Here is a 42,768-nt window from a genome sequence, read left to right on the forward strand (position 1 = left end):
CAAAATCCATTTCTCTGTAATTTTCCCAGATGGACTCTCGGATGTCCTTCAGTTGTCCAATAATATTGTTCCTAGTCTTTTGACAGACATGGTAACTATAATACGCCATCAATACTCACCCGCTTCCACTTTGGTTCGTCTTGTTTCGCTTGGAGCTTCGCCATGTCTTCCTGCGAGAACTCGATGGACTTCAAGCCTCTGTCCACGATCATTTCTTTTTTCATCAGCAGTTCAAAGGATGTTTCCATTTCGTCTCGGTAGCCTTCATGGATGACGCTGCGGATTAGCGGGCTGGTGAAATGGATAACCCGGTCCTTCTTCATTTCGCCAAGCGGGTATATTACCCCGGCGTATGGAAAATAAGAACGATAGCCTTTTGGGGCGACGCAGCGGGCAGTGATAACCACCTTCACCGCTGATTCACTGGACGGATCTGGCTGGAAGTAGCGCGGATCGAGTTCGACTACCGAACCAAGAGGCAAAAAGGGCCGCATGATTTCCGTGCAGCTTGCCAAATAATCGGCGAACAGCTCGCGCTCGAGTGCAAACTCCTTGCCAAGGAAGGAAACGGAATGCAGTCCAGCACCGCTCCGGTAAAAAATATCGACATTCTGGCTGAACAACTCAAGCCTTTCCATGTCTTGGCGGAACGCTTCGAGCAGATTTTCAAAAACGTTCCAATCATCAAGGAACATGCCGGTGAACTCCTTGATCACCGGCCAGTACTCCAAAGGCACCTCTTTATCAGATTGGTATAAATACTATGGACCCTTTCCATCGCCATTGCTTTTAGTTGTTGTTGATGCTTTTCGCTCATCTTTATCCCCACTCTTTTCCTATAAATATAGCTGTCTGCCTAAAAAATTGTTAGTTAATTCCAGTTTATTTTACGAAGCTACGGGACTAGCATCCAAGTATGGCAGGGTAATATTGGGAAAAATGAGAAAAAGGACCCAAACATGGATCCTTTTTTTTGCGCATTCTAGGCTATTCATATATAATAAATAGTTTAGTATTATTAGGAGGTGATTTACTATCCTATAGCCTACAATTGGTTTTAATTTCAAACCCTTTACTTTTTTGTAAACTTACAAACTCCCATACTCCTCAATTATTGCTTTATTTGCACATGTTTGAATAAAATCCCCTATTAACAGATCGATTTCCTGCTTCCGCACAAGCTTTTCTAGCCAGTCAGCTGGAATATCCTCTAATTTATAATGCATCCCGGCTAATGCACCTGTAATAGATGCCACTGTATCAGTATCTTCACCCAAGTTCACGGCTTTCAAGACCGCTTCACTGAAAGAATTGGTAGTTCCCAAACACCAAATGGCAGCTTCTAGAGTATGGACAACATATCCGCCAGATTTGATTTTTTCCCGAGGTAGTTGAAAGAAGTCTTCTGAAAATATTCTTGAGTAATGTTGTAGTTCTGTTCGATAGATATGCTCCGCATCAAAATTCTCATCGAAAAGAGCCTTGATTTCATTCACAGCCATCGAAGGAGAGTTGTTGTAATACAACCTTATAAGAAACTCAACATATATAAGGGAACCAACAATCGATCTTGGATGTGCATGAGTTATTTCTGTGTACTTTTTAATCACTTCGGCTTTTTCCAAAAAATTAAAATTCCTACAGATCATAAAGGTTAATGGCGCAATTCTCATAAGCGCACCATTTCCATTGTCATACTCTCCATCACCCCCACACTCCTGCGACGGATTTCCTTTTATAAACCTGTTGATGGAATGATCGGTGGTAGCGCCAATATCAAACATAACATCAAAGGGAGTTAAATAGCCTTCTTGTCTATACTGTACAAACAATGCCATTAAATCTTCCATTGTTCCGTTATTACTTAAGTTTTCCATCAAACACAATGTTAACGAGGTATCATCCGACCAAGTCCCTGGCGGCTGATTGTGCGTACCATATCCGGTCATATCCGAAATATTAAAAGTATCTCTAGGCTTAAACTCTACCGGTACTCCCAGCGCATCACCTATAATCGCTCCATATATGGTAGAAAGCACTCTCTTTTTAATATTTAGAGCCATAAAACTCTTACTGTCGTCTTCCCATCTGTCTATCATTCTTCTGCCAGTCATGACTAACACCTACTTTTTTTAAATTTAAGCACAAGTTACAGCTCCAACACTCTCAATTAATATTCATTATTGGCTTCCATTAGATTGTAAACTATACTTATAGATATAACCAGCATTTGTAAAATTGTCAGATTCATTGTCCAGAATACATCCACAGTCAATAGAGTTTTTAAAATTATGTTGACCATTTCCCTTTTTGTGTTTCATTTATAAAAGATGTTTAGCAAATTTTTAACCAAAAAAAACGTTGAAGTATATAGGAACTTCAACGTTTTTTTGTTAGCTGAAAAGCACAGTTATTCAAATCCCATAACAATCCATTCATCTACTATATCCCCAAAATTAACATTGTACTTTGGCTGTTCGTCAGAAAACCATAATGTAGCTTTATCATTATTACAATTGTTATAATCAATTGCTACATAGGCCCCCATCCCACTATTAAAGAAACCAAAAGTGCTTTTTAAATTAATTTGTAAAGGCTCAATCAACTCTTCGATAATTCCCCACTCATCATCATCAAAAAAAGTAACTCTATCCAAATAAACTAATCCCATCGCTCTACTTGGATAGTAGTAAAAGCCATCATGGACATTCTCATAAAAGTTCTTTAACGATTGAGGCATTTTAGGCCATGCCTCTTTTAATTTAGGATTTTCAAAATTTCTATTAGGTATACCACCCTCATAGTAGTCTATTTCCCCATCACCAACCCTAACACTATACAACCGGGAGTATTTGCTATTTTCTTTAATCAGCTCAATATTCAAAAGATTCTCCCTCAAGTAAGAAATGGTATTCCTTAAATCGATTGAAACAAAATCTCCCCATAATCCCAATGTTTTTTCTACCCTTTTTCGGTCATCTTTTTCTTTAAGTATACTTAACCAATTAGCAGGTAATGCTCCATCTTCTAAAAGTGCCACTTGATTATTATCAACTAACACTACTTGTTTTCTGTATTTCCGCAATACATCCTGTTTATTATTCATATTGTGGTCACCTCACCGTTTGATTTAATCTGTTGAATTCATCAATTTGATACTGTATTTCAATTTCTACTTTCCGTTCTTCTTCACTAGTGTCGCATAAATTTTAACTGAATTTTTCTGATTTCTATCTTTTCCATTCTAGAAGTAAAAGGAAGACACTCAAGCAGAGGTAGTAAACATCCATTTTTTACTATAACCTTTGACATAGGCGAAAGAAACGGTAAAACCCTTTATGGGACAGCTTTTCCTGTGATTTTTCGAATCCAAATGTGCGCTGATTTCCACGGTGCTGCCTTTAACCACCGACTAATTTGTAGGTAGGTTCGTGAGCTATTCGTGTTGAGCTGAGCCAACACATGTAAGCAGTAGACGATCATCGCGATGTACACTTGATTATGCACAGCTTGTTCGCTTTGTCCGTAGAACTTTTTAATGTTTAAGTGCTGTTTCATCCACTAAAAAAATAGTTCGATTGCCCAACGTGACTTGTACAGTTCAGCGATTTCGTCCGCGCTTAAATCAAAACGATTCGTGATCAAATGCAGCTCGTTTCCTTTTGAATCCAGTACTTTGATGAGACGAAACGTATTTTCTGCACGATTTTGCGTCGTTCCAATCAGAATCATTTCATCGGATAACACGTTGGAGTCTTCAGGGCGTTCAAAAGGCTCTAGCACACGTATGACGGCGTTTTTGCGCAAGCGTGAGACAAAGAAATAGCCGTCATCTGTCATGCGGTCGAATCGCTCATAATCCAAGTAACCACGGTCAAACACATACATGCATTCTTTGTCGTCTACCAGCACTTCTAATTGGCCGCGATCATGTTCTTTCGCATTCGTGAGGACCGCTTTATCTGGATACGAACAGCCTTTTTCTAGGAAAACTAGACGTAAATGAAACTTAATGCCTGATTTTGTTTTGCGGAATTCAGCCCATTTATGATGGTTTAAGTTCAGCGGCAACGTACTTGAGTCAATGATTTTCAACGGTGTTGTAACTTCACGCCGCTTTTCAAAATGCGTTTTCTCATGAATTTGCGCGACTAGGTCTAGAAATACTTGCTGGAAAACATCTGTTGGCACTTGGTTTAATCGACGTCCTAACTGCGAAAAGCTAATCGATTCTAAATCTGTTGCTTGTTGTAGGTCATCCGAGAATAGCGTTTCACTGACAGCACGTAGACTTTCGGTTTCGTTGAGCTGTGCGAATACGAATAATTTCAAGAATGAAGCGATGTGTAGCTTCTTTGTATAGTAATTTAATTGATAGGCTTCCACCAATTCCTCGAGTTTTGTGGAGGAAATGGGTGAAAACCATTGCTCAAATGATGTTTTTCGTGTAAACTTATCCATGCGATTTTCCTTTATTTTGGATTTGGATGGTTTACTACCGCCCAACCATTATAAAGGATTTTTTTTATGCATGGAGGATATTATAGAAAATTCAGTTTTATTTGGTGTGTTAAATTATTTTAATGCGACGCTAGTGTATCTTTATGTATCCGTATCGATATCATCTTTAGAATTACGAGCTTTTTCATTGTCTTTAGTTTGTGGGTTTTACAGTGTCATAAGTCTTCTTGGCATGTAAAATGTCATCTCGCCTGTTTATCTTATTATTTTCACAAACAAAGTACTAAAACAGAATGCCTTGAAGGTACTACCTTCATGAGCTATGAATTTCAGTAAAGCATCATTCGTGTTATCAAAAGCATAAATATCTCATAAAAAATAAAAAAACACCTGTTACCTAGATAGGCAATCAAGCGCTTTATTTTAATTTTATAAAGTAATTCATTACTAATTCTTTCTGTAAACCCACGAGCCTGTTTATTTTCGTAAGCTTTTGGTTTGTTCCCTGTAACAATACATCGAATGTTTGAAATGTCATCTCGCCTAAATATTGTAGCTGAATTTTCTCGACTCTACATAACATCCCCACAATTTAATCTTCACCATACATTAAATCATCTAACATTTCATTTTGTTTTTGTATTTCTTTATATCTATCAAATCTATTCATCAAGTATTCAACAGATACTTCTTTATTTTTAATTAATTCACCATCAAACAGTCTTATTTTCGTACCATCATTTATCAATTCATTTATTAATTTTTCAAGTTTCGCATCGTCCTCATTATCTTTAAAAAGATTACATTCCATTATCGGACTTCCATTTTCAATTCTTTTTTTTATCTCAGAAAATCCCAAATTAGTATTTTTCCTTATTACAGGTAAATATTTCATTTGGTTTTCATCTTGTTCTACCACTAAAAGTATTACTGACATATTTATATCCTCCTTAAAAGTCATTATCAACTGAATTATTTAGTGGTTTACCAGGCAGGCTTTTCTTATAGCTACCACCATGCCATCTATACAAATGTTCTCTAAATGTTACAGGATATATGATTTCGCCTTTATTGGCAATTTGCGGATATTTAGATGCGCTATAAGTATGGTGACCAATCATAGTTTTACCTTCATATTTTGGCGCCTTACCATTTATTATGTCTTTTGCTTGTTTCTCCGTCCATACCCTCGTAGCTTCTCCATTTAACAAGCGTTCTCTTTCTTGTTCCCAGAAGTCATCTACACCGTTATCTCTTCTGCGTTTAAATCTCTTGTTCCACATTAATTGTTTCCATTCTTCTTTTGTGATAGTTCTATTTTTCACCTTTTCATTCAATTGTTTCATTTTTTTACTACCCATGATTTTATATGGAGTTTCTCTTATAGTTAAGTCTAAACTTTTAGCTCTTTCAGCAATAATCCTGAATTATTCACCGTGATCTGAAATTCTGGGTATTTAATGAAATTTTTAAAGTTTAGGTGAATTTTTACGGAGAAAATAATCGAATGACAGGAAATTTAAAACGATTCTTGGGAGGAAACCGATTTTTGGACAGACTTCTCCCTTGGTGCAGGTTCGATTTATTTTAAAAGGGTATTTATTCAAATTTTAGTTGTTGCACTCGGGTGAGTACGTCCCAAAAAAAGCGTTCATACACAAAACTCGAGGACATTTTAAAATATAGCGAGCGTCCGGATTTCACCAACTTACTTGCCACTTTGATTAGCCGGGTACGAATCGTTTGGATTTGAATGCCCTTATACTTGGTCGGAAAACTGAATGTCCGTAACCAGTTCGTGAAGTTATAGGCAAGCAGACTCAACATCATCCGAGCTTCATTGATCAGAAAATCATGGCTTTTCATCTGATCAAAACCAAAGCCATCTTTCGCTTCTTTGATGAAATTCTCCATTGTGCCCCGCTGTTGATAAGATGTGACAATCGCTTGGGGCGAAAAGGCTTCACCCAGACTCGTCACAAAAAAGGCATGTGAAAATAACAATTCACCAGCAGGGCGAATGGACTGAATGATAATACGACGAGGCTTTGACCAAGAAGATGCTTGGTAAATGGACTCCTCTACATAGCTTTCTGTCAAGGACACATCATGAATTTCATGTGCTGGGTGTAGTTCTTCCGCAAGTGCTTTTAACTTGGCGTTCGCTTTTAGACGAATGATATAGTAAACCGATTCCTTTTCGCATAATTCATATAGACCAGGCACCGCGAAGCCACTATCGCCACGGACTAGATAAGATTTTTCGGGGAAAACTTCGTTATAGTGCTCGATGAGTGGGCGCATAAAATCTACAACACCATTGGAAGTATAAACGTTTCCCGGGCGCAATTGCGCTTTCAAGAAATCACCTGTTAGCCCATCAAATGCGACTAGTGGATGAAAGCCTGTTGTAGAATAATGCGCGTTGTAGGAAGAATTTTCTTGGTTTCCGTATGTATCGGCATGTGTGGAATCCAGGTCGAAAATAAGTGTCTTCGATTGTCGAGCATGATGAACCCGGTCAAGCAGTTCCTGATTGGCTGATTGAAGTTGGTTTAGTGCTTCCGTGTCAAAGCGCTTAAAAAATCGTGATAAGGACGGTTGAGAAGCGAGTGCAGATTTGCCAAGAACCTGTGTGAAAACCGGATCATGTGTTAAACGGTCCGCTGCATCATCCTCATGATAGCCAGCGATCAGCTGATAGATTTTTTGACGAAGTAAATGTTCATTCGTATGGAAGCAATACGTGCGTTCATCTTTTAATTGGAGATGTTTTGAAATCGTTTGTGAGAAACTGATTTTTTCATCAAACTCACGAAAAATGAATTCTCCAGTGTCAGAAGAAAGCGCACCACCATCATTAGACAATTTAATGGAACGGTTGAAATGTAGAGTGTTTTGCGATAAAGTAGCCATTAGAAGAATCCTTTCTAGTTGGTTGGTGTTTAGTCGCAATAACCATAACAGAAATGGATTCTTTTTTCATCTTTTAAGTGAAAAAGAGAATCCCACAGAAAAGCCAACAAGTCGGCTTTTCTGTGGGATTTTATATATATCGGTGAATAATCTAGGATAATATCTACTTCATCTTTAATGTTCTTAACTTGAATAATTTCACCCGTACCATTAGTACTCCCCTCAACCCGATCCACAACCTTCGCAAACTGCGAAAACTGGTCGTTAATGGTTTTGGTTTTGAGGCCGTAGGTGGTGATGTTGTTGAAGCCGGTGGAGACGACTTGCTTTTCGATGCCGACTGGGATCTTCAAGCCTCCAAGGGCACGGCCTACTTGGGCTAGTTCGCTTCTGGCTTTAGAAAGGGCGCCTTGGACAAATTTGTTGCTGAACGGAGCCTTAACAGCTTTTGTAAACTGGCTGGCAGCACTGCTGATTTGACCTGAGACACGGTTTTTGAATCCCGAAAATGCTTTGTTTCCGCCGATGAGATTATCTATATTCGCTTTTATATTACCAGAAAAGCCCTTTGTTTTTGAAGCAGGAACCTTGCCGGCGACCTTTGCGACCTTTCCGAGTTTCCCGACAACCCCCGCGCCAGGGATTAATGATGGCGCTGCAACACCTGCCAGGTAGGCAATGCCCTTTTTTCATAGGTGTCGGAGAACGATTGACCAATGGACTCTAGCACACCGAGCGGATCGTCGAGGGCACTCGCAGCGGCATTTGCATATTTATTAATCGTCGTATTTGCTTCTTTTTTCAGGAAATCAGGTTCTATTGGATCTGGGATTTGGGAAGAAGCCGCAATGACAATGCCATCTTTGGCTAGGACAAGGATGCCGCCGACGAGACCAGCCAGCCCTTTGAATAATCCACCAAAAAATCCGGATATGTCATCCCAAGTATCTTCCCATGCATCTCCCATGCACTCCCAAAAGGTTGTATACTTAGTGTTCCCATCTTCTATTACTAGCTTCAATATTTCACTCGTTTTTTACACCGAACAAGTATTGTTGCTCACTTCTAATAAAAATTTGGTCAACTGTTTTACACTCACACCTTTTAAACAGGATGGTGAAGGGTATCGATTCCAAAATGCCAATGCTGTTTTTCCATCCACTTCTGAGAAAAACTTTTTATAGCTTGGGTAATGATGGCTCAATTGAGCTGTTTAAGCTCAAACAACCGTTTCACTACTTCTGCATGACCGCTATGTATCTTCAGTTCTTTTTCACCCTTTTGTCTCATATAGCCAAATGTTGCCCGTCCTCCTGCATATCCACCTTCCTTTGCCTTTTTATTTCTTCCCTTTGTTAGTTTTAAAGCAATTTCAAGTCGTTAGTATTGGTCTAATAACTCTATTAAGCCATTGACCAAAAAGTCGTTTGGGTCTTTCATATGAATACTGTAAAATGGTTGTTCAATACTCTTCATTTCACAGCCATACTTCTTTAGCTCTCGTTGCATCAGTACCTTCACAATATCTGACCGCCATAATCGGCTTGTGTTGAGCACTACCACATAATCAATTTGGACAGACGAAAGGTGAGCCAACATCTCCTGTAAGCCCACCCTGTCTATCCTCATAAATCTTCTTATTATTATTCACTATCTTTATGTATCCGTATCGTTACAACCTTTAGCATTACGAGCTTTCTCATTGTCTTTACTTTGTGGGTTTTGCAGTATCATAAGTCTTCCTGCCACTAAAAATGTCATCTCGGCTGTTTATCGTACTTCTCACAAAATCCAAATATATAAATCAATACTCCATGATGGTACTACCTTCATGAGCTATGAATTTGATACAAATCTTTTTTTATGTTGTCCAAAGGCTAATTTCTATCAAAAAAGCACTTGTTGCCTACTATGCAATCAAGTGCTTACAGTTAATTTTCATCTTTTAGTCTATCTTATTACAATTAATATCCCGGATGTTAAAAATGTATATTTAATTCTTCACGGATTGCTTTTTCTAAGTATTCCTCAAAACTCTCTGCTATAATTTCTTTCCCACCGAAATTAAAGTCAAATGTAATAATTTCTGTATTCGGGAAATTAAATCCTACTGGATTTCCTGCACCGTCTATACCAATAGCAGTAAAATTCTCATACCCTTGAGGGAGTGCTTTTCTAAAATGTAGAGATTTCTCTACAAATGATGGTGTCGCAACAAACTCTGCCTCTTTCAATCCCAAAATAATAGCCTCACCAACTGCTCCAGAACCATATCTCAAAAGAAATTCTTTAAAGTCCTCTGGCAATTTTACTTTTAGTTCATCTTCTGCTTGGTTTACTTCCTCAATATTAAGAGGTCCTCCAAAGGCTTCTGGGCACATTTCGATCTCTTCATCAATAGCATTTAATATTTCTATCTTCATTCAATAATCCCCCTTTTAATCATTTCATTGGCATATCTTGCCTTCCAATATTCTTTACGCCACTTATTAAATTCTATCCTAGCTTCCCCACTCCCAACTCCACCTGAATTTCCAAATGGATGTTGTTTTTTATTACCCAAATCATGGTATCTACTAGGCATCTCAATTATTGGCCCCTCAACTTTTTGTTCATGATGATGGAGTACAATTGTATCATTTGCTCCATCCTTTGGTGAGTAACCTTTTTTAAATGAGTATATCAATTGTTTATCAGACATATGCGATAATGAACGCTGTGCTTTTACTTCAAATCCTCTAAAATGTGCTTTGAATTTATGAGTTTGCTCATAGCCTTCTAGCGCTTGGTAAATATCTTTAGGTGATACTTTATAAATATCTTTTGTTGAATTTAATTTATCCGTACCCTTAGTAACTTTACTCTTATTCTGGCCACTCCCCTCAACCCGATCCCCAACCTTCGCAAACTGAGAAAACTGGTCGTTGATGGTTTTGGTTTTGAGGCCGTAGGTGTTGATGTTGTTGAAGCCGGTGGAGACGACTTGCTTTTCAATGCCGACTGGGATTTTCAAGCCTCCCAGGGCGCGGCCGACTTGGGCTAGTTCACTTCTGGCTCTGGAAAGAGCACCTTGGACAAATTTGTTGCTGAATGGTGCCTTTAGGGCCTTTGTGAATTGGCTTGCGGCACTGCTGATTTGGCCTGAGACACGGTTTTTGAATCCCGAAAATGCTTTGTTTCCGCCGATGAGATTATCTATATTTGCTTTTATATTACCAGAAAAGCCCTTCGTTTTTGAAGCGGGAACCTTGCCGGCGACCTTCGCGACCTTTCCGAGCTTCCCGACAACCCCCGCGACAGGGATAAATGATGGCGCTGCAGCACCTGCCAGGTAGGCAATGCCTTCTTTTTCATAGGTGTCGGAGAACGATTGACCAATGGACTCTAGCACACCGAGCGGATCGTCGAGGGCACTCGCAGCGGCATTTGCATATTTATTAATCGTCGTATTTGCTTCTTTTTTCAGGAAATCAGGTTCTATTGGATCTGGGATTTGGGAAGAAGCCGCAATGACAATGCCATCTTTGGCTAGGACAAGGATGCCGCCGACGAGACCAGCCAGCCCTTTGAATAATCCGCCAAAAAATCCGGATATATCATCCCAAGTATCTTCCCATGCATCTCCCATGCACTCCCAAAAGGTTGTATACTTAGTGTTCCCATCTTCTATTACTAGCTTCAATATTTACTCGTTTTTTTCACCGAACAAGTATTGTTGCTCACTTCTAATAAAAATTTGGTCAACTGTTTTACACTCACACCTTTTAAACAGGATGGTGAAGGGTATCGATTTCAAAATGCCAATGCTGTTTTTCCATCCACTTCTGAGAAAAACTTTTTATAGCTTGGGTAATGATGGCTCAATTGAGCTGTTTAAGCTCAAACAACCGTTTCACTACTTCTGCATGCCCGTTATGTATTTTTAGTTCTTTTTCACCCTTTTGTTTGGTATAGCCAAAGGTAGCCCTCCCTCCTGCATAACCACCTTCCTTCGCTTTCTTATTTCTCCCTTTCGTTAGTTTGAGGGCAATTTCAAGACGTTGATATTGGTCTAATAACTCCATTAATCCATTGACCAAAAAATCATTGGGGTCTTTTGACCAAAAAATCATTGGGGTCTTTCTTATGGATACTGTAAAATGGCTGTTCAATACTTTTAATGTCACAACCATATTTCTTCAGCTCTCGTTGTATCAGTACCTTCACAATATCTGACCGCCATAATCGGGTTGTGTTGAGCACTACCACATAATCAATTTGGACAGACGAAAGGTGAGCCAACATCTCCTGTAAGCCCACCCTGTCTATTCCTAGTACTTCTTCATTCAGTTTTGCGCCACTGATTCCTTCATCTCTAAAAATATGGATCAACTTCAATCCATGCTCTTTACAATACGCTTTAATTTCATCTTCTTGATATTTCAAGCTGTATCCATCTTTCGCTTGCCCTTGAGTCGAGATTCGTATATACCCGACAACGTTCAATTTTTCATCCTCCCATTACGAAAATTAAAATTTATGTAACGCTTTTTAAACGAATAGCGAGTATTATACGACCGTTTCTAGTAAAAAAACAACCCAAAATTTATAAGTCAAAGCAGTAAAGAAACAGTCTTACACGTTACCCATTGGTTATCGCCAAGAGCTTTGTCATTCTCGTTAGTTTTTTAGCCATTCCCTGTCATAACTACCCCTGCCATATAAAATGTCATCTCGTCTAATTATCGTACTTTTCTTACTATCCAAATATTAAAACGATACTCCTTGATGGTACAACCAACATGAGCTATCGATTTTCATGTAAAACATTTTCTTTGTGTCTCACTCAAAAATTCTCACTTTCTTTTTATTCACTAGATTTATGTATCTGTATCGTTACCCCTATAGCATTACGATCTTTGTCATTGTCTAAAGTTTGTGGGTTTTGCAGTATCATAAGTCTTCCTGCCACTTAAAAAATATCATCTCGCCTGTTTATCGTACTTCTCACAAAATCCAAATATATAAATCAATACTCCATGATGGTACTACCTTCATGAGTTATGAATTTCATACAGTTATTTTGTTGTTGTCCAAAGCAGTGACTCCTTACAAAAAAGCACTCGCTGCCTAAAAGGCACCAAGTGCTTTTTTGTTTACTTTTCTTCAAATTCCTTCATTCTCTCTATTAAATCTAAATCTAGCTGTTCTTTGTATTGACTTATATATTTATATTCAAAATACTTAATTCTATCTGTTGGACCAAATTCACTTTCATGCCAATTTGTATAATCAAAATGTACGTTTAATTTACCTATATCATTTAATATTAATGTCACTGAAAACCAAGGATCTTGATCATTATCAGTAAAAACTTTTTGGAGTTCAATAGTAAGTTCTCAACTTTCGCACCGATATAAATCGATCCAACCGGCATCGTAATTATGTGTTTCTGCAATTCATTAGGTACCTTGACAATTGAATTGGACAAAAGAAAAACACCTCATCCTATGGTAAAGTAGAATTGTCGAAAAACCACTACCAATAGAAGAGGTGCCTCCTATATGATAGATCAAAACCAATCAAACAATCAACTCCCGAATGAATTGCGCTCGGTTTTTTCCGAGCTAGATATCTTTAGGCATCTTCGGAAGGCTGGTATCACCAAAGCCTTCGGCTTTTCCTGTTCGTACTTATTTCAACTGGTCTTCTGCCTAATCTTTCAACATAAGAATTGGTTTGCGCTGCTGAATTCGAAAAAAGCGGACTGTTATCCTGCGAAGGATGCCATTTATCGATTCCTTAATCAGCCAACATTCAATTGGCAGCGATTCCTTTTGTCGTTCAGCGCTTCAACCATCCAGAAGGTCGATTGTCTGACCGATCACACACGACCAAAGGTTTTCATTGTCGATGATTCGGCGTTCGACCGGAACCGCAGTAAAAAGGTTGAACTACTTGCCCGTTGTTTTGACCACGCATCATTGAAAATGAAATTCTACAAAGGGTTCCGGATGTTAACGCTCGGCTGGTCGGACGGTTCCACCTTCATGCCAATCGATTTTTCCCTGCTCAGTTCCAAGAAAGCACAGATTAACGGCATCTCATCGGACATCGATAAACGTACGTCTGGTTACAAACGCCGGATGAATGCGCTTCAAACGGCGCCTGAACAGATTCCGGACATGATCCGCCGTGCGCTTGCGAATGGTATCGATGCAAGCTATGTTCTGATGGACTCCTGGTTCACCTTACCTCCGCTTGTCCAAGCCATTAAAGGACAGGGATTGGATGTAATCGGTATGGTCAAAGAGACGAAGCAGCGGTACCTAGCGGGTGGACAACGGGTTTCGTTGAAGCAATTGTATAGTTTGGCGCAACCTATCCAGGGTAAAAAAGGAATTCTTCGTTCCATTCACTGTGTCATGGCTAACGGAACGTGCGTCAAGATTGTCTTCGTCCAAAATCGCAACAAGAGAAGCGAATGGCTGGCCATCCTCAGCACCGACAAAACCTTGACCGAACGGGAGATTATCCAGATCTACGGCATGCGTTGGGACATCGAGGTTTTCTTCAAGACGACCAAATCGCTGTTAAAACTCCAGAAGGAGTTCCAAGGGCGTTCCTATGATGGGTTAATTAGCCATACAACGATAGTATTTGCCCGCTATATTGTTTTGTCGTGGCAAAATCGCTGCAACACCGACCAACGCACACTCGGCGGCCTTTTTTATGAATTTTGTGATGAAGTAAATGAACTCGATTGGGCAGTTGCGCTCCAGCAGTTGATCGAGCTTCTTAATGATGTCCTGAAGCAGACCAATACGAAAATGAAAAAGCACATTGAATGTCAATTACAACTTTGGTTGGCCAATCTGCCCAGTTATATCAAGGCTTATTTGCCGATTTCACTCTGCGAAAGTTGAGTAAGTTGAAATAATTTATGTAGTTCTTTATTATAAGCCCTCTTATCTACACTATATAATCTTGGAATATAATGTGAAAAAATGTGTTGTTCCTCACCTTTGGGTGTAAAAAAGAAGAAAACTCCTCCTTCTCCCTCCTTAACTTCACCATTAAAATAGAAATTATCCCATTCAGTTGGAATCATATCATTAACCTGTTGTGCAATTTCTTTATATAACTCGTTTAATTCTGTTTCAAAACTCATCAATATCAGCCTCCTGATTTATTTGCAATCTCGCGAATTACTGGAAATTGGCCTTCAATTTCATATTCGACCATAAAGGAATCTGGTCGCATAGAATTATTAGAATAGGTCGGTTCAATACTAACAAAGACTTTCTTGGGCGGTACCTCTTTCAATGCATTAGCCCATTCAGTCTCCATTTCGTACCAAACTCCCCCCCTCCCTCTATAAATATTGATATATCAACGGTTTGACCCGTTGTTGGAGTGTCAAAAAAATATTTTTCGACACACACCCTAACAGATATTAATAAATATGTGATTCTCTTACAAATGATAGGTACGCTACGCGGTCACTACTGGATAATAACGGAAAGTAGTGATAGGAATTTATTCGATGCACCATGGATCTCTGCGTAGCTTATGATGACGTACCCTCCCATGTCTCTGGGCATCTGTGTGCCTACATTCCTTCGTTCGGTCTAGTCATAAGGCAGAGGCTAGCGAAGCTCCTATAGGGACTCAAGGTCTGATGGTGAATATATTGCCAGCTTCTCCGTGTCATCCTGTTGTCTAGTTCTTCAAGGGGATGCAGGACTTACATAGCGTCTGCGAGGCAAGGGATATCCTTCATCATTCGCTCTGCGTCAAACGCTTTGTGCTTCGTGCCGATTCCATGTAACACTTTTAGTAGTTTCCCGCATAGAACCACGATGGATTGCTTCTTACGCAATGGATTAACCCGACGGGTTGTGTAATACTCGTGTAACTTTTTAAAAGCTTCATTGTGGCGAATCATCGGTATCATCACTCGGAACAGAAGGGCTCGCAGCTTTCTTCTGCCACGCTTGGAGATGCGTTTTTGTCCTTTATGTTGGCCGGAGGAATTTTCCCGTAATGTTAATCCCGCGAGTTTGATTAATTGGCGTGGATTCTCATAGTGGGAAAAGCTTCCGATTTCAGCTAATAAATCGACAATGGTAGTGTCTCCTAGCCCAGGCACTGTGGAGAGCCAATCGTATTCTACAGATGTTTCTATAAGCTTGACTAACTGCTCTGGCACGCTCTCTATTTCTAGTTCTAACTGATGGTAACGACGGACGAGTGTGGCGATTTCTATACGGGCCATCTCGCGTCCCTCCGTTACTCCAATAGAGTGAGCTGCGACTTCGATAAGGCGTATTGCTTTTGGTCTCTGCGGAGACTTTAGCCCCTCGACCTGTCGGTAAAGGGATAAAACTTCATCGAGTTGTTTTTGATGAAGATCACTTGGAAACGGTGTACATTCCAGTACGGCCATCGCCATCTTTCCGAATGACGGAAAGACTTGGGAGAACTCAGGAAAATAGCGGTCTAACCAGCGAATCATCCTGTTCTTCACCATTCCAAGCTCCTCTGTCAACTTGCTTCTAAACGCGGATCCAACTCGAAGTTCTGCCTCCATGTCTTTCAAGATACGCGGATAACTAAAACGTCCATCTTTTACAAGGCGAGCGATGACTAACGCATCTTTGCGGTCATGTTTGGTCGGCAGATTATCATCTAGCTCTTTGGAGCGTTTGACATGCATGGGATTGGCCATCACCAAGGGAATGCCCCGTTCGCCCAGGAAATAGGCTAAATTGAGCCAATAATGGCCGGTAGGCTCTATCCCAACGATTACTTCTGTTTTCCCGTATTCTTTCATTGCAGCCAGAATCCGTTGGTAGAAATGTTCGAATCCATCCCGAGACTGGGATACAGAAAAAGATTTTTGAAGCACCCGTCCACGATCATCCACAAAACAAGCGTAATGCGTCCGCTTTGCAATGTCGATTCCAACGACGAGCGTGTTTTCGGTGACTTGATTTATTTTCTGATTTTGTTTAAAATCCACTTTGGAGTCCTCCTTGGTTAACTAAGTTAGGGGTCATCTCGGTCCGCGATTTGACACCCCGTATCATACCAAGAGGGCTCCTTTTTGTTCAAGTCCCCGAAAATCTTTCAAACAGGAATGCTCCTATTAATTTGACTATTTTGTGGTACAAGATTATCAATATCAGGAGGACCATTAAATTGTGCTCCTATTAAATGTCCGCCATCATCATCTGGTAATCTGTCTTTCCCCCCTACATTTGCCTGAGCATATTTATTTCTATCAGCCTTTTTCAATATAAGTTCTGGAGCATCTACATTTACAATACGTCCAAGTTCATCGGTAGTATATTTGTAGTTATCATTGGTTACGTACTTAGTATTTGGAAGTAGTTGTTTCTTACCATTTTCACCTTTTATTATGTGCTTTCCATACTCAATTTCTTTAACTTCGTTGACTATATTACCATTACCCGTACCCTTATTACCAGCAAACTTCTGCAAATCCATCTTTACCAGTGACTTTTGTTTAGGCGGATCGAGGCTGTCTAAGTTTCCTGCGCTATTTGAACTTCCTGCCCGCTTCTCTATCCTCGTTTGGGTTTGCCTTCTCGGCTGCTAGGCTCGCTTGGCCACTTTCGGCTTTGCTTTCTTCGTTGTCCGGATTACTTTGGCGGCTGAGCGGCTTTCTTTTCTCGGACTACTCTTAATGGATCTTGCCGGCACTGTTTTCGGCCTCTTGTATACCTTTGCGGCTACACGCTTGGCTGTTGAACGGTATGTCTTCTTGGAGACTCTCTTGACCGTCCTATATGCCTTGAGACAGAAAAGAAACCTTGAAAGGCATTAAGCCAATTAAGGTCAAATATAAATTATTCTTGATTCAAGAAACTTAGGAACCCGTTGAAGTCATTACTACAATCTTGTACCTCACTTAAATCCATCCCAATAAAAGGCACCTGTACAAATGGCTTAATGGTCCTCTTCATATCAATGCAATAAGCTGTATCCCCACCATTAGAACCGATAATTAATAAACCTGGGGCAAACTCTTCAACCCCATAAGCCTCGTTTAATTCAATTAAATCCTCTATTTTCCACATTACTAAATAAGACTGACCAATTGCACCTTCTCCTCCATTAGAAAATAAAAGAAAGTCATAATATTCTTGTGGAAAATTAATACTCAGTAGCTCTTCAACTTTTTTAATAATGTTTTCTGAAGCTGGTTCATTAAGTTCAAATTGACTCAATAAAGTCTTAATTTTCTCGTCCATACTTATCTACCTTTCACATGTTAATTATTTCTTTAGATTACGCATTAAGGTATTCCAGTATCTTGTATACTCAGCATGATCTTTCGGACTCAATGGGATTTTATTAGCATTATCCGTAGGGCTTCCACCAAATTTAACTGGGTGAATTTCATGAATTTGTTTACCCTTTAACTCTGGGTCTTTTCTATGCAAAGCAGCATTGGCATTATTAGCTGCCTTTCTTGCTTTCTGATATTCTTCACCTTCAAGCAGTCTAAAAGGTCCATCAGGCTTCGTTCCATTGTTTGGATATCCATCCCAATTAGTTACAGAGAATTCGCCTTGCTTTAAACTATTACCTTCACCCTTATTCCCAGCAAATTTCTGCAAATCCATCTTTACCAGTGATTTTTGTTTGGGAGGATCGAGGCTGTCTAAGTTTCCTGCTCTATTTGAACTTCCTGCCCGCTTCTCAATCCTCGTTTGGGTTTGCCTTCTCGGCTGCTGGGCTCGCTTGGCCACTTTCGGCTTTGCTTTCTTCGTTGTCCGGATTACTTTGGCGGCTGAGCGGCTTTCTTTTCTCAGACTGCTCTTAATGGATCTTGCCGGCACTGTTTTCGGCCTCTTGTATACCTTTGCGGCTACACGCTTGGCTGTTGAACGGTAATGTCTTCGGAGACTCTCTTGACCGTCCTGTATGCCTTGACTGCCCTTGAGGTTCCTTTGTAGGCTGCCTTCGATGCTTTTTTAATCCCTTTTTTGAGCTTCTTTAGCCACTTTGGCGCTAGGCCATCCGGGTCGATGTTATTAACAGGGTCACCTTCGGCATACAGGTAACGGTTTCTCCATCAAATAAACCTTCGCTTTTTCTACTTTAACATTACAAGCTTTGTCATTCTCGTATTTAAACGTACTTGAGTAGTATGTGTGATGATTATTTTAAAATTTACAGCAACCATTCTAGTATGTTTGCTAACCATCATGGTTTTTCATTTAAGAGTCATAGTGCCTTTTAACCGCAGTGGTCTTAAATTAAAAAACCTTGAAAGGCATTTAGCCAATCAAGGTTTTCTTTTATCCTTAGATTTATTCTTTCATGTAGGCAGTGACAGATTGAACAAATCCATATTCTGCTTTTATCAAAGCATTAACTGTCCCAGTAATTTTAACTACAATTAGCTCAGATTCATCTTTAAAAATTTCTATATCACCTTTATAGTCAAATGAGCTAGCAGCTAATGAAATCTCTTTTACTGCAGACAAATCGACCCTAACACCAACTGTATTGTCTCCAAGGTCTTTCCACTTTTTAGGTGGTCTTTCAGTATAAACCGGCATATCAAATGAAATTGCAACTATTTGACCTTCGTCTTGCATATTAATTTCCGAAATACGTACATTCTTTAGTTCAGGCATATCAGGATATAAACTAATTAAAAAATTGTTTCTTCTCAAAAATTCACACCACATTCTACCACTCCCTTTACTTATTAAATGGATAATGCTCTTTCCTACCAGGAACTTTCCCTGTGCGAGTATTACCGCTAGGTCTAACATTAAAATGCGGACCTTGTCCACCTTTTACATGCCCCGCACTGTGGTCTTGAATAACAATTTTTCTACCATCTTTGTTGGTATAGACATATTCCCTAGTACTGATTACATTGCCACTTGAATCTTTTATAACGTGCCCACCTTCATGCGCAGCAGTACGCATATCGACTCTATTCACTGCTTTGGGTTGTTGTCCTTTTGGAATACCAGCATCTCTTTTTGCTATTTCACGATACCCATTGTTTATCGCCACAAGCTTTGTCATTCTCGTGTGTTCGTTGCCTTTCCATGCCATAACCACCCTTGCCATGTAAAATGTCATCTCGCCTAATTCTCGTTATCATCACGTAATCCGAGTATTAAACAAAACTCCATGACGGTACTACCTTCAAGGAGTCTCTATTTTCAAACAATTCATTTTCATATTGTCCCACTCAAATATTAGCTAATTATTGTAAAATATAGTAAAAAACCTTGAAAGGCATTTAGCCAATCAAGGTTATAGAATTCATTTAAACTTTTTAATATCTTTTATGTGCCTTATGGAAACCTCTGTAATCAAACTTTCAATTAGCTGTTACTTTCTTCTTCTATGAATTCTAAAAACGAATCTTGCAGTTCTCCTTCTGTATCAATAGAATCAAGGAGTAATTTAGGTTCTAACGAACAATCCTTTAAAGTTGAACTTCCATCAATTACTCCTAGCATGTTTGATATAGTATCAATCATGATTTGTTCGATTATCCTCATTAATGTATCTTTATTTTCGTCAGTTAAACTGTCGTAAAAACTAATAGCTTTTTTCCAATACTCATCTGTCTTAGGAGTAACATTCGTTGTTTCGCACAAGTCTTTATATAGTTGAAGGTTCTCTTTAACAATAGACTCATAAAGCGATTTAACAAAAATATCATTCATTTTATTTCCTCATTTCTGGATACATATTTTTGTTTAATTCAATAAGTTCTTTTAAAGCAGAATTTGGTATGTCATCATAGACTCTTCTTAGTTCCATAATATCCCTTGCTAATAGCTGTCTAGGATTCTCTATTCCTTTGGTACTTCTTGAAACTATACCATTAGGGCCTTTTATTGTATGACCAACCTTTGGAACATTTATTGCAGGAGCAGTATCTGGATTATAATTATTCACTAATTTCTCATTACTGCCTTCTGCCCTGCATGATGGGCATCAAGTCCTTCTACTCCTTTAATATCTTTATATGCTCCAACTTGATATTTACCCGCATCATTATTACCAGCAAACTTCTGCAAATCCATCTTTACCAGTGACTTTTGTTTAGGTGGATCGAGGCTGTCTAAGTTTCCTGCGCTATTTGAACTTCCTGCCCGCTTCTCTATCCTCGTTTGGGTTTGCCTTCTTGGCTGCTGGGCTCGCTTGGCCACTTTCGGCTTTGCTTTCTTCGTTGTCCGGATTACTTTGGCGGCTGAGCGGCTTTCTTTTCTCGGACTGCTCTTAATGGATCTTGCCNTCTCCACTTGTCCCTTTTCATTTCCTTTTGCCGGCGCACAAAATTGAGCATCAAAGAGGTAGTGTGATCGAAACTGAATGAAGGCTTCTTGTTCTTCGCGCTTGGTGCCTTCTAACACTTTCTTTACCGCTGTTTTCATATTGTCATAGACAATCGTTTTCGGCACACCACCGAAATAATCAAAGGCATCTGCGTGCCCCTGAAATAAAGCCTCCTGGCGCTGATGCGGAAACACTTTTACAAATATCTTTCGGCTATACAGAAGCCTCATACAGAAAAGCATTACTTTTCTTTCAATACCATTCAGAATGATGATGACTTCTCCCCAATCAAATTGGGCGAATTCACCAGGATCAAATTCCAACGGAATAGAGGAATTAGGGGCTTCCTTGAGCTGCTTGTATTGGCGTACGAAACGGCGGACAGTGGATTCTCCACCTTTAAAACCGTATTCTTTCTCCAAGCGTCTGAAGATTTGAGCAGCTGTATGACGCTGTTTTACTGGGGCTGTTTCGTCATCCATTAACCATTGGATAATGGTTGATTTAACGGGATCGATGACCGGATTGGCAGCTGGCTTTGAGCGTTGATAGGTTGGAATTTCATTCTGTTGTAATGCCTTGCGAATGGTTTGCCTTGATAGTTTGAGATCTTTTGATAATTGCCGAATAGATCGACCTTCTTTAAAGTGCAATTTTCTGATAAGCTCTATATTAGCCATCTTTAACATCCTTTTTTCCTCCCAAATCATGAAGTTCTCGACAAACTCTATGATAAGGGATTTGGTGTTAAGGGTGGTCAACTTTTTGATTAGCGAATTGTACTTTAGTGGTCAACTTTTATTTTAGCGTTTACATCTAAAATAGTCGGGACCTCGACAGTTATTCCATCTTACTGTAACTGCTAGACTAAATTGAACAGTTTTTGCTAGATAAGAATGAACACTTTTTCATCCTAAATAACCTCAGTTACGCTATGATGATATTTTTAACATAGTGTTTGATGGAGGTATGGAAAGGTGGAAAAATTAGCAATGTATATAGAAGTAAATCAACTTAGGGAAAGAGGTTTTAAGATAGCAGCTATCTCCAAGAAATTAGGAATATCGAGAAATTCAGTTTATCGGTATTTGGATATGTCATTCGAGGAGGCAACTGATTGGGTCTCAACCTTGAAGACTAGAAGTAAAAAGTTAGATCCCTATCGGGATATAATTCTAATCTGGCTTAAAGAGCATCCAGATCTCTCTTCCGCACAAATTGAAGATTGGTTAAAGGAAAGAGTCCCGACAATCAAGGTTGGTAGCAGCACTTTAAGAAGTTATGTTAGTGAATTGAGGGATACTTACCATATACCAAAAGTGATTCGTATCCGTGATCATGAAGCTGTAGAAGAACTCCCGATGGGGATGCAGGTGCAGGTGGACTGGGGAGAAACTAAAGTTAAAACATCTCTGAACAGAGAAGTTAAACTATACTTTATCTCGTTTGTTCTTTCGCATTCTAGATATAAATATGTTGAATGGCAAGATAGACCGTTTACCACAAGAGACACTATCCGATGCCATGAAAGTGCCTTCCAGTACTTTGGAGGAATGCCAGAAGAAATCGTATATGACCAAGATCACTTAATTACAGTGAGCGAAAATGCAGGGGATATCATTTATACAGGAGACTTTCAGGCATATAAACAGGAACGAAGTTTCAGGGTTTACCTGTGTCGGAAAGCAGACCCCCAAACTAAAGGGAAAATTGAAAATGTAGTCAAATTTGTCAAAGGAAGCTTTGCCAAGAACAGAGTATTCTTTAACTTGGAAAGCTGGAATGAAAAATGTCTTGCCTGGCTAGAAAGGACAGGCAATCAAAATGTACATAATACTACAAAAAAAAGACCGGCAGAAGTGCACGCCCTGGAAAAGCAACACTTAAGACCAGTCTCTTCACTGCTCTCTTTCGAGAGCGACCTAAGTAACAGTATAACAAGGGCGGTCCATAAGGACAATGTAATTAAATACAAATCAAACCGATACTCCCTGCCGCTAGGAACATACCGCCCCAGGGGGAATAATACAGTTTATGTTGAAATAAAAGAAAGCGAACTGATTATCAGAGCAACTCCACAAGGTGAAATTCTTGCCCGTCATCGGTTAGCTCTTGGAAAAGGAGAATTAATCAAGAACCGAAACCATGGAAGAGACCGGTCAAAAGGGCTCGACGCTTTCAAAGAAACAGTTATACGGCAATTGTCCAATCCTGAAGAAGCGAAGCAATTCATCCATGAGGTTGGCGTAAAACATCCAAGGTATATGAGAGACCAACTTCAAATTATCCAACATACGATTAGCCAATATAGACATGTCATTGATGAAGCCATTACCAAGTGCATTAGAGATCATCGCTGGAGTGCTAATGATCTTTGTGACATCGCTCAACACCTTCATAGATTAAAAGAAAACGAATTATCCTCAACCCCTTCATTGCAAGAAATAAAGATAGTTGCCCCCGCAATAAAAGCCACTGCACAAACAAGAGATCTTACTACTTATGTAGAGATTATGGGAGGGCTCAACAAATGACAGGAACAGTGCAGCATCTTCAAGAAAACCTCCGCCATCTTCGGATGGCGGAAACAGCAAATGAGTTACCCACATTACTACGCAATGCAGAAAAACATTCGTGGACATATCTTGAATTTGTACAAGAAATACTATCCTATGAATTAAAGCGGCGGGAGGAGAAAAACAGAGAAAAGAGGTTGAAAAAGGCCAAATTCCCATATTATAAGACACTCAATGAATTCAAGATTGCGGAACAGCAATCTTTAAGCTCCCGTCAAATCGAGCAGCTTAAAGAGCTAACTTGGCTTGAACAGCAATACAACATGATCCTCCTAGGTCCACCAGGGGTTGGCAAAACTCATATTGCGATCGGGCTAGGACTAGAAGCAATACAAAACGGATATAAAGTCTCCTTTTATAGCATGGGAGAGCTAATAAATATCCTCAAATCCCAGGAGTACCTGCGTAAATCCCAGCTCCAACTTAAAGCTATAAAAGAAGCAGACCTAATCATCATTGATGACCTCATGTATATGGCAATGGATCAACGGGAGGCCAATTTATTCTTTCACCTAATCAATGACCTATATGAATGAAGTTCAATCATCCTTACATCTAACAAAGGGCCTGAAGAGTGGGGAGAATTGATGGGAGACAAAGGAATTACTACTGCCATTTTGGACAGGTTGCTTCATAAAGTTGAAGTCATCCATTTAAACGGGGAAAGTTATAGAATTAGAAATAGAAAAACCATTTTTGACACAAAAAGTGTTCAAACTTAATGAGCAAAAAGTGTTCAAAACTACTTGACGGTTACACTTACGGTGATATGGTAACTAGAACAATTGATTTCATAGCTCCAGCGGGTACTCAAGCAACCATGATTGAATATGGGAAAGGATTATCAACAACAGGACCATTAGTTTATGGCACTGTTTATTGGAACGTAAAGGAGGTTAAACCAGAATACGACGGAAGTGATGATTATACCGACGATGAGTATGTGGAAGGTGACGGGAATACTGATGAGTCCTCAGTAAATGAAGAAATACAAAACGGGGAAGAAAATGATCCTGCAATTTATGAAGACAACGGAGATCCTACAATTGGGGATGAACTAGCAGAAGATTCGGCGGTATAGGTTATAAATAGGTTCTTATCCATATCCGAGAAACACTGCGGGTTTCCGTAGTGTTTTTTTGTTTGATTGAAAGGATTACCTGGATAATCTGGGTTGTAGTGTATCTGCTGATAGGATATGATTAATAGTAACAAAATACTATTAATGGGACATCCCCAAGAAATCGTAGGATACAACTCCTACTATTCTTGGGGATTTTTTTATTTTCATTATTATTAAGGAGGAAAAAAAGGATGAGGATTGCAAAAGTAACGTTTGCACTCACTATTGCTTTAAGCAGTATGGCCGGGATAAAGGTTGCTAATGCTGAAGAGAATGAAACAAATAAAAGGATTGAACAGCAGCTATCCACTATTCAGACTCAAATTAGCAAAATGGATAAAGAGATTAATTTATCCCAAAACGAGATAACAATATTGAACCGTCAAATCACCAAGTTAAAACAAGCTATATGGGATAATGAAGGAAAGGTTAAGAATACTGAAAGTCAGCTTTTTGTATTAGAAAATGACATTCAAAACCGACAGAGGGAAATCGAAAAAGTTAAAAAGGAAATGGGGGTGAGTAAAGATGGGATGTCTCTATTTCCAAACGACAACATATTAATAACGGAACCCCAAGCCAAACCTAATAACAAAGAGTATCTAAGATTAGCAAGTACAGAAATGTTAGCAAATCTGTTTTCAAAAGAAGCAGAGCTCCAAGTGAAACTAAAAGAGGTAGAATCATTAAAAGTAGAATTAACCGGTATGTCCGACCTTCTAAAAGAGCAAATAAAAGAGAAGGTCAATCTTGTTAAAGAGTTGGAGCAAAAAGAGCAAAAAAATAAGGCTGAAAAAGAAAAGCTGCTCCAGGATAGTAAGATGCTAAAGAAGCAAAAGTCAGCTATCGATCAAGCTTTTGTTTATGAAAAAGCGCGATTGGATGGAACTTTAAATTTAAAACCAGAACCTTTGAATCCGGAGTTTGGCGAGAACATTACATCAACCGATGTACCAAAAGAGTTTATGAAGTACTACCTCTTTGCAGAACAGCAGTATGGAGTACCTTGGTATTACTTAGCTGCCTTACATTCCGTCGAAACATCCTTCTCTACTCATCCCACTATGATCTCCTCAGTGGGGGCTATTGGACCGTTTCAGTTTATGCCGGCTACATGGGTAGGGTACAAATATGAAACGTCAGGAGGGCTTGTACCTGCAGATTTAGACATTACGAATATAGATGTTATAAAACAGGGGAATGGATATGGAGTTGACGCGAATAAAGATGGCGTAGCAAGCCCCTGGAGTATTGCCGACAGTGTTGCAACGGCGGCTAAGTATCTTGTTGCAAATGACTTTTCAACTGATAAAAGAAGAGCTATATGGCACTATAACCATGCCGATTGGTACGTTAATAAAGTAATCTCACGAGCGGAGCAGTTTAAGAACCATCTGAATAACCAAAGACTGAATCCTATAGTCTTAGCTCCAGGGGATGAAAACAGGGTTACTACGGTGGGGAATCGATGGATTAATAACTCTGTTTATTTGTTCGGCGGGGGGAGAAATCAGAATGACATAAACCAAGGGAATTTTGATTGCTCTAGCTTTGTCCATTGGGCTTATTCCCAGGTAGGCATAAATTTAGGAGAGTTAACTTCTGTTAGTACTGAAACCTTGAAGAATTTTGGGAAGCTGGTTAATGATAGTCAAATGCAGCCAGGAGACCTTGTTTTCTTTGACACTTACAAAAAAGACGGACATGTTGGAATTTATATTGGTGATAACAAATTTATCGGAGCTCAAAGTTCAACTGGTGTTGCCATAGCGGATATGTCAAAAGGATATTGGAAAGAAAAGTTCAATCATCGTATTAAAAGGATCCGTTAATAACATAGTATTAATGATAGCGCTGTGATAAAATATTATCATCTTAATATTTGAAATGGGACAGCCCCAAGTATGAAGGTTTATTTCCTTCCTATTTGGGGCTGTTTTCTTAAGTTTATATTCAACCGGACCTTACATACCCAAGTGTTCCATGAATTCGTATGTGATTAAACCAGTGGATGTAGTCATATAGTTCCCTTGTCAATTCTTCTAAACTATAGGCTTGATTGTACGATTTTAAATTTTTTTTATATTTCGTTACTTCTATTAATTAACACCCTTGTATAAATGACAGCAATTAATGTAGAAATACTTAACACTAGTATACCGGTAATTAATGAGATATTAAAATTGCTGGAATTATTAGAAATGGTCCCATCAATTACTTGTATTGAATCGATATAAGAAAAAGGTATTAAATGATTATACGGATAAAGAAAAGTAAACTTCTCCGTGCTAAAAGTAAATAGTAAAATTATTAATAAAGTAAATCCTATTGTTAACATACTATTCTTGGTAAGGACAGACATTAGAATAACAATAGAAACAATAAACAATATTACGAAAAAGAAAAGTAATGAACTAGAGAAAATTAACTCTACCAAACTTATAAAATCGTAGCCATTATTCCTATACACATATACAGGATAATTAATATTTCCAAAGTCACCATTGTATAACCCACCTAAAAAAAATGAAACTAATCCAAAGGTAAAATAAATTAAAAATAATACTATTACTGAAAATATTAATTTTGTAGTTAAGATCTTTTTCCTTGAAATGGGTTGGGTGAAAATATACTTTATTGTCCCTTTTTCATATTCATTAGAAAGAATATCACCTATTAAAAAAATTGATAATAATAGTCCTGAAAAACTCATCCCAAGTTTTAATATATTCTTAAGAAATTGAATTCCACTCGTACCATAATAACTTTCTTCAGGCTTTATCTTTTTATGAAGTAGCTCTTCATTAATTGCCAATCTTTTTTCTACAACCTCTCTAGGCTCACCGCCAATAACATTACCTTTATCCAAACTCTCAAGGGAATTTTGGTCCAACATTATTTGTTTTTCTAAAGCAACTAACCAGTTATCTTCTTGATAAGCCCTTAATAAATCCTGTCTCAGATTGAGTTCTGAATTATAACTTTCACTTACTGAGCTAATATCTACTTTGGAGTCCTGAGGCAAGTTTTGAATTGCTTCTTGTAGAGATTCAATAGCAAATTTTTCTTCTTGTATTCTTGATTCAGCATATGTTGACGACATTTTATTATTCAAAATAAAGAATAATAATACTATTAATAAAAATAATGAAAAAATAACAATATTTTTCCTCTTTTTTTTAAATTTTATTAATTCAAATAATATCAAACTGCTATTCATAATACCTCACCATATAAATTATTGTAAATTAATTCAGTTCCAATTTTTGTTTTATTAATATCCAGAATCTTAACTTTATTGTTTAGGAGACACTCTATTACGTTATTAAAATTCAGTTCAGAAATTTCAATTTCAAAACTATTGCTATTAATTAACTTCAACTTATAATTGTTTAATGCTTTTAAGACCTTTTTATTATCATCTACTTTAATAATATATCTATTAGCCATAGGAGCATCATCTTTTTTTATTTCAGTTGTTGAAATAATCTCTCCTTTATTCATAAAAAGAACTCTGTCAGCAACTTTATCAACTTCACTTAGTATATGAGAAGAAAGAAGTATAGAGGTTCCTTCTTTTTTTAAATCTAATATTAGGTTTCTAAGTTTAACGCTGTTTGTAGGATCTAATCCATTAAGTGGCTCATCCATTATTAATAATTTTGGGGAAGTTAATAATGATAAAGATAATAATAAATGTTGCTTCATTCCAAGTGAATACTTTGAAACACTCTTATTCACATATTCTCCTATGTCTAATTTTTTTATTACAGACTCAATATCTTTTTTTGACTTACCATTTATTTTAGCTGTAAACCTAAGATGATCCATACCATTTAATTCTTTATATAGAATGGATGCATCCTGCATATACGAAACATTTTTAAATATTATTTCAGGACTCTTTTGTTTATCCATACCTTCGAATAATATTGTACCTTTATTAAATGAACTTAAATAAGTCAATGTGTTTAGCAGAGTAGTTTTACCTGCACCATTGGGTCCAACTAAGGCAATTACTTCACCTTTTCCTATTTCAAAGCTTATATTTTTTAATATTTCCTTATTACTTATAACTTTACTTATGTCTTTAATTTCCGCTATCATACTCAAACCTGCCTTTATTAAAATATTTAACTTTACTATTTTCTGCTAAATATTATTGTATATTACCAAAACACCCTATTTTAGGTATAATATTTATATACTATATAAATATTATAACGCATTGGTGATAATTTTGTGTGTTTATTTATAAAATTATAAAAATAAAAAATAGAACAAAAAATCTATATACAAATTTTTCGTGTGATGGTATTATTTTGGGTAATAAATAAAAAATGGAGGTAATTAGAAATGAAGTTAAAAAAGGGTAATTTTTCAAAACTTATTTTAGCAGTTGCAATTACACTAAGTATCTTTTCGTTTAATGTAAAAGATACAGAAGCTGCACAGGTAGATGAAGTATTGGTTCGCTGGTATAAAACTTACAGTTCTCAACCAACATTCACACACGGACATGTATACAAGACTCTATCATACATAAATGGTTATACTTATAAACAATCATCGAAGGATATAACTACATGGACACAAAAATTAATGGGCATGCAAGTTATTCAATATGATAGAACATATAGTACATATTAATATATTAATTAATTAATTTAGCACCTTTATTAGTATCTATCTATTTTTAAAATAATATTCAGTAATACTTTCACCCCGATAGGAACACTTAATAAAAGTGCTTTTATTGGGGTTATTTATTATTAGGCTCTATTAAACGATTATGTTGATATCGAATAAAACGAACTGTTGTTCCATAATGGTTATATTAATAAGGACAAAGTGAGTGGTTTCATCAATACCGCAGACCAAATTCGTTTGAAAGAGTTTTTTACAAAATCTCTTGCTTCCTATTCTGCAAGTGAACCAATTTTTAAAGAGGTATCCTAGCAGAAACATAAAGGTGGCCACACCTGCACTCACTGTCACTCGAATAATGTGGTCCGATTTGGAAAGTATTCTGTTAAAGTTGGAATGAAAACAATGGAACGGCAGCGTTATCGCTGTAAAGTTTGCGTGTAAAATCTTTACCGATGTTAACGGGGGTCGCACCTTCCTCACAAATCGTTGGATTTTATTCAGTGTATGATTGAAGGCTACTCTTTACGCAAGGCTTCTGAGCTAATTGAAGTCCACTTTGTCTCCCTTTTCTATTGGAGGCATAAGATTTTATTCCTATGAAACAAATGGATTTTGACCAATTTTCGGGTATTGTTGAAATGGATGAGACATATTTTCTATACTCTGAAAAAGGTAAATGAAATTTAAATGGGCGTAAAGCTCGCAAGCGTGGTGGTGCTTCTCAATTCCGTGGCATCAGTAGAGAACAAGTTTGTGTTCTGATTGCCAGGGACCGTCAAAAACTGACTTATTCTAAAGTTATTGGTCAAGGACGTATTGTAAAATCCCGCTTAGAGAAAGCCATCGGCCCCAAGCTATCTAAATCGAATATCCTTTGCACCGATGTGTGGCGAGCGTTTAAAACATATGCAAAAGACAAAGGACTAGAGCATTATCTTTTCAAATCGGATGGAAAGGAACGTGTTAAGGGTCTTTACCATATCCAAAATGTTAATAATTATCATAGCCGTTTGAAAGGCTGGATGGACCGTTTTAATGGCGTGGCTACCAAATACCTCGACCTAATCAGATTCCGTAACGATTCTACAACGGTAAGCAAAATGATTATTGATAGTTGCTTGTTCTCAACAAATGTTACGAATCGCAAACTCAGACTATCAGGTTTCAAATTATAAATGGTCAACTGCTTAGGTAAAGAAATAGGAAAGGGGGTTATTTAATGAAGAACTGGGTTCCGTTTTCACAGAAAGAGTACGATCAAATTTGGGACAGGATATGATATATTGAGACTTTAAATTTGAACCAAGTATTTCTAAATTCCCGTCATTTAAGGTACCACATCCTTATAACTATAATATTTCCGATTATTTCGGGGAAGTCAGCAGATTTAGATGCTTATGATGACCTTGAACAAAAAGCGTTAGATGTATTTAAGCACATTAGTTGATGAATATATACTGGACTCGATTGGCAACACGAATGTTATTGGGTAAATCCACGCTTAAAATTCGAAAGAGATGAATTCGGAGAATGGACGATACCAATCTTTCCGAATGGCGATTACTATTTCTTTATCCAGAAGGACTTTAAGTGGGGCTATTTAGGGCACCCTTGGGAAAGAAGCATAACTATATTTGGAAAAGAATTAATAAATGCTTTTGATAGACACACGCCTAGAATGTTTCAAAAGATTTTAAGGCAGGGCTAATCTTTACCTTTAGTTATTAAGGACCCAAATTGGGTCCCTTATCTTTTACGAAAATCAACACTATTATTTAACAGAGCCTATTATTAAGAAATCTTTTATACAGAGTATTTATTTGATGATACATATTGAGGAATATAAAGAATTACAGATAACGGCAGTAATAAAATAATATAAACTGTGAATTAAAGCCTTCATATATATGAAGATAAGTTGTTCAAGGGATAATAGTTGGTTAATTTATAATAGTTGGTTAATCTAATATAGAATGAGTTTTTAGGAAGTATTGAATTTATCGTGTAACTGTTACGACCATACATATTTTTAATGGTTTCATTTAATATTTGAAAGGGGACATTTATTTGACAAATGGCAAAACAAGAAATTCCCTTAATTGCTTTTAGATATTCTTTTTATTCAAAAGATTTCATATAAAATACAAGTATATACCTTCATTAAAATACTAAGTATTTTTTTGGAGTAATAGGGTACTTGACCCATTTTAATTAAAAATAACAAGATTATCAGTGGCATTACAGGATAAAGAAAGATAAACTACTTATAATGCAAGTAAAGGTCAAATAACCTTTTTATTTTTTTCACGCACTTTCTTAAATCGGAAGGGAATCTGAATTATGTCATCAAAGCTTATAAGAGGTACATTTATCTTAACGGTGGGTACAATCTTATCAAAGGTTCTTGGCTTACTCTATGTCATTCCTTTTTATCAAATAGTGGGTCCTAAAGGCACCGCACTTTATCAATATTCATACATCCCTTATACAATTTTCATAAGCATTGCAACGGCTGGAGTGCCGCTTGCAGTTTCAAAATTTATTTCAAAATATAACACTATTGAAGAGTATACTGTTGGTCGTAAATTATTTAAGTCTGGTTTATTAATTATGCTACTAACAGGTGTTACCGCATTTTTAGTTTTGTATATTTCAGCCCCTATAATGGCTGAGTTAAGTTTTAAAGATAACAAAGATATCAAATCCAATTTAAAAGATATTACAACAGTAATTCGTTCGGTTAGTTTTGCTCTAATAGTTGTACCATCTATGAGTTTAATCCGAGGATATTTTCAAGGGCATCAGTCCATGGGACCTTCAGCAGTTTCGCAAGTGGTAGAACAAATTGTCCGGATTACTTTTACCTTAGCCGGTGCTTTTATAGTTGTACATATTTTTAATGGAAATACTGTAACGGCGGTAAGTGTGGCTACTTTTGCGGCATTTGTTGGTGCTATTGGAGGTTTATTTGTTTTATTTTGGTATTTGTATAAAAGAAGGCGATATTTTGAACAGCTTCTTTTACTAGATAAAGGTACTGTAAATGTTTCATTAGTAGAAATCTATAAAGAAATATTTATTTATGCAGCTCCATTTGTGTTTGTTGGGGTTGCCAATCCACTATTCCAAGCGATAGATCAATTAACCTTTCCAAGCGTGATGATGAAGCTAGGTTTTAGCTTTGATGCTGCCAATGCTGCTTTTTCCATCATAAATTTTGAATCACATAAAATTGTGATCATACCGGTATCACTCGCAACTGGTTTTTCTCTTACGCTGGTGCCAAGTATCACAAAGGCATTCGTGGAAAATGATAGGATAGGCTTAAATCAACAGTTAAACCAGGCTTTTCAAGTTATGCTGTACCTAACAATACCTGCTGCTGTCGGCCTCTCGTTATTGGCAGAGCCGGTGTATACCGTCTTTTATGAGCATAAACTGCTTGGAACAGAAGTGCTCGAAATTTATGCCCCTGTTGCGATTTTATTTGCGCTTTTTTTAATGACTGCGTCTATTTTACAGGGAATCAATGAACAGCGTTTTACCGTTCTTAGTTTGTTAGCCGGCCTCTTAATTAAATTATCTTTGAATATCCCACTGATAACAATGTTCGAAACAAAGGGTGCAGTATATGCGACCGCTCTTGGATATATTGCAGCCATTTTAATTCAATTTTTTGCCATCAAAAAATATGCCCGCTATTCATTCTTATTTGTTTGGAGGAGTAGCTTATTAATAGTCATCTTTGCTGCAATAATGTGGTCGGGGACAAAAATAGTATATCAAATACTAGTATTGTTCCTTACACCTGAGTCTAAGTTCCAAGCTATTGGCATCATTATCATTTGCTCAGTGTTTGGGGCATTTATATATTTTTACCTAGGATTGAAATCAGGACTTGTTATTAGAATATTTGGGCATAGAGTAGATGGTCTCAAGAAAAAATTAAGATTCCACAAGAAATCAGTATCTAACAGAAACAAGTAATGCGATGAAAAATAAGTTTTGATATTATCTAGATAATGACAAAAGGGATGATGTAAATCACCCCTTTTAATTATCACTTTCTATATAGGTTACATCTCCTTCTTTGATTTTTCCTTCCATAATTTTTTTTATTTCATTCATATCATGATATTGGGCCAATTTAATTCCATCTACATAGACTGTTGGTACAAACTCCAGTGCAAATTCTCGAGTGAATTGACGAGTTAATGTTAAATTGTCCGGAAAGGAATCTTTTTCTTTGATTAAATCAGAGTAGTTTAATCCAAATTCTTTTATTTTAGACTCAATGTATTGATCTGATCCCCAGTCACCTGACATGTTAGAATGATCCTTTGGGGCTTCAGCTGCAACTGATAATTGATAATCAAAATATTTACCAGGAATGTTGGTTTCAACAAAATAATCCGCAGCGACAAGTTTTAAGGATTCCTCAGATAAAAGAGAAAGAGGTTGGCTGATGTATTTGGCTTGACCCGATTCAATAAACTCTTTTTGAATCTCCGGAAGAATCTCTTGCATCCACTTCTTACACCAAGGGCAAGCATAATCGAAGGCTAAATAGATTGTATGTGGAGCATGTTTGTTTCCTAGCATCGCTTTTTGTTCCACAGGTAGATCATATTTAGTGTAAATAAACTTTTCTCCTTTGGGCTCTTCTTTAACAGTATCTTTTACTTCCGTTTTATCTTGGCACCCAGAAATCAATAGAAAAACGGTTGCTATCAGTAATAAGCTCGTCCACCTATTTTTCATACTCTTGACGGATTTCTTATGTTATAAGAATCCGTACATTCACCTTCTTTTACGATTTATTAATTTTAAAGTACTACCTTTTATGTAGTAGGTCAATGTCTATACATTCTAAGGGTTAGCAGGGACTTTCATAACATATAAAATCACTTTGTAGGGGGTGCTTTAGTGCAACAAGGGTTTCAAAAATAATCAAACTTTTTTATAAAGAAGTTAATCTGCCACATTAAATAAGAGCATGTTTTGAACAATCTTTTTTCAAAACATGCTCTTTATATTTGTTCTCATATCAAGATTAATATCGTTAATTTAAACAAACTTTATTACAAAGCTACAAAAGGTGCAAAACTAATCAAGTAATTATTTTGTTTCCCTTAGTTGGTGTTAAGAGCCATTTTTAATGGCGTTTATTTCGGAAACGACAATGACGGCAACAGACTATTTTCGCCACCGTCACTTTCGTTTCCTTTTTAGTTAAGTCAAATTCGTTGGCATTATATGGTTTAAAGTTCCATTGAATTCATTTCAAATTTATATTATTCTCTAAACAGAAAAAGGACCTTTTCAGGTCCTAAAACCGGTAGTCATCTATGACTCGCTCTACCGAGTTTTCGTCTACCAGTTCCTGCTTCCTGGAAACTGCGTCTAACAGGCATTCCGTACATAAACGGTTCGTTAAGCGCGGAATGCCTCGAGTTTCCTTAAAGATTAATTTTAATGATGAATCCGTGAAAACCTGGCGGCTTTCTCCTGCCACCTCCAATTGATGTTTGATGTATTCTATCATTTCTTCGAAACTCATCCCATCAAGGTGGAAGCGGGTATTGATCCTTTGAGAAATGGCTTCCAGGCTTCTTAGACGGAGCTTGTCCCTTAATTCGGGCTGTCCAACCAAAATAAGGGCCAAAGGTGACAGGGAATCAATTTGAAAATTTGTTAGGAATCTGATTTCCTGTAACATCGATGATGACAATAAATGCGCTTCGTCAATCACTACGACGGGCGTTTTCTTTTTGTTTTCATAGATGTCTAGGAGGGCTGTTTTAAATTGTCGTTTGAGATCACTCGCCAGAAATTTGGGTTCTATTCCTACCTGGAGAAGCATTTCTCGATAAAAATCGCGGGGTTTTAAAGCTGAGTCAGATAAATAAAGAAAAACATGCTGATTTGCTTCCAATCGTTCTTTCAGTGACCTGATGGCGGTTGATTTTCCAGCGCCGACTTCCCCGGTAATCAGACCGAATGAACGCTGCTGAATCATAAATGTCAGCCGTGCCTGCAGCTCTTTATATTGTTTTGCCATGAATAAGTGTCTAGTAGGAATGTCCTTTTGAAATGGAGTGTGCTTCCATCCAAAATGTTTTGCAATCATTCTTCTTTTCCCCCTATAAGAGTTTGATAGCTTAATGACCCTCGCTTTTCCTTTTGTTTCTTTTCATGGTCGGGTTCTGTTAAATCCAAAAAGTTGAGGCCAGATTCTTCTTCAGCTCTATTTGAGGTTTCAGAAGCTACCTTTTCATGTCTTGGACGGGCAAGTTTTAAAGGAATTGCATTTTCAAACTGTTGTCCGTCAAACCATACTTCGATTGATTCCAGGTCATTAGGATCGAAACGGAGAGTAATCATTTCACCGACCAATCGGGAATCCACTTCGTATTTATTTCCCTGAAAAGAGATGCAGCCTGTCTTGTCCACTTTTCGCTCTTCTTCCCAAAAGAAGGCGTTCTTTAGTTCCTGAAAGGAGATGGAGACCGTAGGTTGCTCACACTCTTCCCAGCGATGTTTCGGCGCTTGCTTCGTTTCCCCATGTGTTCTTTCATGATAAATGGATTCTTTCCAAATGTGGAAATACCGATTTAATTGTTCAATGGATTGAATCCTTCCTGATTCGATCAGATCATAAGCCTCAGGCTTGAAGGACGTATCTACGAATCGGAAAAAACGCTCAATTTTCCCGCGCCCTTGTGGCCGTCTTGGAGTAGAGTGGGACAGTTTTATCCCGAGCTTTGCGCAGGTTGTCTCCAACGCCTTTGCGCGATAAATGGATCCGTTATCCACATAGATTTGTTCAGGCTTTCCATTAGTTAAGATGGCTTTAAAGAAGCAGTCTTCCAGTTGCGCACCTTTTTCGTCAAAGTAAAACTGCCCATGCACAATGAATCGGCTATAATCGTCAATGAATGCAAACAACTTGGCCACTCGCTTCTTATTTGAATCCTTGGGATCCGGAAGATACAAAGTATGTTGGACATCCCCTTGCCAACAGGCATTGCGATACGGAAATTCAAAGCGGCGAAACTGGTTGCCTACAGGTGTTTGTTGTAGCCGTTTTTTCGTTATACCTGCTTTCCTAAACTGTTTGGAGAGGGTGCTTTCGGATATGCTTCCCCTTGGCATAATGGCTGCCAACTCCATCATGCGGATAATTTGTTCGACCGATCTCTCTGGGCGTTCCTTTTTCAATTGAATGGCCTTTTCCAGTATCTCTTTTGAGATAGACCTTGGTGCATATCCGCCTCGTTTCACCGGCTTCAATGCCTCAAACCCTCCCTTGCGATAAAGCTGCAGATACCTTTCCAGCGTACGGATGCCGACCTTTTGCATCTCTCCATATGGATTCATATGTTCAGCCTCTGCGATGCTACGAAGCCGTTGTGCTTGTTCTCCTTTTGGGAGCTCTCTGGTGACAATTTCAGCGATCAAACCAAAGCGGTATAAGGCAATGTCATTTCTAAGCTTTTCGTCCATATAAAACTCTCCCTCTTTTTAATCAACTTCTACAAGTTTCATTAAATAACAGGAACCAATGAAAAGGGAGAGCCCAAATTCTGTGGGAACGTTCGTTTTAAATACATATTTTAGGAGGATTATACCCCGAAGGGGGGAGAAACAGGATTCGGAAAGAAAGTAGGCGGAGAGTGGGATGGGGAATAAAGGATGGAGTGGTTTATATTTTTTCTCTTAACTGATTTATCCATTGGAAGTAACCACAGGAAGGATAGGGGGTGGTAGGATGAGAAATTTCCCATGCCAACGGGAGAAGGAATAATAGAAGTTGTTCCACTGTTAAGTGCTTAATTTTTTGAAATTCAAATGCAAATGGCTTAATTTCAACTGTTGAAGAAAGAAGGAATTGGACAAGAGACTTGAGCGGGCCCTTCCAAAGCCGATCCCATCGTTTAACAGTTTTGTAGCTTACTCCCCCTAAAACATTTTGCGAGAAGTACGTTTGAATAAAAGAATAGCTTCGACCTTTTACATACCGCAAAAGCCAGGCTCTTTGTAAAAGTTGCCCACTATGGATTTGGTAGCGGAAGAGAAAATCTGGCAATAATGAAAAAGTCTTTCCACAAGCAGGACAATACCATCGGTAGATCGGAATCCTTCTCGCCTTTTTCCCTGTGATAACCATACGATAGTACCGGCCATGCTTATATAATTTTCTATTACAATCAGGACAGTTCTCATCGCAAGGAGGTGGTACATCCTGATAATATCTTAAATATTCTCTGATTGTTCTACCAAGATACTTTATCCTAGTCATGGTTTTGGCTAAATTAGGCTGAAGGAACGCTGTCTCTTCGGGCCCTTTTTGCCCCTCCTCCCGCCAGGGAATGATTAACATTAATCTATTGTCGCATGATTTTCTAAAATTGTACCGCCACAATTTTTTCCTAAAACAACAAAAAACACTGCCAACGAATATGGCAGCGTACAAGTTGGTATGAATAGGACCTTCGGTTTAAAGGGGAAGATGATGGAAAATTTATATTCACGTTAAATTCTAATTTAACGAACAAATAGTCGACTGGAATATTATACCTTGATATAATCAAGTATATATTTGTTATCTAAAGGAGTTTATAAAATGATTGAAGGTCTTCAATTTCAGAGGAACATCGGTGAAGGTGGATTTGCTACTGTACAGAAGTATCTTTGCAATATGACTAAAATGAAGTTTGCAGTTAAAAAGCTAAAAAAGGAATACCATAATGATAGTGAGATTATCCACCGATTTAGTAAGGAAATTGAGTTAACACAAAGACTTAAGGACTGTCCATACATAATAGATATTTTAGATTCTACCATAGATACTAATAATAAGAAGTATTGGTACGTTATGCCGTTAGCTAAAACTAATTTATATAGTTATATCAAACAGCATAACGACAAGCTGGAGTTTAATGAACGTCTTAGGATCTTCGAGATGATACTTGAGGGCATAATGTTTGCTCACGAACGTGGAGTGTTGCACAGAGACCTGTCCCCTAACAATATACTTATTTTTGAGGATGATGTTTCTGAAATAAAAATCAATATATGTGACTTTGGTTTAGGTAAAGATTCTAACAGCCATTCCAATATAGCTCAATCCTCTGTTGCTGGATATGGACAATGGATGTTTGTCGATCCTGACCAATTAATTAAATTGAAAAATGGTACTAACAAGAGTGATATATATTCTCTTGGTAAAATACTTTATTTCATTTTAACTGGTAAAGAACCAGTTGACTTAGGAAAGTCTAATTTTGGCCCTATTATAACTAAAGCTGTTAACAAGGAATATGAGGATGTATTTGCTTTCGCTAAAGCTTATTTTAAATTTAAAGAAATCCTAATGCCTGTAATAACAACAACAGAACTTACAGTAAGAGAATATAAAGAATCAATTAGGGGTATTCCAAGTAATTGGATTGAGTTCTACGAAATATGCCAAAAAACTTTGATTGTAGACCATGTATACAGTGATTTCCTTGAACCAATTTATACCCTACTCTCTGACGAAAAAGTTATTAAAGAATTCTATAATGCTATAGGAAGCGACATTATTTATTTCGTTAATAACTATATTGTCCAACTAAATGAATGCTATTACACAACTGGTTGGCCTTTCAGATCCCTAGATTCATTCACCCTCTTCTTAGAAAGAATTTATGATGCAGTCGGTATATCTACGGTCAAAATAGCCTGTATTAAAGAAATGTGGTACATAGCAGCTGAGCATAATCAATGGTATTCACAAGATTTAGTTATGAAAAAAATATGCTCTAACCAGGTTGACACTGAGATAGACAGTGACTTTACCTTTTACATTTCTGAATTAGGAAAGGGTTTCGATAAAATAAAAAATTATAATTTAAATCAAATAACATCAATTCCTTTAAGAAGGACTCTTATTAACCTAAGGTAAAGAATAAATGTTCGTTAAAATTGTATTTCACGCATAGTTCGACTAATTTCGATATTTGGTAAAATGAAAGTTGTTAAGTTCTCTCCTATTGAACTATTTAGAAAAAAAATGAAACATCATATCTTTGAATCTTATGGAGTGTGCAGAATGTTACTACCTTTTAGTTTTAGAAGGCTGCTCTTGATTCTATCTTGGATTGGATTTGCAGCCATGGTACTTTTTATCAACTCAAATTTAAATCCTAACTATGCGGATGAGACCTCTACAATTCTTATTTCACTTATTTGTCTGATTAATACTGGAACCCTATTTACTGGAATAATTGGCCTCAATAAAAAGGTACGGGATTTTGAGGAAATGCAGTGGAAGAAAGAATTTAGAGAACAAAATAAAAGAGCGATAGCTGCATTCAGCCGGCAAATCAACTTCCAGCGCGCTTTGGATACAGAAAAAAAAGAAGATCCTGAAATAATAACTTTTAATAAAAAAATGGAGAAAGCCCAGACGTCTTGGAAAACAAAACACAAAGAAACATATAATCATTTTGAACAATACCATTATTTAATCCATAAAATTGGGCGGTTTAATATGATTACTAATGTTTTATCAATGTTGCTATCTTTGTCTACAGCATTGATAATTCTCAACTTTACCCTACTCTCCCCTAAAATTTATTTTGGTTATGCTGCCCTTTTATTAAGTATATTAGTAATGATCCGTTATATTGGGAACTTATCGCGGCGAGAAAAAAAATTAAAAGAACTCATATATCCTCAATCTTTAAAAAATGCAATCAAGGGTTTTAACATTTGGTAATTTGAAAGGTTGATGTATAATGCCAGCTCCATCCAGAGAAAAAATGGTGCATGAAAATCGTCTGGAGGAAAAATTAAATAATATGCCACCTTATGTGGTTGAATTTGTTAGAGCTAAAAAACGAGCAAAGTACTCCTCTTCAACTCTTCTTGGATATGTTCATGAATATAAAAAGTTCTTTGAATGGCTTAAAAAAGAGGGTATTTCAACGGTAGATGTTAAGGAAACACCTCTTTTAACACTAGAAGAGTTAACAAAGGAAAATGCCGAATTCTATCTGGAATATATTCAGGAAGAAGTTATTAAAGAACGAGAAGGAGTAAAAAAGAAGCGATCCGAAAGTGCAGTCTTAAGAAATATCAATGCATTGAAATCCCTTTTTAATTATCTCACCACGGAAACGGAAATCACGGAAGGAGATAACAAAGGGGAATGCTATTTTTATCGAAATGTTTTCAATAAAATCAAAGTAGGCAAAGAGAAAGAAACAGCAAGCAGACGAGCAAGGAAAATAAGCTCTGTCATTCTATCTAATAATGAAATTAATGAGTTTATTGATTTTGTGAAGTACGAATATGAGAAAAAACTTACCGGTCGTAAAAAAGGAGTATTTCTTAGAGACAAGGAGCGGGACATAAGTATTATCAGTATGCTATTAGGTAGCGGAGCTCGTGTAAGTGAAATCGCGAGTCTTACCCTTCCTGACGTAGATTTTAGGAAGGAACAAATTGACATTGTTAGGAAAGGAAATAAAGAAGATACTGCCTTTGTCCTCCCTTCTGCCCTTTCAGATTTAAAAGATTACTTAAAGATTCGAAATGACCGTTATAAACCCGACAGTAGTGTTCCTTACGTCTTTCTAACTAAATACAAAGGGGCTGCCCAACCAATCTCTGTAAGGGCCATTCAGAACCTTGTGGTTAAATATACGAAAGCTTTTAATTCACAAGAAGAGTTTTTGGAGGGCAAGGGACTATCCCCTCATAAACTGAGGCATACTTTTGCAACAGAATGGATCCGGAATGGCGGGGAATTAGTTTTGTTAAGAGACCAGCTTGGCCATAGCTCTTTTGAGACGACATCTAAGTACACGAATCTTAGTGCGGAAGAGAGTAAAAAAGTCATCGATAAAATAGATAAATCTAGGAAGTAACGATTTTAACAAGAAGGGTTCCGTATTAGGACCCTTTTTTCTGTGAGCAAATCAACTGTGGCTTTTATATAAAGTTCGATAATTTATGAAAAAGTCTAATTTTTTCTATTAGTTAGATCAAAAACTCTGTGACTGATGGAAAAATTTGTCCTTGTGTTTAAAAACAGATAGGATTAAAATAAACAGAACATACGTTTGTTTTGGAGGGTATATAATGGGAATTAAAGATCGTGGCCTTAAGAAGTTTCGGATGGTTTCCATGCAGCCTGAACTAATTTCTAACTTTAAAGACTTTTATAAAGAGCAAGAATACATACACAAGCCAGAACTAGATGAGCAACAGTTGGATTACCTAAATAATACTATTTGTGATTCAATGGAATATACAAAAGAAGTATCGATTACTTATTTTCGAGAACACCGATACGAATTAGTAATTGGACATATCCACTATTTTAATACTCAAACTCAAAGAATTCGGGTTGTTGATAAATTTAATGATTTGTTAGAAATCAAAATTGAAGACATTCTAGATATACTTTTATAAGCACCCTGATGGATGCTTATAAAAGTATATAAATGACCAGATAGAATATTAATTGCCTATTATGCTTGCTTTAGGTGCGCGACTATATTCTTTTGTAGCTTTAAAGAATTACCGTTAACTTTTATATTTGAAATAAAATCCAAATAAACTATTGCCATTACTTCTTCGACACTGATTTCCAACCCTTTAAAATGAATCTCTAAATCATTCAGCAAGACTTCTGCACGGAGTATTTCATTCTCATGCATTTTAATTTCTAAAAAAGCGGTCTGCTTATCTTTTTGTGGAGTAGCTTCCTCTTCTTCTTCCACAGTTTCAAATTGAAATAAATTCTTTGTTAAAGGTTTCATCACCCGCTTTTCTATTTTCGATTTAAAGTACTGTTGCTTTCCACGTATCAAATATCTGGCAATCTCCTCATTCGGTGCAGAACCTTTTCTTACCCCACTTAAAAAATCTTTATATAGCATGTGTATGAGAACTGCAATGTCAAATTGAAAAGGAATTTCTTCTCCAAAGTTTTTTCTTAAATCATTAACGAAAATAACCCCTCTTACATATTCGAAATAATCCACCGCTATGGTAATATAACGCCGGGTAGACATAAGATACCTAAAGAAGCCCTTTCCATCTGTAGTAGCTGATAAGCGCTCCTGGAGTATATTTAAAGCGCTATATGATTTCTTCAATTGATTCCCCCCCATCCAACCACTCTAGAACGGACATAATGATAAAAAATACCACTTTTCTTTCTGAAATGTTTTTTTGAACCGCAAGCCCATAAGGGCCACCTATTTCTGTATATTCCGTCTCTAATAATTTGGTATGCATATAAACTTTTGAATCTGAGTATTCTTGTGTCCAGATAAGAATTTGTTCATTGTTTAGGCCATATCGAAGCAATAAAGTGTTGAATTTAGTTATAAATGTCAACGTAAATATGTACATTATTGCTCGTTTAAGAGTGTACAAAATTACTCGCTTTCTGTTGTAAAGTGATCCTTTAGGCGGTAAGAACTTCCCACCATTGCTACTACCGATGCATGGTGTAAAATACGGTCTAAAATCGCATTAGCCAGTTTGGCTTCCTGAAAGATCTCATCCCACGCTTTAAAATTTACATTTGTCGTAAAGATGGTACTTCGCTTCTCATACCTCTGATCAATCAGCTGAAAAAACAGCTTGGCATCCTCTTGATCAATGGGCAAATAACCAATTTCATCAATTATTAATAGTCTATACTTTGTATAA

The 42,768-nt window shown here is 37.4% G+C and carries 41 protein-coding genes and 9 pseudogenes (1 of these 50 only partly in view); 13 read left to right on the forward strand and 37 right to left on the reverse strand.

Going from position 1 to position 42,768, the window contains the following annotated elements; genetic code table 11:
• From BQ5796_RS12915 to BQ5796_RS17430, 17 genes and pseudogenes are all read right to left on the reverse strand, one after another.
• A protein-coding gene (locus tag BQ5796_RS12915) for a hypothetical protein (protein ID WP_071460594.1) crosses the window boundary here: on the reverse strand, positions 1-109 show its 5' portion. The gene continues 101 nt to the left of window position 1, outside the view; 109 of the gene's 210 nt are visible here — the first part of the coding sequence; the start codon lies at positions 107-109; the stop codon falls past the left edge of the window.
• A complete protein-coding gene (locus BQ5796_RS12920; protein ID WP_141769935.1) occupies positions 96-716 on the reverse strand; it encodes a DUF4176 domain-containing protein in 621 nt (206 codons plus the stop codon). Before BQ5796_RS12920 ends, BQ5796_RS12915 begins: the two co-directional genes overlap by 14 nt.
• Positions 717-1,088: 372 nt before the next feature.
• Positions 1,089-2,114 (reverse strand): ADP-ribosylglycohydrolase family protein, encoded by a 1,026-nt coding sequence (locus BQ5796_RS12925; RefSeq protein WP_071460596.1) that lies wholly within the window; start codon positions 2,112-2,114, stop codon positions 1,089-1,091.
• A 296-nt stretch (positions 2,115-2,410) separates the two neighbouring features.
• Positions 2,411-3,106 (reverse strand): SMI1/KNR4 family protein, encoded by a 696-nt coding sequence (locus BQ5796_RS12930; protein ID WP_071460597.1) that lies wholly within the window; start codon positions 3,104-3,106, stop codon positions 2,411-2,413.
• 230 nt (positions 3,107-3,336) lie between these two features.
• Positions 3,337-4,461 (reverse strand): annotated as a pseudogene (locus BQ5796_RS12935) (IS4 family transposase).
• A gap of 592 nt (positions 4,462-5,053) precedes the next feature.
• Complete coding sequence (locus BQ5796_RS12940) at positions 5,054-5,398, reverse strand: hypothetical protein (protein ID WP_071460598.1); 345 nt, start codon at positions 5,396-5,398, stop codon at positions 5,054-5,056.
• A gap of 13 nt (positions 5,399-5,411) precedes the next feature.
• Positions 5,412-5,807, reverse strand: coding sequence for a hypothetical protein (locus BQ5796_RS12945; protein WP_234969341.1), 396 nt, complete (start codon positions 5,805-5,807; stop codon positions 5,412-5,414).
• Between the two features lie 253 nt (positions 5,808-6,060).
• Positions 6,061-7,377 (reverse strand): IS1380 family transposase, encoded by a 1,317-nt coding sequence (locus BQ5796_RS12950; protein WP_071460600.1) that lies wholly within the window; start codon positions 7,375-7,377, stop codon positions 6,061-6,063.
• Between the two features lie 29 nt (positions 7,378-7,406).
• Positions 7,407-7,730 carry a hypothetical protein gene (locus BQ5796_RS12955; RefSeq protein WP_071460601.1) on the reverse strand — a complete coding sequence of 108 codons (324 nt, stop codon included), beginning with the start codon at positions 7,728-7,730 and terminating at the stop codon, positions 7,407-7,409.
• 290 nt (positions 7,731-8,020) lie between these two features.
• A complete protein-coding gene (locus BQ5796_RS12960) occupies positions 8,021-8,398 on the reverse strand; it encodes a hypothetical protein (protein WP_141769936.1) in 378 nt (125 codons plus the stop codon).
• A gap of 18 nt (positions 8,399-8,416) precedes the next feature.
• Positions 8,417-8,584: pseudogene (locus BQ5796_RS17690) on the reverse strand (IS110 family RNA-guided transposase); the annotation flags it as partial.
• 2 nt (positions 8,585-8,586) lie between these two features.
• Positions 8,587-9,006 (reverse strand): annotated as a pseudogene (locus tag BQ5796_RS12965) (recombinase family protein); the annotation flags it as partial.
• Positions 9,007-9,356: 350 nt separating this feature from the next.
• Entirely contained in the window at positions 9,357-9,800 is a 444-nt protein-coding gene (locus BQ5796_RS12970; RefSeq protein ID WP_071460603.1) for an SMI1/KNR4 family protein, read from the reverse strand.
• Positions 9,797-11,005, reverse strand: coding sequence for an HNH/ENDO VII family nuclease (locus BQ5796_RS18765; RefSeq protein WP_071460604.1), 1,209 nt, complete (start codon positions 11,003-11,005; stop codon positions 9,797-9,799). Before BQ5796_RS18765 ends, BQ5796_RS12970 begins: the two co-directional genes overlap by 4 nt.
• Before the next feature lie 24 nt (positions 11,006-11,029).
• Positions 11,030-11,244, reverse strand: a pseudogene (locus tag BQ5796_RS18160) (IS110 family RNA-guided transposase); the annotation flags it as partial.
• A 2-nt stretch (positions 11,245-11,246) separates the two neighbouring features.
• Positions 11,247-11,862 (reverse strand): annotated as a pseudogene (locus tag BQ5796_RS12980) (recombinase family protein); the annotation flags it as partial.
• A gap of 650 nt (positions 11,863-12,512) precedes the next feature.
• The gene (locus tag BQ5796_RS17430) at positions 12,513-12,746 is read right to left on the reverse strand and encodes an immunity protein YezG family protein (protein ID WP_282956875.1); all 234 of its coding nucleotides are present in this window, start codon (positions 12,744-12,746) and stop codon (positions 12,513-12,515) included.
• A 174-nt stretch (positions 12,747-12,920) separates the two neighbouring features.
• Between BQ5796_RS17430 and BQ5796_RS12985 the strand changes: the two genes are divergently transcribed.
• Entirely contained in the window at positions 12,921-14,282 is a 1,362-nt protein-coding gene (locus BQ5796_RS12985) for an IS4 family transposase (RefSeq protein WP_071458495.1), read from the forward strand.
• Here the strand turns inward: BQ5796_RS12985 and BQ5796_RS12990 are convergent.
• The 11 genes from BQ5796_RS12990 to istA (BQ5796_RS13035) all read right to left on the reverse strand — a co-directional run bounded on the left by BQ5796_RS12990 (position 14,252) and on the right by istA (BQ5796_RS13035) (position 21,413).
• On the reverse strand, positions 14,252-14,527 hold the full coding sequence (locus BQ5796_RS12990) for an immunity protein YezG family protein (protein WP_071460605.1): 276 nt from the start codon (positions 14,525-14,527) through the stop codon (positions 14,252-14,254). The two genes, BQ5796_RS12985 and BQ5796_RS12990, sit on opposite strands and share 31 nt — an antisense overlap.
• Before the next feature lie 5 nt (positions 14,528-14,532).
• A complete protein-coding gene (locus tag BQ5796_RS17435; RefSeq protein WP_346190302.1) occupies positions 14,533-14,745 on the reverse strand; it encodes a DNA/RNA non-specific endonuclease in 213 nt (70 codons plus the stop codon).
• 358 nt (positions 14,746-15,103) lie between these two features.
• Positions 15,104-16,381: an IS110 family RNA-guided transposase gene (locus tag BQ5796_RS12995; RefSeq protein WP_071460606.1), complete on the reverse strand. Its 1,278-nt coding sequence runs from the start codon at positions 16,379-16,381 to the stop codon at positions 15,104-15,106.
• A gap of 107 nt (positions 16,382-16,488) precedes the next feature.
• Positions 16,489-16,869 carry a DNA/RNA non-specific endonuclease gene (locus BQ5796_RS13000; protein ID WP_071460607.1) on the reverse strand — a complete coding sequence of 127 codons (381 nt, stop codon included), beginning with the start codon at positions 16,867-16,869 and terminating at the stop codon, positions 16,489-16,491.
• 362 nt (positions 16,870-17,231) lie between these two features.
• Positions 17,232-17,636, reverse strand: a complete 405-nt coding sequence (locus BQ5796_RS13005; protein WP_071460608.1) for an SMI1/KNR4 family protein — start codon at positions 17,634-17,636, stop codon at positions 17,232-17,234.
• Between the two features lie 24 nt (positions 17,637-17,660).
• Positions 17,661-18,227 (reverse strand): hypothetical protein, encoded by a 567-nt coding sequence (locus tag BQ5796_RS18290; RefSeq protein WP_071460609.1) that lies wholly within the window; start codon positions 18,225-18,227, stop codon positions 17,661-17,663.
• 474 nt (positions 18,228-18,701) lie between these two features.
• Positions 18,702-19,085, reverse strand: a complete 384-nt coding sequence (locus tag BQ5796_RS13015) for an Imm50 family immunity protein (RefSeq protein WP_071460610.1) — start codon at positions 19,083-19,085, stop codon at positions 18,702-18,704.
• 13 nt (positions 19,086-19,098) lie between these two features.
• Positions 19,099-19,491: an HNH/endonuclease VII fold putative polymorphic toxin gene (locus BQ5796_RS13020; RefSeq protein ID WP_083413115.1), complete on the reverse strand. Its 393-nt coding sequence runs from the start codon at positions 19,489-19,491 to the stop codon at positions 19,099-19,101.
• 248 nt (positions 19,492-19,739) lie between these two features.
• Complete coding sequence (locus BQ5796_RS13025; protein WP_071460612.1) at positions 19,740-20,087, reverse strand: transposase; 348 nt, start codon at positions 20,085-20,087, stop codon at positions 19,740-19,742.
• A gap of 1 nt (position 20,088) precedes the next feature.
• On the reverse strand, positions 20,089-20,322 hold the full coding sequence (locus tag BQ5796_RS18455) for a hypothetical protein (protein ID WP_234969343.1): 234 nt from the start codon (positions 20,320-20,322) through the stop codon (positions 20,089-20,091).
• The gene (gene istA / locus BQ5796_RS13035; protein WP_428839302.1) at positions 20,322-21,413 is read right to left on the reverse strand and encodes an IS21 family transposase; all 1,092 of its coding nucleotides are present in this window, start codon (positions 21,411-21,413) and stop codon (positions 20,322-20,324) included. Before istA (BQ5796_RS13035) ends, BQ5796_RS18455 begins: the two co-directional genes overlap by 1 nt.
• Before the next feature lie 282 nt (positions 21,414-21,695).
• Between istA (BQ5796_RS13035) and istA (BQ5796_RS13040) the strand changes: the two genes are divergently transcribed.
• The 4 genes and pseudogenes from istA (BQ5796_RS13040) to BQ5796_RS13055 all read left to right on the forward strand — a co-directional run bounded on the left by istA (BQ5796_RS13040) (position 21,696) and on the right by BQ5796_RS13055 (position 26,234).
• Positions 21,696-23,237, forward strand: coding sequence for an IS21 family transposase (istA, locus tag BQ5796_RS13040; protein ID WP_071461301.1), 1,542 nt, complete (start codon positions 21,696-21,698; stop codon positions 23,235-23,237).
• A pseudogene (gene istB / locus BQ5796_RS13045) lies at positions 23,234-24,001 on the forward strand (IS21-like element helper ATPase IstB). Before istA (BQ5796_RS13040) ends, istB begins: the two are co-directional and overlap by 4 nt.
• On the forward strand, positions 24,001-24,360 hold the full coding sequence (locus tag BQ5796_RS13050; protein WP_071460613.1) for a hypothetical protein: 360 nt from the start codon (positions 24,001-24,003) through the stop codon (positions 24,358-24,360). The pseudogene istB and the gene BQ5796_RS13050 overlap by 1 nt, the downstream one beginning before the upstream one ends.
• 233 nt (positions 24,361-24,593) lie before the next feature.
• Positions 24,594-26,234 carry an NlpC/P60 family protein gene (locus BQ5796_RS13055; protein ID WP_071460614.1) on the forward strand — a complete coding sequence of 547 codons (1,641 nt, stop codon included), beginning with the start codon at positions 24,594-24,596 and terminating at the stop codon, positions 26,232-26,234.
• Between the two features lie 111 nt (positions 26,235-26,345).
• Here BQ5796_RS13055 and BQ5796_RS18845 read toward each other — a convergent pair.
• The 3 genes and pseudogenes from BQ5796_RS18845 to BQ5796_RS13065 all read right to left on the reverse strand — a co-directional run.
• A pseudogene (locus BQ5796_RS18845) lies at positions 26,346-26,451 on the reverse strand (IS3 family transposase); the annotation flags it as partial.
• A gap of 31 nt (positions 26,452-26,482) precedes the next feature.
• Positions 26,483-27,622, reverse strand: coding sequence for an ABC transporter permease (locus tag BQ5796_RS13060; protein WP_071460615.1), 1,140 nt, complete (start codon positions 27,620-27,622; stop codon positions 26,483-26,485).
• Positions 27,619-28,509, reverse strand: coding sequence for an ABC transporter ATP-binding protein (locus BQ5796_RS13065; protein ID WP_071460616.1), 891 nt, complete (start codon positions 28,507-28,509; stop codon positions 27,619-27,621). The genes BQ5796_RS13060 and BQ5796_RS13065 overlap by 4 nt, the downstream gene beginning before the upstream one ends.
• A gap of 249 nt (positions 28,510-28,758) precedes the next feature.
• Here BQ5796_RS13065 and BQ5796_RS13070 point away from each other — a divergent pair, with 249 nt between their 5' ends.
• The 4 genes and pseudogenes from BQ5796_RS13070 (at position 28,759) to BQ5796_RS13085 (ending at position 33,039) form a co-directional block, all read left to right on the forward strand.
• Entirely contained in the window at positions 28,759-29,052 is a 294-nt protein-coding gene (locus BQ5796_RS13070) for a hypothetical protein (protein ID WP_071460617.1), read from the forward strand.
• A gap of 186 nt (positions 29,053-29,238) precedes the next feature.
• Positions 29,239-30,227: pseudogene (locus BQ5796_RS17700) on the forward strand (IS1595 family transposase).
• Between the two features lie 44 nt (positions 30,228-30,271).
• A pseudogene (locus BQ5796_RS17445) lies at positions 30,272-30,760 on the forward strand (DUF2716 domain-containing protein).
• 632 nt (positions 30,761-31,392) lie between these two features.
• Positions 31,393-33,039: a putative polysaccharide biosynthesis protein gene (locus BQ5796_RS13085; RefSeq protein ID WP_071460619.1), complete on the forward strand. Its 1,647-nt coding sequence runs from the start codon at positions 31,393-31,395 to the stop codon at positions 33,037-33,039.
• A gap of 66 nt (positions 33,040-33,105) precedes the next feature.
• Here the strand turns inward: BQ5796_RS13085 and BQ5796_RS13090 are convergent, their stop codons facing one another.
• The 4 genes from BQ5796_RS13090 to BQ5796_RS13105 all read right to left on the reverse strand — a co-directional run bounded on the left by BQ5796_RS13090 (position 33,106) and on the right by BQ5796_RS13105 (position 37,435).
• Positions 33,106-33,813, reverse strand: coding sequence for a DsbA family protein (locus BQ5796_RS13090; RefSeq protein WP_083413117.1), 708 nt, complete (start codon positions 33,811-33,813; stop codon positions 33,106-33,108).
• Positions 33,814-34,381: 568 nt separating this feature from the next.
• Positions 34,382-35,182, reverse strand: a complete 801-nt coding sequence (locus BQ5796_RS13095) for an ExeA family protein (RefSeq protein ID WP_071460621.1) — start codon at positions 35,180-35,182, stop codon at positions 34,382-34,384.
• Positions 35,179-36,558, reverse strand: a complete 1,380-nt coding sequence (locus BQ5796_RS13100; protein WP_071460622.1) for a DDE-type integrase/transposase/recombinase — start codon at positions 36,556-36,558, stop codon at positions 35,179-35,181. Before BQ5796_RS13100 ends, BQ5796_RS13095 begins: the two co-directional genes overlap by 4 nt.
• A gap of 199 nt (positions 36,559-36,757) precedes the next feature.
• Positions 36,758-37,435, reverse strand: coding sequence for a DUF6431 domain-containing protein (locus tag BQ5796_RS13105; protein WP_071458604.1), 678 nt, complete (start codon positions 37,433-37,435; stop codon positions 36,758-36,760).
• A gap of 243 nt (positions 37,436-37,678) precedes the next feature.
• Between BQ5796_RS13105 and BQ5796_RS13110 the strand changes: the two genes are divergently transcribed.
• The 4 genes from BQ5796_RS13110 to BQ5796_RS13125 all read left to right on the forward strand — a co-directional run bounded on the left by BQ5796_RS13110 (position 37,679) and on the right by BQ5796_RS13125 (position 41,517).
• Positions 37,679-39,001, forward strand: a complete 1,323-nt coding sequence (locus BQ5796_RS13110; RefSeq protein WP_071460623.1) for a serine/threonine-protein kinase — start codon at positions 37,679-37,681, stop codon at positions 38,999-39,001.
• A 147-nt stretch (positions 39,002-39,148) separates the two neighbouring features.
• Entirely contained in the window at positions 39,149-39,817 is a 669-nt protein-coding gene (locus tag BQ5796_RS13115; protein ID WP_071460624.1) for a hypothetical protein, read from the forward strand.
• Positions 39,818-39,836: 19 nt separating this feature from the next.
• Positions 39,837-40,970, forward strand: coding sequence for a tyrosine recombinase XerS (xerS, locus tag BQ5796_RS13120; RefSeq protein ID WP_071460625.1), 1,134 nt, complete (start codon positions 39,837-39,839; stop codon positions 40,968-40,970).
• A gap of 214 nt (positions 40,971-41,184) precedes the next feature.
• Positions 41,185-41,517, forward strand: coding sequence for a YolD-like family protein (locus BQ5796_RS13125; protein ID WP_071460626.1), 333 nt, complete (start codon positions 41,185-41,187; stop codon positions 41,515-41,517).
• 59 nt (positions 41,518-41,576) lie between these two features.
• On the opposite strand, the gene BQ5796_RS13130 is transcribed toward BQ5796_RS13125, so the two are convergent.
• Positions 41,577-42,206 carry a hypothetical protein gene (locus BQ5796_RS13130; protein WP_071460627.1) on the reverse strand — a complete coding sequence of 210 codons (630 nt, stop codon included), beginning with the start codon at positions 42,204-42,206 and terminating at the stop codon, positions 41,577-41,579.
• A 285-nt stretch (positions 42,207-42,491) separates the two neighbouring features.
• On the reverse strand, positions 42,492-42,768 hold a 277-nt coding region (locus BQ5796_RS13140; protein ID WP_159431003.1), incomplete at its 5' end, for an ATP-binding protein.

It is taken from the genome of Bacillus massilinigeriensis, assembly GCF_900111815.1.
GTDB classification, from domain to species: domain Bacteria; phylum Bacillota; class Bacilli; order Bacillales; family Cytobacillaceae; genus Mesobacillus_C; species Mesobacillus_C mediterraneensis.

Bases quoted from the DNA above. Each gene is read 5' to 3' on its own strand.
- BQ5796_RS13110 (WP_071460623.1), top strand. From the start codon at position 37,679: ATGATTGAAGGTCTTCAATTTCAGAGGAACATCGGTGAAGGTGGATTT.
- BQ5796_RS13070 (WP_071460617.1), top strand. From the start codon at position 28,759: ATGAAGTTAAAAAAGGGTAATTTTTCAAAACTTATTTTAGCAGTTGCA.
- BQ5796_RS13115 (WP_071460624.1), top strand. From the start codon at position 39,149: ATGTTACTACCTTTTAGTTTTAGAAGGCTGCTCTTGATTCTATCTTGG.
- BQ5796_RS13125 (WP_071460626.1), top strand. From the start codon at position 41,185: ATGGGAATTAAAGATCGTGGCCTTAAGAAGTTTCGGATGGTTTCCATG.
- BQ5796_RS12940 (WP_071460598.1), bottom strand. From the start codon at position 5,398: ATGTCAGTAATACTTTTAGTGGTAGAACAAGATGAAAACCAAATGAAA.
- BQ5796_RS13060 (WP_071460615.1), bottom strand. From the start codon at position 27,622: ATGAATAGCAGTTTGATATTATTTGAATTAATAAAATTTAAAAAAAAG.
- BQ5796_RS12990 (WP_071460605.1), bottom strand. From the start codon at position 14,527: ATGAGTTTTGAAACAGAATTAAACGAGTTATATAAAGAAATTGCACAA.
- BQ5796_RS12970 (WP_071460603.1), bottom strand. From the start codon at position 9,800: ATGAAGATAGAAATATTAAATGCTATTGATGAAGAGATCGAAATGTGC.
- BQ5796_RS12945 (WP_234969341.1), bottom strand. From the start codon at position 5,807: ATGAAACAATTGAATGAAAAGGTGAAAAATAGAACTATCACAAAAGAA.
- BQ5796_RS13000 (WP_071460607.1), bottom strand. From the start codon at position 16,869: ATGGATTTGCAGAAGTTTGCTGGTAATAAGGGTACGGGTAATGGTAAT.
- BQ5796_RS18765 (WP_071460604.1), bottom strand. From the start codon at position 11,005: ATGGGAGATGCATGGGAAGATACTTGGGATGATATATCCGGATTTTTT.
- BQ5796_RS12985 (WP_071458495.1), top strand. From the start codon at position 12,921: ATGATAGATCAAAACCAATCAAACAATCAACTCCCGAATGAATTGCGC.
- BQ5796_RS13025 (WP_071460612.1), bottom strand. From the start codon at position 20,087: ATGAATGATATTTTTGTTAAATCGCTTTATGAGTCTATTGTTAAAGAG.
- BQ5796_RS13020 (WP_083413115.1), bottom strand. From the start codon at position 19,491: ATGACATTTTACATGGCAAGGGTGGTTATGGCATGGAAAGGCAACGAA.
- BQ5796_RS13055 (WP_071460614.1), top strand. From the start codon at position 24,594: ATGAGGATTGCAAAAGTAACGTTTGCACTCACTATTGCTTTAAGCAGT.
- BQ5796_RS13085 (WP_071460619.1), top strand. From the start codon at position 31,393: ATGTCATCAAAGCTTATAAGAGGTACATTTATCTTAACGGTGGGTACA.
- BQ5796_RS13050 (WP_071460613.1), top strand. From the start codon at position 24,001: ATGAGCAAAAAGTGTTCAAAACTACTTGACGGTTACACTTACGGTGAT.
- istA (WP_071461301.1), top strand. From the start codon at position 21,696: ATGTATATAGAAGTAAATCAACTTAGGGAAAGAGGTTTTAAGATAGCA.
- xerS (WP_071460625.1), top strand. From the start codon at position 39,837: ATGCCAGCTCCATCCAGAGAAAAAATGGTGCATGAAAATCGTCTGGAG.
- BQ5796_RS13105 (WP_071458604.1), bottom strand. From the start codon at position 37,435: ATGTTAATCATTCCCTGGCGGGAGGAGGGGCAAAAAGGGCCCGAAGAG.
- BQ5796_RS12950 (WP_071460600.1), bottom strand. From the start codon at position 7,377: ATGGCTACTTTATCGCAAAACACTCTACATTTCAACCGTTCCATTAAA.
- BQ5796_RS12930 (WP_071460597.1), bottom strand. From the start codon at position 3,106: ATGAATAATAAACAGGATGTATTGCGGAAATACAGAAAACAAGTAGTG.
- BQ5796_RS13095 (WP_071460621.1), bottom strand. From the start codon at position 35,182: ATGATTGCAAAACATTTTGGATGGAAGCACACTCCATTTCAAAAGGAC.
- BQ5796_RS13015 (WP_071460610.1), bottom strand. From the start codon at position 19,085: ATGTGGTGTGAATTTTTGAGAAGAAACAATTTTTTAATTAGTTTATAT.
- BQ5796_RS13065 (WP_071460616.1), bottom strand. From the start codon at position 28,509: ATGATAGCGGAAATTAAAGACATAAGTAAAGTTATAAGTAATAAGGAA.
- BQ5796_RS13100 (WP_071460622.1), bottom strand. From the start codon at position 36,558: ATGGACGAAAAGCTTAGAAATGACATTGCCTTATACCGCTTTGGTTTG.
- BQ5796_RS13090 (WP_083413117.1), bottom strand. From the start codon at position 33,813: ATGAAAAATAGGTGGACGAGCTTATTACTGATAGCAACCGTTTTTCTA.
- BQ5796_RS13005 (WP_071460608.1), bottom strand. From the start codon at position 17,636: ATGGACGAGAAAATTAAGACTTTATTGAGTCAATTTGAACTTAATGAA.
- BQ5796_RS12925 (WP_071460596.1), bottom strand. From the start codon at position 2,114: ATGACTGGCAGAAGAATGATAGACAGATGGGAAGACGACAGTAAGAGT.